The organism is Xylella fastidiosa (assembly GCF_011801475.1).
Taxonomy (GTDB): Bacteria; Pseudomonadota; Gammaproteobacteria; order Xanthomonadales; family Xanthomonadaceae; genus Xylella; species Xylella fastidiosa.
Genome location: NZ_CP044352.1, coordinates 172501 through 230171, shown reverse-complemented (window position 1 = coordinate 230171; position 57671 = coordinate 172501). Strand labels below are relative to the sequence as shown.

Below are 57671 nucleotides of genomic sequence, written 5' to 3'. Positions count from 1 at the left end.
ATTGAGTCACGCGCCACATCTTCAGTGGCCGGATAAGGCGTGCATTCATCGAAAATCATTACGACATCCGAATTCAGCACTTTCTGGATTTTCATGCTTTCCTCAGGTCCAAGAAACACCTGAGCACCATCTGTCGGTGCTGCAAACGTCACACCTTGCTCACTGATCTTGCGCCGGTGCGCCAACGAAAATACTTGAAAGCCACCAGAATCCGTCAAGATCGGCCCATTCCAGCGCATGAAGCCATGCAGACCGCCATGATCAGCAATCACCTCCAGACCTGGGCGCAAAAACAAGTGGAACGTGTTACCAAGGATGATTTCCGCACCCAAATCACAAAGCTGCCCTGGCAACACCCCCTTCACAGCACCATACGTGCCGACCGGCATGAAGGTTGGCGTCTGCACGGTACCGCATGGAAAACTCAATTGACCACGACGGGCAGCACCATCGGTCGCCTGAAGCTGAAACTGCAATCGAGACATACGGCACACACACACGATAACGGCCTTCCATTGTCCCGGATTACAAACAGTACGCCCACCCTTAACACAGCCATCACTGAATCAAGATCCTGCTACAGCAAACGACTGAGATGACCACGCCGACACGACAGATTTTAAAAAACACCATCACGCCCTACAAAAAACCAGTAATACCGAATGCGTTTTACACACCCACTACAACTTAACTAACTAACATCAAGCACAAAACCTTCAAGCAAGACCAAACCAACACCGCTGACGACACATCGGACACGGCACACCCAACACACCCATCCCAGCACATCAAAACCTCACCACCAAACACCAACACCCTGGACCTGCCGCACTGCCTACATCAACACCATATCACCACCAGAAACACAATCTAAATCTGCTTAAAAAAGGACCATCACCAACATCCACACACAACAGACTTGACCGCAGATCAGCCCTAATGCACTACAGCAATAGTCTCTGGATACGGAGATCGACCATCCTCGGCAATGAAACGATCAATCCTTGCCTCCAAGACCTGTAGCGGTACCGAACCCAGCCCCAACACGGCATCATGGAAATGACGGATATCGAATTTCGCCCCCAGCGCAGCTTCAGCCTTATGACGCAACTCCAAAATCTTCAACTCACCCAGGTAATACGACAACGCCTGCCCCGGCCAACTGATGTAACGATCAACCTCGGTCGTTATCTCACGCTCACTCAGTGCAGTGTTGTCACGTAAGTATGCTTGCGCCTGGGCGCGCGTCCACCCCTTATGATGGATACCCGTATCAATGACTAAGCGGCAAGCACGCCATATCTGGTAACTCAGATAGCCAAAGCGATCATACGGCGTATCGTACAATCCCATCTCCTGCCCCAAGTACTCTGCATACACGGCCCACCCTTCCCCGTAAGCGGAAATAAACGCGTAACGGCGGAACTCCGGCACCTCTTTCGCCTCCTCTGCCAACGGCATCTGCAACGCATGGCCTGGCGAAGACTCGTGCAGCGTTAACGCCGTCAAGTTATACAACGGACGCGATGGCAGATCGTAAGTATTGACAAAATAGATCCCCGGACCACCACGGCCACTTGTGTAGTAAGGCGCCACATCTGCCGGCACCGGCTCAATAGCAAAACGGCGGCGTGGCAAGCGACCAATATAGAGACCGATTTTGGCATCCACACGTTTTGCAATCCAAGCCGCTTCCTTGAGCAACGCCTCAGGAGTCTTCGGATAAAACTGCGGATCGGTACGCAAATAACGCAAAAACGCCGAGAAGATCTGCTGATCCGGCGATGTTTTGAAACCGCTATCAACGATCACCTGATCCATCTGCTGACGCAACTTCGCAACCTCAGCCACCCCAATCTGATAGATGGCTTCCGGATCAAGATCCAGCGTGGTGTACTCAAAAATCTTTGCACGGTAGTACGCGACACCCCCCGGCAACGATTCAGCGGCCAACACCGTACGTGCCTTAGGCAAATACTCCTCCCGCATAAATGCCAGCAAATGCCTATAGGCTGGCACCACCTGATCCACAATCAAGTGCAGCACCTGAGCACGCAGCCGGGCTTGCTCTCCAGCAGACATCATCGTGGGCATCTGCTTGAATGGGATGTAGAACAGATTGTCCTCACCAGCAGCACCAGCGACCTCAGCAATCACCTGATCTCGCCCCTCAAGCGTGACCCTGGGTTGAGCAAAACCACGCGCAAGCCCCTGACGCAGGTTAACAATCTGCTCGTTGAAATAACGCGGAATATCAGCCAACACCCCAAGATAACAACGATAGTCCTCAGAAGTGCGAAACCTGTCACGCGCACTGAAACTCAAATCACTCCAGAACGCCGTATCGCTGTTGAACGACATCTCCCAACTCCGGAAGCGCTGACCGTCAAGAAGCACCTCAATTTGCTGCCGATAGACCTGATAATTAATCTGATCTTTCGATGAAAGCCGCACCGGATCGATTGTTTTTAACTCCTCAAGCACCTGCTGCCAGTAAGCGGTGCGTTTGTTTTGCCTCGCCAAATCCACCTTTGGCAAGTGATCGACACACTGCGGCTGGCTACTGCGCTCCACAACACCCGGAAATTCTGCCTGACGCCAACGCCACTCGCGCGTATACAGCGCCTTGAAACGCGCAGCCATATCAAATGGCGCCGGTGTCGCCTGAGCAACACTCACAGTCACAGCCATCACCAGCAAAGCGATCCAGAACAGACGAATACACCGCATCATCGCTTCGCCTGCTGCACACCCTGCACTTGAGCAATCCACGCATCAATCCGCTGCGCCAACACATCCAAAGGCATCGCACCACCACCCAACACCGCATCATGAAATGCTCGGAGATCGAACCGGGCACCGAGAACCTTCTCAGCCTTAGCACGCAACCTTAGGATCTGCATCTCACCCAGCTTGTAGCCCAACGCCTGCCCCGGCCAGACAATGTAACGATCCGTCTCCGCCTGAATGCTCGGCTCATCATCGGACGGGTGCGCATGGAAAAAATCGACCATCTGCTGCCGCGTCCAGCGCTTATAGTGCACCCCCGTATCCAATACCAAGCGATTAGCGCGCAACAGCTCCCCCGCCAAGCGCCCATAATCACTGTAAGGGTCTTTGAAGAAACCGGCCTCCTTACCCAAGCGCTCAGCGTACAACGCCCATCCTTCAACATACGCGTTGTAACCCGCATGCTGCCGAAACGGCGGCAGTGGCAACCTCTGCGCCAACGAGATTTGCAAGTGATGCCCTGGCACCCCCTCATGGTAGGCCGTTGTCTCGACATTAACCAACGTACGCTCAATCGCATCGTTGGTGTTGACCATCACAATAGCCGGCTTGCTCCCTTCCGGAGTGCCCTGCAAATATTCGGCACCGGGCGCCTGGCGGCGGAACGCTGGCATTGCCCGCACCTCCAGCGGAGTCTTCGGCAAATCACCATCCTCAAACAGCTTAGGCAACGCCACCTGCATGCCAGCGATGTAACCGCGATACAAACCGAGGATCTGCTCATCATCCTCCGCAAAATGCGCCTTATCATTCGCCACCGCCTTGCGGAAGCTAGCCAAGTCCTTGTAACCGATTGAGATCGCGATTGCAGTCATCTCACCCTCAATCCGTGCAACCTCACGCAGACCAATGCGATGAATGTCCTCCGGAGAACGGTCAGTGGTGGTCTGCGTGTGAATTGCAAAACGATAGCGTGCCTCCCCATCCGGCAACGACCATAGCCCCTCGTGCTCACGGCCCTTCGCCGCATACTCGTTCTGCACAAACGCTGCCAGCGTTTCATACGCCGGACGTACCTGCTGATCTATCGCAGTGATCAGCGCCGCACGCAATTGCGCACGCTGCGCTGCATCCGTGACCACTTGATCAAGCGTCTTCAATGGCGAAGCGAATGGACTGTCGGCACCCGCCGCCTCAGCAATCTTGCGAATCTGTGCCGGGAGCGTCTCCAATAGATAACGCGGCTGCGTCAGACCGTCCTGCGCACCCTGGCGCGAAATCTCAATCACCTGATCAATCAGCGCAGGCACCCGCTGCAAGCGCTTGATGTAATCCCGATAATCCTTGATGTCATCAAATGGGAACATGTCGGCATCACTGGCAAGTTCCAAATGAACACCGCCAACAGGCTCTAACAGCATCTCGTGCAACCTCAGCCGGATTGCCTCCAGATGGTCCTGCAACTGGCGCTGCATCAATATCAAACTCAGTTGGCGCTGCCCATCAAGCGCAGCCGCATTGACCTTCTGAAACTTTGCCAAAAACCCCACAGTCGCCTGACGGTCTGCAGCAACTGCAGCAGACGAATAGTCACTCCAACGATCGTTGTACCGCTTATCCCCGATGATGCTGGCAAACTCAGGACTATGGGCAAGCTCGTACTGCCACTGCTCATTGAGCAACTGATCGAAGGCACGGGCCGCCTGCTCAGACGGAATCACACGGCAATCACGGGTATCACTCCTGCTAAGTGAACTAGAACTAGTGCACGCCGACAGCAGCACCACAGACAACAGCGAGACAGCAAGAGTGCAGATCGACGGCATGCAATTAATTCCCAAAATTTAATGTACGGCTCTTTGCGTGGAAGTTCTCATCTATACCCTCAAGACATCCTCTCACCCCAAGCAGATAAAGAAGCAAAGGCAAAGTGACCACATCTAGATCACAATCCCCGTCGCTTCGCTACTTCACACAAACCAGAAAAATTAGATGAAGCGGAGTCTCTTGACCATCAGATAAACGGCCTGTCGATCTCTGGTGAGGGCAATGTGAACCAGTGTGCGCCATCCTCCGTGACGTGAAAATGATCCTCAAGACGCACACCAAAGTGCCCCGGGACCACGATCATCGGCTCATCACTGGCGCACATCCCAGGACAAAGTACAGTGCGGTTACCACGCACCAAATACGGCGCCTCGTGAATCGCAAGACCACACCCATGGCCCGTACGGTGCGGCAAGCCCGGGAGACGGTAATCAGGTCCCAAACCACCGAGTTCAAGAACCTGACGTGCCGCCCTATCCACCACCTCGCAAGCCACACCAGGCCGCACCACTGCAAATGCTGCCGCCTGCGCAGCCTGCTCCAAATCCCAGATGCGCCGCTGATGATCGCTAGGCTTACCGTAAATCCAGGTACGTGTGATATCCGAGTGATAGCCCTGCACCGTACAACCTGTATCAATCAATACTAACTGGCCCTCAACCAAGTGCTGCACCCCAGGAATACCATGCGGAAACGCCGTCGCCTCGCCGAACTGCACAATGCAAAAAGTCGAACCGTTGTCGGCACCTAGCGCACGATGCGCCTCATCAATGAACCGCACCATCGCATCCGTACCGATGCCCTCATGCGCAATCCCCGCAGCCAAACGCTGCACTTGCAATGTCATGTCACATGCTTGCTGCATCAACGCTAATTCCGCTGGCGACTTGCACAACCGGCAACCATCAACAATCGCAGTTGCATCAGTAATCGCCCCCGCATCTACATGACGGCATAACCCTGTATGCACCGCAAACGTCGCACCAGAATCCAACGCAAGCGTACGCGCACCATGTTCACGCATTGCCTGCGCCACCAACGCATACGGATCCTCGTGCTCCTCCCACAAACGCTTGCCGACTGGTAATAACAACACTGCATCAAGCGACCCTTCCTCGAACACTGGGCAAATCAACAGCGGATCACCGGACAACAAGATCAATAGCGCCACCAGACGTTCACTCGCATGCCAAGGCACCCCAGTAAAATAGCGCAGCGACGCGCCAGCACCGACCAACAATGCATCGACCCCTTGGATACGCATCAATACACGCGCTTGCTCAATGCGCTGCGCGTATTCGTTCACAGTAATCGCAGGAGCGCGCTGCGCCCACGGCGCAAGTTGCGCATGTGCCTGCTCAAAAGTGAGATGACCGATTTGTATGCTCATATACACCCCCTCACCCTAACGTTACTCCAGCCTCCATCAAGACAACACGCAATGCCATCGCACAACGCCTGAAACAACACCTCCAGCATGGCAGCCAATTCCGTTACCTGGGCAATGATCAAACACCGAGCAAGAACCATCCCACTATTGAGAAGATGGCCAGCACGATAGTCAGAAAATCGGCTGAGTTCAGTATCTCTATTCATCATGATCTCTCGCGGCAATACAGTATGGACGCCATACCCAGCACCACAACCGAGGACACTCTCTCAACAACGCCACCCATATTCGTGCACTTTCCAAAACATAATTTTATGGCCGTACACTATGAGGCATAGCGCTATGTCGATGTCGGTATCGTGACTCAATTTTTATCAGAGATTAGAGCACCACTCACTCCCACACAAACTGCACTTCACTATTTATTTTTCGAGAATGGATCATCAAAATCTTCCAAATCCATTACACAGACAATCATGGTTTAGAACTTGTAACAAGCTCCATCCACCAAATAAATTCACATGTTACAAAAACCAGAGCAAGACACACACGCCTTGATCATCAGCAACGCACGTAAAACGTTTTAATTTTTCTATTTCCTTCATCCATATCGCCATACACACTCAGAGATACTTCTGCCTCCTCAAATCCACTTTCTTAAATAACGGATATTTCTGAATTAGAGATTATCTATAACGAATTATCTCTACATCACCAACAACACAGTAATCCAAAATCGATGAAGTCTCCTTGGACACAAATACCGTGGTGCGCAAACATATCCTGTCTACAACCATCGGCGAAATAAAAATTACTCATAGCGAATATCATTATTCATAGGATTTAATCGAGTCATATCATCAATAAAAATCGTCCTATAACCTTCAAAAGAAGAGAGGCCTACTACTTCATAAAAACACTAAAAAGAAGATAAAAATTACATAGTCACTTTTACGTTAATAGAGCATTTAATCGAATTTATGGTTATCACTCCATACGCACCCACTATCCCACACCAGTAAAACCATCTTCCCATGGTGTCTAATAAAAATAACGACTCGAAAAGATTGAAAATCCCTAAAGCGCCAATAAAAACTGCCCGTTGAAGATTTCAAATACCAAAACATATTGATTGATGTGAGCCGATAGTAGCGTATGCGGCTGACCTTCCTGACACTATCGGACATCTCTACAAATACACACGTTTAATAGAAACAACAGACGTTTATCAAAACATGTGCTACTGCTTTTTCAGAGTGATACTGAAGATATTTCAAGAAGTATCGTTATCATGAAAACTCGACAGGAACTCTTGTTTCACTCAATCACCATAGTATTATTATGGCTACCTTGCAGGACGGGGAAGTAGCTCAGCTGGTAGAGCGCGTCGTTCGCAATGACGAGGTCGGGAGTTCGATCCTCCTCTTCTCCACCACTAGTCCACGCGACCAAAACGCTTATGGCCTCCCATAGGCGTTTCTGTTGATACGCTGCGTAATGCGATAGAAAACTTCGACCTGCTCTACGTACGCTCACCAGCGTCGCTAGAACCATTAATATCCACTTGGTTGACTCTGCATGAAGGAAGTGCAAAGCAACAGCACAACAGCAATTTGACGGACTGCAACTTTCCCTTGTCACGCATCTTTACTTTACAAGCAGGCACGAAAGAATGGCTGATTCAACTTGGCGGCTTTCAGATCCACGCGACCAAAGTGAGCTGATCTTGAGTTGCAACAAAAGACCAACCGCATTAGCGCTACTTCCATACTCAATTACGAGGCAACGCCAAGGGCACCGACTTATTCATACAGCAAGCCAGTATATATGCCTCTTCAACAATCTTTAGAATTGGCAATTTCCAATTAGTAAGAGTAGCGAATACGAAAACTACTGGGTCACAGGGATTGCAATTATTGCTTATCAGTAGAGTTATCAATCATCGAAAGCATCTTCTTCAACAGATGTTCTAATTCCTGATTCTCCTGTTCAGATAGATTACAAACCTGCGCTTCCATCTGCACACAAGCCTCCGGCAATGCCTTGTCGAGCAATTCCAAAGCAGCTGGTTCTAAAGTCAGAGTGACCTTACGACGATCATTGTGATGAATAGAACGTCGAATCAACCCTTTCTCGCAAAGACTGTTTGTTAAACGAGTCACGTTCGCTGGCTTTTCACCAGAAGACTCGGCGACCTCGGTTGGTGTCAGAGAAAAATCCTCAGTACCGTATATGATCATCAGAATATCGTATTCAGGATAACTGAGACCAAACCGACGTAAGAATCGATTGCAATCCGTATGAATCCGCTTGTAAATATGTTTGACCAAACCTAAAAGCACGGCTTGATTACGCGAGTAAGCAGGAAAGCGCTGACAAGTGACAGCAAGACGTAGATCGGTTGTTTCTAAACTCTCCATAGCCCTGTTATTTTATGATGAATATCAAAATATTTTATCACCATACATCACACTTTATTATGAATAATAGGAAAAATCTATTAATAAATGAATTTTATGTAAAAATATTTGCAGAAAATGGCCCACACTTCATAGAAAATAGGACGTCCACTACCTACGTATTGCGATCAGGGAAAACCAGAGACAAAAAAACACGGAATACATAAAACCTTATCCCACCATCCCTGATTGCAATCCCGCACTTGTGATAGAAGAAAAACAGCAAAGCACTGGTTGGCAACACTTGTAAACAACCAACCCGTGACAAAAACAGCAAAGCTAATCCCAAAATATTCTCAATGTATGCCTACGTTGACACTCCGCTAAACCTGTCACACGCGATATCAATAGCAACCACAGGATAGATAGCCCCAACGGGATGACGGAGACATTTCAACCTGCATGAGCACGGCGTCACCTTCCCTTCGACAACCATGGATCCAAGCGTTCACACCAAAGTATTGATGTCATCACTCTTGCTCGTCAGCAATCAACATTTTGACGGACAGGCAATTTGAGATGCTTCTCTTGTCATGTCCCACTGATACCCTGGGCTTTTATGACAGTGAATATCAGAGAGAATCGTTTGCTTAAAACAAAAACAACGCGATGCCAAAGTCCACAGAACGCTTGGGAAAAGCTGTTTCTAAGAATCCACCTAAATACGCGCACCACAAATGAGCGTCCCGTCAATCAAAATGATGGTCAGGCTTGTACATCCCCGCAATTATCACGACGAGAAACGATTGGATACCGTTTTGCCACCATCGCACATACACATGCAGTCTCAGCAATCCCATCCTATCTGCAAACGTTCGGATTGAAATTGCTGTATTACCTGGGCAAAGTGACTAAAAAACAGTGTGCAACCAACCTGCTCCAATTGTGCTGCTGCGATCTCCATATGCTCACTTCCAGATAGACATCTCAACACAACGAATACTTGCCTCACCCTAATCGCAAGCGCCTCCACGGCGAGGACATCCCCAGTGAATGATTGATGTACCCGGCTGCAACACCCTACGGAACAATTTTTCACGCTTGGGCTTGGGATTCACCACCACGGGTACCTTTGCTGCCATAAGTAACGGTAAATCTGCAGTACTATCCGAATACGCCACAGCAACATCACCATAGCCCTGTTCACGGAGCATCCGCATTTTTTCCTCATGGTGGCAATGACGAGCAACAATGATTGCCCCCAAACGCGGCACGATAGAACTGCCAATCACAGGCACCACCTCCTGCTGATCAGCTACCAAAGCCAGGATTTCCCTTACCAGTTCAGGAGGAGCACCAGTGGCCACCACCACACAATCTCCAGCAATACGATGGGACGCAAATACTTCCAACGCCTTCGGTAATAAGCGCTTGCGGATCTGCGACGCATGTCCTCGCACATAATCCCTGATGACCTTATTGAACTCATGCGTATAGCGCATGCCAAAGGTAGCAATCCAAACGTAACAGGAAAGACTACGGCGCCGCGTCGCCAGCATTGCGACCAACGGGCCCAGTAAAGGCGTCACTAGAAGTGCTACCAGCAAGCGCAGCGGATTACGCAGCATCAACCAAGCGAACAAATCACTGCCAGAATCGCCATCGTACAACGTATGATCGAAATCAAAGACAACTAATGGCGCATCCTCGCGCAAAGATGGAGATAATGCACTCACGTGATGAAGAACATCTCTCTGAGTGACTCACCAGGTTCAGCCGCACGCATAAACGCCTCACCAACAAGAAACGCATTCACACCCGCAGCACGCAACCGTTGCACATCGGCAGAGGTAAGGATACCGCTCTCACTTACGAGCAAACGATCACGCGGCACTAACCCTTTCATTGTCAACGTTGTCTCCAATGACACGTTGAAGGTACTCAGATTACGGTTGTTGATACCAATCAATGGCGCAGAAATCTGTATTGCACGCTCAAGTTCGTCAATATCGTGAACCTCAACCAGCACATCCATCCCCAATTGCAATGCCAAGCCGGACAAATCAACCAATTGAGCATCGTCCAATGCAGCGACAATCAGCAAAATACAATCAGCACCAAGCACACGTGCCTCATACACCTGATACGGGTCTATCGTGAAATCTTTGCGCAACACCGGAAGAGTGCAAGCATCACGCGCCTGACTCAAATAATCATCGTGACCCTTGAAGAAATGCACGTCCGTCAGCACTGATAGACAGCTAGCACCACCAAGCTCATATGAGATAGCGATCTCTGCAGGACGAAAATCCTCGCGAAGCACCCCTTTTGAAGGACTGGCCTTCTTAATCTCAGCAATCACTGCTGGGTCACCATGCGCAATCGTCGCCTGCAACGCAGCAGCAAAACCACGGGGTGTCGGCAAATCGGCACAACGCGCAACCAACTCAGCCTGTGAGACATGCAAAAGGCGCTCGGCAATCTCCTCCACCTTCCGCGCAAGAATCTTAGTGAGTATGTTGCTCATCGGGTCTGCTCATCGCAAGAAAGAATTCTCTGAAAACGATTCGGAAAACAGTTTACAGCGTGTTTAATCAGGCAGTATTCAAACATTGCGTGGGCGACGTGTGAACGCCACATACTGATTCAATATATTCCTGGCACGCCCATTGAAAATCACCTCCCGCGCCAACGCAACTCCATGACCAATATCCTGCGCCACACCAGCCACATACAGTGCAGCACCCGCGTTGAGCGCCACAACATCCAGTGCTGGACCAGGTTTCCCAGCAAGCACGTTCAATAACATCTCCCGTGACTCAGCAGAGCTTTCAACCCGTAGATTCGAAATTGGGGACACTGCCATCCCATAGTCCTCCGGAGACACCTCATACTCGCAAACCCTACCGCCACGCAGCTCACCAACCAAGGTAGTGGTGCCGAGTGAGAGTTCATCCATACCATCACGGCCGCAGACAACCAATGCACGCTCAGCACCAAGTTTGTGCAGCACATGCACCTGAATACCCACCAGATCCGGATCAAATACACCCATCAGGATATTGGGTGCATCGGCTGGATTCGTCAGCGGACCGAGGATATTAAAAATCGTACGCACCCCCATCTCGCGCCGCACCGGTGAAACAACCTGCATCACTGGGTGGTGAATCGGTGCAAACATGAAACCAACACCAATACACCCAATAGCCTCCGCCACCTCTAAGGGCTGCAACTCAATAGATGCCCCCAATGCCTCAAGTACATCGGCACTACCAGACTTAGAAGAAACACTACGATTACCATGCTTAGCCACTTTAGCGCCGGCAGCCGCCGCCACAAACATCGCACAAGTGGAAATGTTGAAAGTATGCCAACCGTCACCACCAGTACCAACAATGTCGACCAGATGAGTGCGATCTTGCACATTCACCTTACGGGAGAACTCGCGCATCACCGTCGCTGCACCCGCAATCTCTCCAACGGTCTCCTTCTTTACACGTAATCCGGCAAGAATCGCTGCGACCATGATTCCGGAAACCTCACTATTCATGATCTGGCGCATCAACTGCACCATCTCATCCTGCAAGATCTCGCGGTGTTCGACGATGCGCTGTAGCGCTTTTTGAGCAGTCATGGACATTTAGCAGTTCTCTCGGACCCAAGCAACACGATGAAATTGATGCACAAGCAACACAGCCGATACCTGCCTCAGAGAGGATGCTCCAGAAAATTCTTCAGCAATGCGTGACCATGCGCGGTGAGGATCGACTCAGGATGGAACTGCACACCTTCGACAAAATACTCGCGGTGGCGCAAGCCCATGATTTCCTCAATCGTCCCATCCTGATTCTCTGTCCATGCAGTCACTTCCAAGACATCCGGTAATGTCGTTTTATCAACAACCAACGAATGGTAACGCGTCGCATCGTAACCATTTGGCAAACCAACAAACACCCCTTTCCCATTGTGGTAAATCGCCGATGTTTTACCGTGCATGATATTGGTAGCGCGGATAACATCGCCCCCATAAGCTTGTCCAATACTCTGGTGACCAAGACATATGCCGAGAATCGGGGTAGAAGAACCCAATTGCTCGATCAATTTTAGAGACACTCCAGCCTCATTCGGCGTGCAAGGACCCGGCGATATGACAATGCGCTCGGGCTTGAGCGCCGCAATCTGCTCAACTGTCATCGCATCATTACGAATCACCATCACTTCAGCACCTAGCGTCTGCAAGTACTGCACGAGGTTGTAAGTGAAGCTATCGTAGTTATCCAGCATCAACAACATAGCAATGCACTCATTATGCAATTAGAAAAATCGAATCGTTTTCACATAGGCAACTGTGAAGACGCATAACGGAAGAATGAAGCACCAACAGCATCCGTGAATGGACCGTAGTCACTGCCACTATTGTGGTGGCCCCATACACTTTTGACACTCTCCATCACAACCCTCTGGCCGCCTGCGCCACAGCCCTAAATAATGCACGCGCCTTGTTCATGGTTTCCTGCCACTCCAAATCTGGATCCGAGTCATACACCACACCACCGCCAGCCTGCACGTACAAGCAACCGTTTTGAATCACCGCAGTACGAATCGCGATTGCAGTATCAGCATCTCCATGCCAGCCAATGTAACCCACTGCACCGGAATATACGTTGCGACACACTGGTTCCAACTCACGGATAATCTCCAATGCACGAATCTTTGGCGCTCCGGACACAGTACCCGCAGGGAACGTTGCACGTAACACATCAACGTAGTTCAAACCCGGCTTCAAGATACCGGTGACCTCACTGACAATATGCATGACATGACTATAACGCTCGATTACAAACGACTCCTTGACTTGTACACTCCCGGCCTCGACAACACGTCCGATATCATTGCGACCCAAATCAATCAGCATCACGTGCTCAGCACGCTCTTTTGGATCGGCTAACAACTCCATTTCCAACCGTTTGTCATGCTCCGGAGTCGCACCTCGCGGGCGTGTGCCGGCAATAGGACGCACCGTGACCACATCCCCCTGCAATCGCGCCAATATCTCCGGTGATGAACCAACCACCTGAGTAGCACCAATATCAATGAAATACATATAAGGCGACGGATTCAGCGTGCGCAACGCCCGATATACATCAATCGGACGTGCATGAAACTGCGTACACAGGCGCTGACTTGGTACAACCTGAAAAATATCACCCGAACGCACATACTCCTGCGCCTTACGCACCACAGCGTGATACTGCTCACGCGTCAAAGAAGAGTGAAAATCTTCCTCGTTAATCACTTCCGAAATATGTGAATGCGGATAATCCATCCCACCTTGCCGCAGACGGTGGATCAACGCATCCAAACGTTTCATTGCACGAACGTAAGAATGCGGTTGAGCAGGATCCGCGTGAACGATCAAATATAATCGACCCTTGAGGCTGTCAAACACCGCAAACTCTTCCGAAAGCATCAGCAGAATATCTGGCGTACCAAGTTCATCACGTTTTTTACCTCCCATGAAGCGAGGTTCGATGTACTGGATACATTCAAAGCCGAACCACCCCACTAAGCCGCCTGTAAAACCTGGCAACCCTTCTAATTGCGGCACTACATACTGCGCACGCAACAGCTCAACTTCGGCAAGCGGATCGGCGACTTGACGCGTTTCCAACACCTTACCGAACTCACTCACCACCAGGGTATGCCCATGAAAGGTATAGACACGGCGTGCCGGCAACCCAATGATCGAATACCTCGCAAAATGCTCCCCACCTTCCACCGACTCAAACAAATAGGTATATGGAGCATCGGCAAACTTTAAATAGATCGAAAGCGGAGTATCCAAATCAGACTGGACTTCACGCACCACTGGAATGCGGGTACACCCTTCGGCAACTTGACGCTGAAACTGCATTGCAGTGATCAAAGCAACTTTCCTTCCTGACACAGATAACATGGAAGACAACGGCAACGGATCAACATCGCCATAAAAAATGAGAAGTCATATAAAAACACAGACTGATCAAGTGAAAACTGGCTCGCTTTACCAGAACCGAACTTCAAGAGCCGTTATCACCGGATTCGAATACTAACAACCAATCACGAAGACAGATCACCCGAACCAACATCACGGAGACATCACATCAGGACATCAATGTGCCGCCACAACAGCACCCATCAAATTCAGACAGTTGCGATCTCAGGATTCCAGAATTTAAACAGCAACTTGACTCAAGCAAAAAGATACACACGTTTAATCATAAAAATACCTGCTACTGCAAAACATCCCAAATTCAAGTATGCAGAAATTCACTCCATCACAGGCATGACTGCTAACCACAACAGCAATAGCAACAACAACAAACAACACACCAACTTCTCATCCTTATTAAGCCTCTACTTGCACCAATCACCGATACAGACACATCCCTACACTCCCCCACCTTTACCCGGAAGCACATCATAAGGATGAGAAATAACCGTACCGATCTTTAACCCCACCGCATCACGCCTCATCAGGACGCACATCCGCTTTATTGAGTGACAATCACCCAAGCAGCAACCATTCCAACAAAGCCAAACAAGTTCAATATCACACAAGCACCATCACGAAAAAATCACACATCAATTCGCAGCGCACCCATACAACCATGCTCGTTCTTACTGGAAAATATGGAAATCACATCAACCCTGCAGATCCAAATCTAGTGTCACACACTGACCCTACAAATACAGCATTAGTAGTGTGCAAATGCACTCATTGACATAGGGTCGGCATACACCGTTCGATACGACGGTCACCACACCCAACACATACGAGGACCTCACCTAACCGCCGCAACCGCTGCACGCATCTGAGCGACCACATCAGCATAATCACGTGCATGGAAGATCGCCGAACCGGCAACAAAGGTATCAGCGCCGGCCTCAGCAATCGCGCCGATATTGTCAATGCCGACCCCTCCATCAACCTGCAAGCGCACAGGCCTACCAAGCAGATCGATCTTTTTACGCACCAAGCGCAGCTTATCCAGCGTACCAGGAATGAACCTCTGACCACCAAAACCGGGATTGACAGACATCAACAGGACGAGATCCAATTCAGGCAGCACCCAATCCAACATATCAACCGGTGTCGCCGGATTAAATACTAAGCCAGCCATGCAACCATGGGACTTGATGAGCTGAATAGTACGGTGCACATGACGGCTGGCTTCCATATGAAAGCTGATCATGCTGGCACCGGCCTGAGCAAAATCCGGCACGATCCGGTCTACTGGCTCCACCATCAAATGCACATCAATTGGCGCAGTGATGCCGTAACTACGCAACGCCTTGCACACCATCGGACCAAAGGTCAAATTTGGTACGTAATGATTATCCATCACATCGAAATGGATCCAATCGGCACCCGCCGCAAGTACAGCATCCACCTCAGCCCCAAGACGGGCAAAGTCAGCGGAAAGAATGGATGGAGCAATCAGACAATTGGACATGAAACGCTCTGAGGAAAGTGAATGACCCGATACCTGAGCCAAGATCAACGCCGACAGCGACGCTGAATACGATCATACGCAGCATTGATCTGGCGCACCTTCTGCTCAGCTTGCTCACGCAACTGCGGTGAAGCCTGCGCCAACTTATCGGGATGGTACCTAGACATCAGCCGACGATACGCCAACTCGATCTCGGCATTCGTAGCCCCCGCGCCCAATCCCATCACGCGGTATGGATCATCCTCTGGATGCCTCAAGCGCCGCTTATCCACCGCGTGACCGATCAACACACCGATCAACACACCAAATACCGGATTGGGTCGAAACAACAGTGCACCAATAATGAAACCAAACAATTTTCCGTACCAGTGCATCACAAATGGCGAGCCAACAAGGGAATTAAGGGGAGACATTCTAGCCAAGCCGCATCAAAACTCACGCATTAATTAAGAAAGATCATGAATAAAATCTCACCTAAAAAATAGTTAGCCAATTAAATGTAAAAACTACAAACCTCAAAGACAGCTCTACCGCATCAGACTAGTAATACTCCCGCAATGATGGCACTCCACTGGTGAAACGATCACCACTACAAATACATCGTATCCATTGACCGAAACACCACCCTTTGCACGAGACCTTGTCGCCTACTTGGACCCCGTCGCGACGACACCACATTCTGTAAATATCACCGCAAAGAAAAAAACGCATTTTGAAGTACAGCATTAGTGAATCTTGAAATGCTCTAGGCAACCTCAAGAACATTCCCACACCGCCGCCAATAGCACATAGAATCGGCTACGAACTAAGTAAAATCACCGTACACTAGGAGCTTCGTCTACCGTGGGGGTTTTCCATCGCTCCACGGATATATGGGGTACCACGACGCCACTTGAATTAGGAGCATCTCTTGCTGACTACGCTGTTGCAATCCGATCTTCCCGGTCTGCCATTGCGTCACTGCGGCAAAGTCCGTGATGTATTCGACATTCCACGCAAACGCTTGCCGGTCGACACGCGATCTGGTGAGTACCTGCTCATCGTCGCCACGGACCGCCTCTCGGCATTCGATGTCGTCTTACCCGATCCGATCCCCGGGAAAGGCGAGATACTGTGCCAAATCTCCAACTTTTGGTTTCAGAAAACCGAGCACTTGATGCCGAACCACTTGACCGGCATCAACGTCGCTAGCGTACTCCCTGACGGCATTGACAAAACGCTCTACATACAGCGTGCCGTAGTGACAAAGAAACTCAAACCGGTAGGGATTGAAGCAATCGCACGTGGCTATTTGATCGGCAGCGGCTGGAAGGATTACCAACGCACCGGGAAAGTCAGCGGCATTCAGCTCCCCGACGGCCTGCAAGAAGCCGAGAAATTACCTGACCCCATCTTCACCCCATCGACCAAAGCAGCAGTTGGCCACCACGACGAAAACATCGACTTTGACACAACCGTCAAGATGGTCGGCGCTGAACTCGCCGAACGTGTGCGGGACGCCACGCTGCGCATTTACCACTTCGCCGCCAAGTACGCAGCCGAATGCGGCATCCTACTCGCCGATACCAAGTTGGAGTTTGGCACTGACATTGATGGCCGCCTCTATGTGATGGACGAAATGCTCACTCCAGACTCATCGCGCTACTGGCCAATCGACGAATATCAAGTCGGCACTAGCCCACCAAGTTACGACAAGCAACTCGTACGCAACTACCTGGAAACACTGGACTGGGACAAAACCGCACCAGGCCCAACACTGCCACAAGACATCATCGACCGTACCCGGGCCAAGTACACCGAAGCGCTACAACGACTAGCAGGAATCAACATTGATTGACTCCTGTATTCACTCGTCCATATCAAAGCCCCTACCGCACGAGAAGCCACACCATGACACACCGCTGACGTACTGCGGCCCCAGATGACTCCAAACCATGTAAATACAGCTCCCACTTGCGCGCTCGCCAGGGAATATACGTATCCGATGAAGATTGTTCGCGCCACTTACTCTTCACCACGATGACGATGACACCCCTTAAACCTTACTCAAGACTGCCCCTGTCAAGGCTTGTTCCCTCCTCTCCTCAAAGCTACTCTGCCTGACGCATTACTGCGCCAGTCCGGCATGTCCACGTCTTCATTTGTTCATCTCCATATTCACACTGAATTCTCGTTAGCGGATTCAACGATTCGCGTGCCCGAGAAACCAGAACAGGCTCACCCGAAAAAGGCCAAACAAGCCAACCTACTCAGCAGAGCCGTTGAACTCGGACTGCCAGCGCTGGCAGTAACGGATCTGAACAACCTATTCGCACTGATTAAGTTCTATAAGGCCGCTGAAACCGTCGGCATTAAGCCGATCAGCGGTGCTGATCTCCTCATCGCCGAACCAGAGCACCCCCCGTGGGGAATGACATTGCTGTGTCGGGATCACGCTGGCTACCTGAATCTATCGCAACTGATCAGCCGCGGTTGGCTGGAAGGTCACCGCCCTGAAGGAGGAGTGGCCGTGCACCCGGACTGGGTCCGTGACCACCACAAAAATCTATTTGCCCTAATCGGACGTCACAGCCTGGCCGGACAGCTGTTGGCCAAAGGTCGCGCTGATTTGGCCGAACAGCAACTGGCGGACTGGCAACACGTATTCGGTGACGGCTTGCACTTGGAACTCACGCGCACTGGACGCGATGGCGAAGAACCATTCAATCAATTTGCCCTCCAAGTCGCTGGCATCCGCGGCATACCGGTGATTGCCAGCAACGACGTTCGCTTCCTGGTACAAAGCGACTTTCTGGCACACGAGGCGCGCGTCTGTATCGCATCTGGACGCATGCTTGATGATCCCAAGCGACCACGCACTTACAGCGAACAACAGTATCTGCGTTCCTCCGAAGAGATGGCAGCACTCTTTGCTGACATCCCAGACGCCTTGGACAACACCCGCACCTTGGCACAACGCTGCAATATCGAGATGCGGCTGGGGACCTATTTCTTACCTAACTACCCCGTTCCCAACGACGAAACGTTGGACAGTTGGATCCGCAAACAGTCGCATGAAGGTCTGGAAGCACGCCTACTGAAACATCCATTAGCACCAGGGCAGACACGTGAAGACTACGTGACCCGTCTGGAATTTGAACTGGACACCATCATCAAGATGGGGTTCTCCGGTTACTTCCTCATCGTGGCCGACTTCATTCAATGGGGTAAACAACAGGGCATCCCCATCGGCCCGGGACGCGGGTCTGGTGCCGGCTCACTGGTCGCGTGGGCGTTACTGATTACTGACCTGGACCCTCTGCCATACAACTTGTTGTTTGAACGCTTTCTTAATCCCGAACGCGTATCAATGCCGGATTTCGACATCGACTTTTGTATGGAACGCCGTGATGAGGTCATTAGCTACGTCGCACGCAAATACGGTCGCGAACGGGTCAGTCAAATCATTACCTACGGCACCATGGCTGCGAAAGCAGTGGTGCGCGACGTCGGTCGCGTATTGGGTTTCCCATATGGCTTGGTCGACAGCGTCGCTAAGCTGATCCCGAGCACCCTTGGCATCACCCTGAAAGATGCGATGGGCGAAGGCGAGACCAACGACAACGCCTCAGCAGAACTGATACAACGCTATCAAGCCGAGGAGGACGTACAGGAGCTGCTCAACCTGGCACGCCAACTGGAAGATCTGACCCGCAATGCTGGCAAGCACGCTGGCGGTGTCGTGATCGCACCGAACCCACTCACTGAATTCTGCCCACTCTTTGCAGAACACGACGAAAACGGACGCGGGAAGAACCCCGTCACCCAATTCGACAAAAACGACGTGGAAGAAGTCGGCTTAGTGAAATTCGACTTCCTCGGCCTACGCACACTCACCATCATTGATTGGGCGGTCAAGGCAATCAACAAACGCCACGCCCGCGCCTGTATTGATCCGGTGGACATCACCGCACTTCCACTGGACGACATCCCAACTTACAAAGACGTTTTTGCATCAGGGAACACGAGCGCAGTATTCCAATTTGAATCCTCGGGCATGCGCCGCCTCCTCAAAGATGCACGCCCAGACCGCTTCGAAGATCTCATCGCACTGGTGTCACTGTATCGCCCAGGCCCTATGGACTTGATCCCTGAATTCACCGCGCGCAAGCACGGAGTGCAAGAGACCATCTATCCCGACCCGCGTACGAAGAACATTCTTAAAGACACCTACGGGATCATGGTGTACCAGGAACAAGTGATGCAAATGGCCCAGATTGTCGGCGGTTACTCGCTGGGCAGCGCTGACCTGCTACGTCGCGCGATGGGTAAAAAAGTACCTGCCGAGATGGCCAAGCACCGCGAGATCTTCCGCGAGGGTGCCGCCAAAGGTGGCATGGACGCGGTCAAAGCCGATGAAATCTTCGACCTCATGGAGAAATTTGCCGGCTATGGTTTTAATAAATCCCACGCCGCTGCATACGCGCTGGTCAGTTATCAAACCGCTTGGCTCAAGCGCCATTATCCTGCTGAATTCATGGCAGCCACGCTGTCCTCGGACATGGACAACACCGACAAAGTCGTCGGCTTCCTCGACGAGGCACGTAACCTCAATCTGAAGGTGCTGCGACCAAACATCAATCACTCAGCCTACATGTTCGAGGCAACTCACGCCGACACAATCCAATACGGCCTGGGCGCTATTAAAGGTGTCGGCCAAAGCGTCTGCGAGGCAATCGTCAAAGAAAGGTTGCACTACGGTCCGTATACGTCACTGCTCGATTTCTGTACCCGGGTCACCTCAGCCAAACTCAACCGACGTGCACTCGAAGCAATGATCCATGCTGGCGCACTGGACGAGCTAGGTAAAAATCGCGCCTCTGTCATGCTGCAACTGCCAGAAGTCATCAAAGCAACGGAACAAATGTCCAGAGAACGCGAGTCCGGGCAAAACTCGCTTTTCGGCAACGCAGACCCCGGCACACCAGTCATCCAATTAGATCTTCCAGAATGCGAAGAATGGCCGCTAACACGCATGTTGAACGGAGAGCGGGAGACGCTGGGCCTTTATTTCAGCGGCCACCCATTCGACCCATACCGTAAGCAAGTGAAGGAACTTGTTGGTTGCGATCTAAACACCAGTGCGCTTGAAAGAATTCTGGGTTCCCAACAACGTGGCAACGGTGAAAAGCGTACTTGGCAGCCAGAGGTGAACACCATTCTCGCAGGATTGGTCGTCAGTGTGCGCCGTAAGGGAGACAGCCAAGTCTTTGTACAACTTGAAGACGGACGCGGTCGAATTGAATGCAGTGCGTTCTCCGACGCCCTGGCAGAGTTCGGCCACCTGTTGACCCGTGACCGCATACTGATTGTCAAAGGTGGTCTGCGAGAAGATGAATTCAACGGCGGCTACAGCCTACGGATCCGTCAATGCTGGGATTACGCGCAACTCTGTACAGACTATGCGCAACGCTTGTTGCTACGCGTGGACCTACGCACCTCTCACGCATGGGAAAGAATCGATGCCATCCTGGCACGCTATCGCCCCGGCAACACCCCATTACGTCTCGATCTGTTGCTGAATTCAACCCACGGCCCCGTCGCCGGCACGCTCGACTTGAGTGGCGGCCAATCTGTACGTATCGAACAATCACTCTTGGATAAACTGCAAAAAGATCCCGCGGTATCTAAGCTTAAGGTCAAATACACGCCACCTTGGGTGCAATGAACAAGACCACAGCAGAGCACACACAGAAGCAATCCACAGCGGATTGCAACGTTATTCCGCTACACTTGCCACCCTACGTCAAAGACGGTTTGCCATGAATCCAAACTATCTCGACTTCGAGCAACCCATCGCCGACCTGGAAGCCAAGATTCAGGACCTGCGCACCGCCAGTGCAGGTCCATCTGTCAATGTCGACATCGAAGTACGTGCGCTTGAAAACAAACTGCGTCTTCGTACTGCACAGATCTTCCGTAATTTATCGGCTTGGCAAATCTCACAACTCGCTCGGCATCCACGGCGTCCTTACACCCTGGATTACATCTCCATTGTCTGCGACGAATTCCAAGAACTAGCTGGGGATCGTACCTTAGCCGACGATAAAGCAATCGTTGGAGGTCTTGCCCGCATCGGCCACCGTCCAGTGATGCTTATCGGCCATCAAAAAGGACGTGACAATAAAGAACGCTTGATGCGCAACTTCGGCATGCCTAAACCCGAAGGCTACCGTAAAGCATTGCGCTTGATGAAGCTAGCTGAGCGTTTCGGTCTTCCCTTGTTGACTTTCATCGATACGATGGGTGCTTGGCCTGGTATCGACGCTGAAGAACGTAATCAATCCGAGGCCATTGCCACCAACCTGATTGAAATGGCCGAGCTAAAAATTCCCGTCATCTGCACCGTCATCGGCGAAGGCGGTTCCGGTGGTGCTTTGGCGATCGGCATCGGTGACCGTACCCTGATGCTTGAGTACAGCACATACTCCGTCATCACCCCCGAGGGCTGCGCCTCAATCCTATGGAAAGATGCTGCCAAAGCGAGCGATGCCGCTGAACAACTCAACCTCACTGCACGCCGACTGAAAGAATTCGGTCTAATAGACAAAGTGATCCGCGAACCCATTGGTGGCGCTCATCGTAATCCGCAACAGATGGCGAACCGCCTGAAAGCAGTGCTACTCAATGAACTCGAAGCATTGGATAAAGTTCCGCTGGTAACGCTTCTAAATCAGCGTCACAAGCGCCTGCGCACTTATGGGGCCTACGAGAACCATTGAGCCGCCCCGTACTGAGCGGCTCAAAGAGACTTAAATAGCATCGGGAAAAATAACATCCCAATCACCAGCAACCTGCTACGGCGGCGCGAACGCTATGCGTCGACAAAATTCAGCAAAGCCCAATGGAAGCGATCGGCCACTGTCACCGCACTGAATGAAGCTGATTCAAAAAGGTTTGGCAAACACCAACCAAAGGATGCCGATCAGCACAAGCACCGGGATTTCATTGAACACGCGCAGCGCACCTGCCCCCGGCAGCACGCCGCCACGCTCGACCCGCTTAAGCCAGTACCCAGCCACGATGTAATGCACCAGGATTAATACGACCAACCCAACCTTGGCATGCAGCCAACCGCTGCCGTCTCCTACCATCGTCGGAAATGCGGGAATCACCCGATACCCCAACCACAACAACACACCAAGTAAGCCACTCAACCCAAACATGATGTGTCCAAAGATGTACAAACGCCGCCCCATCTGCCTCAGGCGTGCCTGCACCGCCGGCTGACCATCGGTTTCAGCAACATTGACCAAGATACGCGGCAGATAGAAGACAGCAGCCATCCAAGCAATCACAAACAGTAGATGGAAAGTCTTGACCCAAAAATACAAAGCCATGTGTTAACTCCGTCGATTCACATTAGGATACTCAGCATTTTTACCAACATCGCATCGGAAACAAGTGTCCAACACAGGTAAATCGTATGATGATCGCTATTTTGACCAGTGGTACCGTCAAACAAAACTAAGTAGTCCAGCACGATTGAGACGCAAGGTCGCACTAGCAGTATCACAGGCGGAGTATTACTTGGAACGGCCGATCCGCAGTGTCCTGGACATCGGCTGCGGCGAGGGAGCCTGGCGCAAACCATTACTCAGGCTACGCCGACATATACATTATCTAGGGTTCGATAGTAGTCACTACGCGGTAAACCGCTATGGTTTGCAACGCAACCTGCATATAGCACAGATCGGTGATTTTTCCTGGCTACGTCCATGTGCTCCGGTGGACTTGCTCGTATGCGCAGACGTACTGCATTACGTTGCAACGCGTGAACTGACACGCGCACTCCCAGGATTTGTGGAACTATGCAACGGTGTCGCATTTCTGGAAATCTTCACTGCCGAAGACGCATTCGAAGGCGACACGATAGGCTTTCAGTCACGCCAAGCACGCTGGTATCGGCGCCGTTTCACCGCAGCCGGATTCACCGCACTTGGCTCACATTGTTGGCTGTCACCTGTGCTCGCCGGGCATACAACAGCATTGGAGCACAATTAAAAGGGTGTCCATTACCGCACACGTACAGTCCATGTCGGAAATATCCTACTGTCCCTGATACTCACTAGACCGAACTGCTCCCAGCAAGAAAGTTCTAGACTCTAGGTGTGTGCTCGAAATAAAACACATGACCACTACCGCTGTAAGGAAGCAAATACCAGCGGGTATCCGGAAAAACCAGCCAAACGACCATAGTTCTGAAATCTAATATCAGCAGAACATCCTGATCATGAGCAATACACTGAAACTATTATTGACCTGCGTGACCCACTCTTCCCTACAATAACAGCATGTCCGCAGATCCCTCCTCACTTCCACAACGCCCCTCGCTGCAACGCATCTTCCTCACCGGTTTATTGACGCTACTGCCGGTATGGCTGACATGGGTGGTCGTTAAATTTGTATTCTCGCTTCTCTCAGGCTTCAGCAGTCCTTGGGTCGTGCCACTGTCCGAGCGCATTGCTGCCTCTTTTCCTGGCTACCTTGGCTGGATTCAAGCACTCTGGGTGCAAAATACAATTGCTCTTGGGGTTACACTGCTGGCAATCCTGTTCGTAGGGACACTCAGCCGACGCATGATCGGGCAGCGCCTACTGCGCTGGTTCGAAGCAATCATGCGCCGCATCCCATTCGCCAGCGTCATCTACGACAGCGCCCGCAAACTATTAGACATTCTGCAGACCCAACCGGGTAGCACTCAAAGAGTGGTACTGATTGATTTCCCGCATCGAGACATGAAAGCAGTCGGCTTGGTAACACGGGTCATACGCGACCGCGATACTGGACAGGAACTGGCAGCGGTCTACGTGCCAACCACGCCCAATCCAACCTCTGGCTATCTCGAAATCGTCCCTGTAGAACAACTCACACCCACCAACTGGAGCGTGGATCAAGCAATGAGTTTCATCATCTCCGGTGGCGCAGTATCACCAGATAGCATCCCGTTCAGCCGAACTACAGACCAAGACGAAGACGGAGCTAAGTCGCCACGGCTATGATCTAAGATCAAATCATTCATCACACCACAAGTATTTCTGCCTGTTTGTAGTCGCAATATTGATAAGGGAATAACATCTCCTCATCATTAGCTGATTCGCACAGCAGTACCGCAAAGAAGTAGCGCATCCATCCTCTAAGTAAAGGTCATGCGTAACTTGCTGTTATGTATGGCGGAGCATTACAAACAAGCTGGATCGCCAAACACTTTAGGAACTTGCATCAAGCCATCAAAAGTAAAGAATAGACGCCCCATATCCATAATCCTTGATACTTCATGCCATCCCAAGATTAATATTTTCTATAAAAAAAATCTGCCTCAGTGCCATTCAAAACCAGCGCACTGTCATCATCAAAAATGAGTAATGACCGATATAACTTAAATGCAGCAATAGTGAGTAATTGACTTTAAGCCAAGCAAGAAGAAGCTCTATCACCACAAGAAAACAAAGAAATTTAAAATAAAATAAACCGATCCAGAGAACAACTGCACCAAAATTTTTGGCTACTCAACTAAAAATGCGGCGATTTTTCCACGCCACCATCACACAGCACGATGATTGGCAAGCCCAAACGCCGCAATACCACGGCAGTTATTAATTAAACCCTGTTGCTATGTTTGGCACGGCAAGGGCTGTACCAAGCACGGATTGCAGCAATATCAGCCTCCATGTCATCGCTTGGCCAAAAAAGATCACCAATACCGATTGTCTTGCTAGGATAATCCATATACACCGGAAGAACCGGCACATCAGCATACTTGGCAATCTTCCAGAAGCCATGCTTCCAGCGCTCCACACGCTTACGCGTGCCTTCCGGAGCAAGCATGTACCACATACGTTCGGAGTCACGAAACGCACGTACTGCCTGACTCACCGTCCCCTGAGGAAGGCGACGATCCAAGGGAATACAGCCAACCCAACGCAGCAACGCGCCTAAAGGCCACCAAAACAAGCTGGACTTGATGAGCGAGCGCATTTCAACACCCACTGCAAATTTGCAAGCGAAACCGAAAAAACCGTCCCAATATGACGTATGCGGAGCAACGATGATAACGACCTTACCCTGATTGGGGAGGCGCCCAATGAGGCGCCAACCGCCCAATTTAAGCACAGTACGGCCCAACCAACGAACCAAGGGGCCATGCATGCACGGCATATTCTCTGGAAATGCTTCTCGCAAGGGATCGATCTGGGTCACCGGAGGCAACGTCGGTTCGGTCTGAATCACTGCGACTCCCAATAAAACGAAAAAGCCCCGCACTTACGTCCGCTAAACTCACACTCGGCATTGATGCAAGGCAACCGGATATTAGAGCTGGATCGCATAGCAACACAACACTTTGGTGCTACACAAACAGCATTGATGATATAGGCTAAACGTATACAAGCATCCTCACTGCGATGGCTCTAATAACGGAAGCAATGAACATTAGATAATCAATGCACCTTCGCCCAATACCAATACAAGAGTCGATCATTACAAGTGACCAAGATATGCACGCAGCACATCAAGCTGAAACAACAAGCCATCCACGATAAAAAGTAACCCCACTGCATGACACAACCGTGTTGACATTTTTCTCGCCTGCATCGGAAACACACGCAAGCCTCTGAGCAATCCCCTCGTCAGGAGCCATCCTGACAAGTCATATGAACAGAGAATCATCGCACACGCCGCCATTGTATCGGCAAAGTAACCAAAACGCGTATCACAATACGTTATGATGGGGAGGGATTAATTACTCAGGAGATACATCAATGACCACATTACAGCGGCTCCGCTGCCTTGCTTTGTTCATTGCCATAACTATTGCAATGCCTCTAGTCGCCACAGCCACGCCACCCAGCGATGCAGATGTAAACCGCCTGCTATCAGTTTCACGCATGCAGGCTATACACGATTCGATGATACCTCAGCTTGAGACAATGGAGGAGAAACAATTTGACCAGATGGCTGCAAAACACACTCTAAGCACGGAAGAAAAAGCAAAAATGGTGCAAATCCTGGAACGCTCCAAACAGAGAATCCGCAAAGCAATGTCATGGTCAGAACTAGAACCAGTATACATAGACTTATACAAGCACAGTTTCAGCCGTGAAGATGTACTTGCAATGACTAAATTCTACGAAAGCTCAGCAGGGCAAAGCCTGCTCGACAAAACTCCGGTATTGATGCAAAACCTGATGGTCGCAATCCAGAAAAAGATGGCGCCGTTAACGGATGATCTGATGCAAGATCTTGAAAAAATCGACAATGCACCGAAACAAGATCACAAAAAATGAGCGTATAACCGAGAAGCAGCGTTTATCATCAGAGTGTACAGATATAAGTCAAAGAATCTGCCGACATCAACGATAACAACGTAAGGCTTGGACACTGGATCGGCATATACTCAATCTTCGATAGTCATCACTGTCTTCGATGAAACCTTGACCAATCCTGGCAGGCACGGCACACCAACAGAGCGTACAAGCACAAGCATCAATGGCACAACAACGTGTGCCAAGCTTTGTCCAAGCACGGCTTATGTAAACAAGCTGAAGAGTCCTACCTCGCTCCTAGTGTGTTCCGCCAATTCCGCGCTCAAATGAGGGCTGCGGAAACATGACGCGGTATTTCACGAACCCACTTGCAGAAAGGGCCGGACAGATAGTTGGCCCTTGTATTAGACACGCTTATGTTGACCCAGAATCTTTCAGGATGAATTACAGGACATCACATCCTGCATGATGCGTAGTTCATATTTTGAACAACGAAACAACATTGTGGCATCGCCATAGATGGGCAACATCAGATGCACAACACAACCAACGTGAAGTCAATGCACCGACCAGCATAGACACTGTGTGAACCTCTTCATATGTGTGCATCACCATGAGTAACATCCTCATGTCCATATGCGGATTACAACATGAAGTTAATCAAGGATCACTGACTGACTTTCCAAGAATACCGCAGAAGATGGATATGACATTCTTGATTAAAAAGAAACTTTAACGCAACCAATGATCTCAGTGATCTACATAAAGAATAAGAAACAACTAACACATGTAACAACACACAAAGCATTGATAATCAACCTGTTCGAACATCAATGAGAATTTCAATGAATAGTAACGCTGACGATATCCTGTTGTGACATCAACGCGACACGCAGAATGGAAGCAACACTCATTGGGTAGCACGATCAAAACACTCAAGATTTTTCGGCCCTACCAATCATTTGATTTACCGCATATCCAAGACAAATATCACTTAGGACATATGAACTCAGAAGCACGTGCTACATGACAGTAATTCGATTTTCCAGGGATTAGAGACAGATCCACCATTCCTACGACAATATCTTGATGAGGTGAATCAACCACCACGGTAACGGCATCCCGAAGTACAGGTTTCATGCACCACTATCTCGGTCAATGCAGGCAGCACTGGCTTGAGCCGGTCCCATACCCAAATCGCCAACCGCTCACTGGTTGGATTTTCAAGCCCCTCAATTTCATTGAGGTAATGATGGTCAAGTTGATCGTAAATCGGCTGGAAAGCACGCTTCAAATCACTGAAATCCATGATCCACCCAGTATCAGACTCTAATGCACCACTGACATGCACCTCAATTCGAAAAGAATGCCCGTGCAAACGAGCACACTTGTGCCCAGGAGGAACATGAGGCAAACGGTGTGCTGCTTCGATAATGAAGACCTTAAAAATATCCATAGTGCTGTCATGCAACGAAAATACAGTAAGAGCATAGCGGCACTATGCTCTGCTGTGATTACCAATATGTAAGGCAAAGATCAACCACGCTGATGAACCGGGAGCATTCCATCACGATTACGGGACCCATTGCTATGTTGTACACCTGATTGTTTTTTTAAAGCAGGCGTCGTATGCACAGATGCTTTGCCGAATGCTCGCCGATGTTGACTCTTACGTGGTGGGTGCTGTCCAGCAGGCTGCTTACTCTTTCCCGGAGCACTGTTACCCCAACGGATCGGGACTTGAGGTTCGAAATCCGGCACATCGCGAATATCCATGTCACGATCAAGCAAACGCACGATCTGACGCAATAACTTAGCATCCTCCTGAGTGACTAATGAAATTGCCTCTCCCTGCACACCATTGCGTCCAGTACGCCCGATGCGATGCACATAATCCTCAGCCACCATAGGCAAATCGTAATTGATCACTTTTGGCAATTGGTCAATATCAATTCCGCGCGCAGCAATGTCAGTGGCCACCAGCACGGTAACTCGCCCTGCTTTGAAACTGTTTAATGCACGCAGACGCTGGCCCTGAGTCTTATTACCGTGAATCGCCGCTGTCTTGATTCCGTATTTCTCCAAGAACGTAGCAAGCTTGTCACTGCCATGCTTGGTCCGCACGAACACCAGTGTCTGCTCCCTGCTATCTTGAGCCAATAGATACAACAACAATTCACGCTTGCGGCTAACATCGACAGGATGCACACGATGCGTAATGGTCTCAGCAACGGTGTTATGCGACGCCACCATCACCTCGCGTGGGCGGCACATAAACTCTAACGCCAACTGTTTAATCGGCTCAGCAAATGTCGCAGAGAACAGCAGAGTTTGGCGATTCTGCCGCGGTAGTTTGCCGAGGATACGTTTAATTGAGGGGAGGAAACCCATGTCAAGCATGCGATCAGCCTCATCTAATACCAAAATCCCGACGCCTGACAAATCCACACTGCGACGTTCAATATGATCAATCAAACGACCCGGGCAGGCAATCAACAAATCTACGCCACGGCGCAGCACATCCAACTGATTCCCCATCCCCACACCACCATAAATCACCGCACTTGATACACGTTGATACTTAGCGTAACCACGTAGGCTGTCGTGGACCTGAGTCGCCAGCTCACGGGTCGGTGTCAGCACCAAAGCACGCGGCTTACCGGCACCAACATTAGATGAAGCGGCCATCAATCGTTGCAATACAGGCAAGCCGAACGCAGCCGTCTTACCTGTCCCTGTTTGCGCGGCAGCAAGCAAATCGTGGCCAGCTAATGCCAATGGAATCGCCTGCTGCTGAATTGGGGTCGGTATTTCGTAACCTTGCTCGCTAAGAGCACGAAGTAAGGAAGGCAACAATCCCAAAGTTTCGAAGTTCATTCAGAACACTCCTGAAAAGCACTTGCACTTGCGCCAATCAAAACCGACGCATCGTACCGTGGTAACTCGGAGCGTTCCCGTAAACCGCGCTGCGAGAAAAATTAATAAGGACGAACGCAGCACCAAAGCGTACGATCGGCATGCAAGGCGAAAAGAATCGGACTAGGAGCGGCGCGCAAACGCGTCAAGCGCACGGCATCCTGCAGGAAAAAGGACGGTTGCTATGCAAGCACGGATAGTCTACAGGAGTCGTTGCTATCGTGGTGATATGAACCTACCAGGCCGACACAGCCCCCCCCCCACGAAGCGACACCTTCATCAAAACTGAATGTACCGAGATACACCACCAGCACCACATTGGCCAGGCTCTATTGGACTTCCATCGCCGTTACGAGACATTGCGTCATAGATGCTGGATCAACTGCATCCACTCAATATGATGCTGAAAAAACCACTCAGAAAATCATTCTAATATAATAAATAGAAGACCTGGACATTCAAAAAATGAGTAATATAATAAACGAAAATTTCCTTTAAATAACCCATCCATTCGATTAATTTTTATTCAATGAGAGACATTCACAAACCCATCATAAAATAATCAGAATGATATAAGCATCGCGTTTCTACTCCAAGCACCAAAAATAGACTCCAGCACATTTATACATACTACGATGATTTTCCTCACAATGGCATAAAGATCACCCCCTGGAAATCGAACATTAATTATCAAGTACTGTTCATCACACAACTACTTCAACAAAAAATCTCCACCCTCTCCAGTAGAACTGGAACACTTTCTTATAAAATATCCATATCCACATACGACGAATTTCAATCTGAAAGACAATAGCATTCTGTAATAGCTTATAAATTCGACAATAAAAAGTACGAATCACTAAGCATTGATTTCGTCATTCAATATCTACTCCTAGTGAGAGCCTCACACCAAATTTAGCTGTAACATCGCTGCCTAATCAATATTAAAGATCCGTGATGGGAATCATCATATACCATCTTCTATAGTACGCCACCTATCTCTTATTCGCCCCACCCCGCAGAATCATCAGCGTATCTAAGCACCGATTAAATACGAAGTATGTGATAACAATCATCGGTCAGTATTGATGGTGATGGAAGAAATCATACTTATTCTGATCTCACCAAGAAAATACAAGCTACAAATCTCCAGAAAATGATGTCGATTGATTTAGCATCACGAAATTAAATCAGAGAATACATTTTATCAAACCAACATTCTGACCTTAAGAGTATGACTGCGCATGATTACAAAAACAAAGAACATTAAATCAAGTAATATAAAAATAAAAATCCCTAATAACCCATCTTTACATACGGACCATTCATGTGACGGTGTCACTGACTCTGTAATGACTTTATGGCCGATGTGGTGACCGGAAGCATCTTGCCGAGAATCACTGATTCCCACGTCGCTCATCATCTCATCACGCATCTTTATATGTCACAGCAAACAATACGTTGCCCATACGGTGCTACAACCAATCAACGATAGAGCAGCACATGTGATCACCTGTAGCCGCCATGCAACTCCAGTGCAAGATGCCACATCAATCATATGCGCTACAGGTCACCAAGCTGTGCTTGCAACACGGCGATGGCGGTTAATCCTGCTGTTTCAGTGCGCAAAATACGCGGCCCCAAGCTAAAACCGATAAAACCTGCATCTTTGAGTATTTCAAGATCACGAGGCGACCAACCACCCTCGGGGCCAATCGCAATGATGACCTCAACTGGTGTCAGCCTTGATAGCGTTGACAATCGATGTTCACTTTTCGGGTCGAGAATCAGGCGCAACGTGTCCGGATCAAGTATTTCCGGCAACACTTGCAATGCACGCGGCATCTGTACTTCTGGCACGCGCGTGCGGCCACACTGCTCACACGCTGAAATGACCACGTTGTTCCAGTGTGCCAGCCGTTTGGCTACGCGTTCGCTATCCAAGCGCACCCCGCTGCGTTCAGTATCAACTGGCACGATTGCGACAACGCCTAATTCCGTTGCCTTTTGCACAATCAAATCCATTTTCTCACCGCGTGTGATTGCTTGGACCAGGGTAATCGCCAGTGGTGATTCATTACACACCTCGGAAACGCCTTCAATGCGTGCCCACGCCTCGCGCCTGCCTGTGGCAATAAGACGTGCTAAATAATCATGGCCGTCACCGTTGAACAGTACACAGGTATCGCCCTCGCATAAACGCAGCACACGCAAAAGGTGGTTAGCAACCAATTCTGGGAGGATTATTTCGTTGCCAAGAATCAGGGGCACATTGACATGACAACGACTCAAACGCATGCGATAGCTTCGTCAATTGCCACACGCGTGGTCTCAGCAAGCAGATGCAGTTGCTGCTCATCCACGCAATAGGGAGGCATCCAATACACCACATCACCAAGCGGACGCAGGATCACTCCACGCGCCAGCGCAGCACGGTAAACGTGCAAGCCAAGCCGTGCCTGTGGCGGGAATGGTGTCCGCTTGTTGCCGTCACGAGTTAACTCAAATGCCACGACCATCCCGGTCTGGCGCACGTCAGCAACGTGCGGATGCCCGGACAGTGACGCAGCCAATTGCGTCATACGTGCTGCAGTGACTTGGTTGCGTTCGATGATGCAATCATTTTCGAAGATATCCAGTGTCGTTAGCGCTGCAATACAAGCCAGTGGATTTCCTGTGTAGCTGTGTGAATGCAGAAAAGCGCGTTCGCGGCTGTCATCGAGAAATTCCTCGTACAATTGCTGCGTTGTCAGCACTGCGGCCAGAGGTAGGAACCCCCCCGTCAGCCCCTTGGAAAGACACAACAAGTCCGGCATGATGCCAAGATCCTTGTCATCAGTATCCGTTGAGATAGCGGAGCAAGCCTGCTCGCAAGCGAAGAGCGTGCCAGTGCGTCCGAACCCTGTAGCAATCTCATCGCAAATCAGCAAGGCACCGTGTGCATCGCATAGTTCCCGCACACGATGTAGGTACACCGGATGGTGCATGCGCATGCCACCTGCACATTGTAAAAGTGGCTCTAAAATCAGCGCGCAGATTTGCCCCGAGTAACGTTTGAATAGCGCTTCCAACGCTTCGGCGGCCTGTAATGCATATTCTGCGGCGCTTTGACCTGGTTCGGCCAAATAGGCATCAGGAGAGGGAGCAAACAATACCTCCGTTAGCAATGGAGCATAAACACGCCGGTACAAGGGGATATCGCCAACCGCGAGAGCACCAATGGTTTCTCCGTGATACCCGTTATGTAACGCGATAAATCGCGTACGTTGCTCTTCACCACGATTACGGAAGTAATGGAAAGCCATTTTCAGCGCGACTTCCACCCCAGCCGAGCCATTGTCAGCGTAAAACACCTTTGACAAGGGCTCACGCCCGTCCTGGCGCGGCGCGAGCCGCAACAAGGCCTCGGCCAGACGCACCGCCGGCTCATGGCTGAAACCAGCCAACATCACGTGCTCAAGCGTCCTGGCCTGTGCGGCGATTGCTGCACTGATACGGGGATCTGCATGACCGAAAAGATTTGTCCACCAACTACTGACAGCATCCAGGTAACGACGCCCATCGTGACCGACCAACCACACACCCTCACCACGGACGATGGGCACTAATGGCAGTGTGTCGGGATGCTCACGCATTTGCGTGCACGGATGCCACAGAACGCGCAAATCGCGTTGTCGCCAGCGTTCAGCCCGCTGAAGATCGCATGGATCTGCTAGGATTTCAGATTGATGAACATTGTGATGCATCAACTCATTGTATATGCCACTCCTGCCGGTGTGTGTCTGGCATGAACCGCCCTCTGCCGATGATCCATCGCATTGAGGAAATCGGTGATAGCCAATTTCGGCGGCAGCAGCTCGACCTGGAGTTTTCCAACGGCGAACGCCGCCTGTACCAACGCCACGTTGCACGAGGATACGGAGCAGTAGTGGTGGTGCCACTACTGGATCCGCAGACTGTCCTGCTAGTACGTGAATATGCTGCTGGCATTCACCGTTATGAGCTGGGTCTTGTCAAGGGACGTATTGATGCCAACGAAACACCGGAGCAGGCCGCTGATCGTGAATTGAAGGAGGAGGCAGGTTACGGTGCGCGGGATCTACGTGTACTACGTGCCATCACCCTTGTCCCAGGGTATATGAATCACCAGTCCTGGTTAGTGATAGCATCTGACCTGTACCCAGAACGTCTAGTCGGCGACGAACCAGAAGAGATTGAGGTCATTCCTTGGAAGCTTTCAAAGTTGCACGATTTGATGCTGCGTGAGGATTTCTCCGAAGGGCGCTCCCTGGCAGCATTGTTCATTGTCCGTGAATGGCTGGAACATCAGCAGTGATCACTATTCCCAGCGATCTTCACGAATCGGTCATCGCCATTGCTACAGATTCCGGCAGAGCGATCATGAAGATCTATCAGGATCATTTCAAGGTCCAGATCAAAGCAGACATGAGTCCACTGACGCAGGCCGATTTAATCTCACATCAGATCATCGTGCATGGACTCAAGCAACTGACCCCCAGTCTGCCCGTGTTGTCGGAAGAGTCGACAGGAATCACTTGGGAGGAACGCCGTCACTGGAAGAGCTACTGGTTGGTCGATCCACTCGACGGCACCCGCGAATTTGTGAAACGCAATGGCGAGTTTTGCATAAACATCGCACTGATCCATGAAGGTATCCCCGTATATGGAATGATCCTGGCGCCGGTGGAAGGGACCATCTGGCATGCAATGCATGGCGGGCAGGCATTCCGCCGTGATGGTCACCGTGATACCACATTGCACGTGCGGGCACCTGCTGGCACCGCGTTACAGGTCGCAGCAAGCCGGTCGCACATTGATGTGCACACCTCGGCGTTACTGGCACAGATGAAAGAAATAACTCTAGTTTCGCAGGGATCGGCGCTGAAGTTCTGTCGCCTTGCTGAAGGCACACTCGACGTGTACCCGCGTCTAGGCGCTACCTATGAGTGGGATACTGCCGCAGGCCAGTGCTTACTGCTTGCTGCGGGCGGTACGCTACTGAACATTGAGACTGGAAAACCGTTCCGCTACAACAAACGCGAGACACTGCTTAACGGCGGTTTTATCGCACTGGGCGACGCCACGCTGCCTTGGCGCGATTGGTTGCCCTGACTCCATCTTATTCCCCATTCTGGCGCTTTCCGTATGTCCGATCTTCCCGACGCATCACCCCACATTGAAACGTTGCTATCCATCATGGCGCGCCTGCGCGACCCGATCAGGGGATGCCCTTGGAATTTAGAGCAAGACTTTACCACGATTGCGCCTTACACGATTGAAGAGGCTTATGAAGTTGTCGACGCGATCGACCGCAACGACCTAAACGCCCTGAAAGACGAACTTGGAGACCTGCTGCTACAAATCATTTTCCATTCGCATATGGCCGCCGAACAGGGTGCATTCGAATTTACCGACGTAATTACCGCCATTACCGACAAAATGGTACGCAGGCATCCCCACGTGTTCGGTGACATCACCGTAGACGGTGCAGAGACAGTCAGTACTCACTGGGAGGCCATCAAGCGCCAAGAACGCGAAGCTGTTAACGAGCAAGATCATTCTGCACTGTTCGGGATTTCAAGCGGGCTACCAGAATGGCTACGCGCCCTCAAGTTGCAGGAGCGCGCCACGCGCGCTGGTTTCAAGCAAGCAGCCCCAATCCCTGCCATCGTCGAGATGCAGAAGACACTGGAACAGATCCGCCAAACGTTTCTAATGGACACCGTGACACACAACAAAGCACAGATTGAGGAGATATTCGGCAATCTGCTGTTCATCTGCATCCAGCTTGCCCACCACGCCAAGGTAGATCCAGGCAACGCGCTACGTCATACCAACATTCAATTTGAAAAACAGTTCCGCGCCATGGAAAAAACCGCGCAGGCTGCAGGCGCTACGCTGGCACAAATGTCACTCTCAGAACAGCAGACCCTGTGGAACACTGTTAACCGGCAAGAAACCGATCCATCAGCACCATAAGAACGACGCTTCTGTAAAACACTGGCACTGATACGCCACCACACATCGCACTGCATTCTATTGGGTCGCTGCCAGATCAAACGTTGCAATGGCTTTAGTGTCTGGCAATTGCAATCGGTAGCAGCCAACCTAGCGAATATTCGTTTCGCTTAGCAGCGCTGCAAAGCCTCGAAGGTGTTGACGCATTTCGACATCTTAAGCCACTAAAAAACGATATAAGCCTACCAATCGCTCCGGCATCTTCAAAGACATTCAGAGACTATTTATCCTGTCTGGAGTGACCACATTCATGCATACTTCTTGGTTCTTATTGTTTGATAAAAAAGGAATTTCGATGTTACAAAGTAATGTATTGGCGTTCATTGTGCTGGTCGCCGGCGTCATCCTGTTATTCAAATCCGTCATCATGGTGCCGCAAGGTTATGAGTGGACCGTAGAGAAATTCGGTCGTTACACACACACCATGAAACCGGGCCTGCATTTCTTGATTCCTCTTATCTACAGCGTCGGACGCAAAGTCAGCATGATGGAACAGGTACTGGCTGTACCGAGTCAAGAAGTCATCACCAAAGATAACGCGGGAGTACGCGTAGACGGGGTGGTATTTTTCCAGGTGCTCGACGCAGCCAAAGCTGCCTACGAGGTTGCCAACCTAGAAATTGCAATGATCGCACTGGTACAGACCAACATCCGCACCGTCGTTGGCTCGATAGACTTCGACGAATCATTAAGTCAACGCGAAACAATCAACGCCAAACTATTGAGCGTCGTCGAGCACGCAACGAGCCCGTGGGGAGTGAAGGTCACTCGTATCGATATCAAAGACATTCAGCCACCGCATAATCTAGCCGAGTCGATGCAACAACAAAAAATGGCTGAACAAACCAGGCGTGCAACCATCCTAGAAGCGGAGGGAGTACGCCAATCCGCAATCCTGCGTGCCGATGGTGAGAAGCAAGCCGCCGTAATGGAAGCCGAAGGCCGCAAGGAAGCCGCGTTCCGTGATGCAGAAGCGCGTGAGCGCTTAGCAGAAGCAGAAGCCAAAGCAACCCGGATACTTTCAGAAGCCATCTCGCAGGGTAACGTACAAGCAGTCAACTACTTTGTTGCACAAAAATACGTTGAAGCGTTCAAAGAACTGGCCGCTGCTCCCAACCAGAAATTCATCCTAATGCCAATGGAAACCTCAGGTATCATCGGCTCAATCGCCGGCATTGCCGACTTGACCAGAGAAGCATTAGGTAAATCGGATCATAGTGCGACACCGTCTCAACGACCACACCGAGGCTGAGTGATGCGCTGGGATGCTATGGGATGGGCAGCTGCCGCACTGCTATTGCTCGCTGCCGAAACACTGATACCTGGAGCGTTCATGCTATGGATGGGGATTGCAGCAGCAGCTGTGTTCGTCGGCGTGCTGCTGCTCCCGGATATTTCACTGCTACTGCAAATGTTCGCTTTTGTTGTTCTTAGCTTCGTTTCAATCTATCTCTACCGGACTTGGTTCCGCCATATCGATCATGACAGTGACCATCCGCTGCTAAATCGCCGTGCTGATCAGCTAGTCGGTCGTATCATCATCCTTGATCACGCTATCGTTGACGGCAACGCTCGAATCAAAATAGACGACACATTTTGGGATATCACTGGTCCTGATTTACCCATCGGCACTCAAATCCGGATCGTTGCTTTAGATGGCACAACACTCAAGGTACACCCCACTTAAAGACACAAAATACGTATGAAGTCACACCATGGCATCCATTGCCATTTGGTGTGACTGGCGCCCCTAGCATGGCAACTCAGACCTAAATACCGCACAGCCGTACACTCCCCACTATCCAGAGTGTTGCAAGAAAAATGAGAGCCTGTACTCCATGATCAAAAAGACCATTCTCAATGACACCCATCAAGCACTCGGTGCCAAGATGGTCGACTTCAGCGGCTGGGAAATGCCCATTCACTACGGCTCACAGATTGATGAGCATCATCACGTCAGGCGTAACGCCGGCATATTCGACGTCAGTCATATGACTGTCATTGATTTGCACGGGACACAGGTACGCCCCCTCTTGCGTCGACTATTAGCTAATTCGGTAGATAAGCTCAAAGTACCAGGAAAAGCACTGTATAGCTGCATGTTGAATCCGCAAGGCGGTGTAATCGACGATTTGATCGTCTATTACCTACGTGAAGATTACTTTCGTTTTATCGTCAACGCCGCTACACGAGAAAAGGATTTAGCATGGATCAATACACAAGCATCTGCGTTCAACGTACGTGTTGAAGAGCGTGCAGACTTGGCAATGCTCGCCGTACAGGGGCCTGCCGCGCGCGCGCAGGTCACCAACCTATTGGCCGAGACTCACCGCGACGCAGTGGAAAAGCTCGGACGTTTCGCCGCACTAGAAGTCGCATCGCACTCGAAAAAACCCCTCTTTATTTCACGTACTGGATATACCGGTGAGGACGGCTTTGAGATCTTACTTCCACAAGAAGAAACGATAACGTTATGGAATGCGCTGTTGAAGACAGGCGTGAAACCAATCGGACTAGGCGCACGCGATACGTTACGTCTAGAGGCAGGGATGAATCTCTACGGCCAGGATATGGACGAGCAGGTTTCACCCTACGAAGCAGCACTGGGCTGGACTGTCATGCTTGATGAAGGTCGCAACTTCATCGGTCGCAACGTGCTGGAACAGCAAAAGACTAACGGCGTATCACGACAGATGATAGGCCTACTCATGGATGAGAAGGGAGTGCTTCGCCATGGTCAGAAAGTATTGACCGCACAAGGTGAGGGCCACATCCTTTCCGGTACGTTTTCACCAACCTTGAACAAGGCTATCGGATTCGCGCGCGTGCCAGCCGGAAAACCAAGTGAGGTCCGAGTCAACATACGTGACCGTGAAATCCCGGTGCGGGTTGTCAAATTCCCCTTTGTACGTGAAGGCCAGACGCAACCAAACATTTTTGATTGAACGAAAATCGATCTACAACAATCGATTTTCCTCATTTTCACCATCACCACTGTGGGCCGCTCATTGCCACTCGTGCTGCTGGTGCACCAGCAGCCTCTGTATATTGATATAGACAACCCTATCTTTTTTGACCTGTGTCGATGCTGGGTACGCTTATCAACGCAGCATTCACTGGCTTGATGGACAGGAACAAGGCGCAACCGACTACTTACCTAATTAAACGCATCACCAAGAAGAGGGCAAGACTGGACTTATGGGCAACGCCGTCCCCATAGCGATATTGCAACGTTGGAATGCTTACCACATTCAATGAGTGTCTGTGGTAGCGATGCCGCATCGCAACATCTCACAGCAACACCTATAAGCCATCCAGGAAAATAGGCTCATCGGCACTTGCTAACCAACGACCCACTTAACGCATGACTGTACACAGATACACCCAGTGCTTACACGGCAGATAGTCTCTTGAAACAGTCTTATCCAATATCGGGTTGGTTAAACTATCTCCCCCTTCCCGATGTACTTCTTCCATGAGTGATATCCCTGGCGACCTCAAGTTCCTCAAATCCCACGAATGGGTCCGGATCGAAGACAACAATCGTGCCATCGTTGGCGTTTCCGACCATGCACAAAATCTGCTCGGTGATCTGGTGTATGTCGAATTACCCAATATTGGCGATCACCTGGACGCTGGCGCCACCGCTGCAGTCATTGAGTCGGTCAAGGCAGCCTCAGATATCTACAGTCCAGTCACCGGCAAAGTGATTGAAGTCAATACTACGTTAAGCGACAAACCTGAGACGATCAATGAAGACCCCTACGGTGAAGGCTGGATTATGGTCATTGAGATGCAGGCCCCCGAGGAGATCAGTAATCTACTTTCTCCCGATGATTACACCGAAGTGCTGGAAAGTGACGAACACTGAATCTTTCATCCATCCCCCACCCAATAGCCACCCACACACTGATCTATGGAGAGACGATCACAATCCATCGTAATCCTCAACAGAGAAGCATTAAACAAAAACTAAGCAGATCCGAATCATAGGTAGGCCCAAAAGAACCTGAGAAAAAGTGACACGATCCACAGGTAAGAAAATACAAATACACAGAGTAAAACAGCAGAAAAGGTGGCGCCCAATGACACTTGCAAAACAACAAGAGGTAGATATCCGAAAAGTAATCCAGGGTGAGATGGGACGATTTCTATCTAACCCGCTGATTGAAGCGGCTTCCCACTATAAGAGAGTCTTGAAAAGAACTCGAAAGATGGCGATTCCGATAGTAAAGCAAGCCAAGTGACATTAATGCAGTACAGAATTAACCTGGGAATATTGGCTTAGCTGTGAGAAGTGGATATCACTTGCGATACAACAGTCAAAGCTTGCATCGGACCATAGTCGCCAATCAGATGAAGTCAACTGCTCATTGAAGCTCACTTCAATGAGCACCCACAGGAGAAGTTGCCGATTTCTGCAACGCGACCTTTCCAGAGTCCTTACTGACCACCATATGCATCGCTGCATATCACCGCATACGCAGCGATGTAAACCAATCACACCGCTGCATAATCCATGCTCCGTGTGCATCATGCAGCGTACATCACTTAAGCATACAAAGAGAACTCCAGTACGCTGCTGAGGGTCTCCAACGTGGAAATTTTTTGCGCAATTTCACCCTACATCCACTCATCAGGGCAGAATTATGGATCTAATTTTCAACTGCTCAATAACCATCTACTGATGGCGTGATTCACACACGCAGCTCTGGCCTCAGCCATAGCTGCAAGATCCAAACCATGCAGAAAAAATGCTTTAAAAAAGCCTTTTTCTTTCTAATGACATCGTCTCATGAAGCTGTGACACAGAGTCTCAGATACCCACAATGAAGGATTGCAAAGAGGATTATGCTATCCCAGCACACGCTTTCGATGAATATTTTTTCGCGTGAGTGTTGACACTAAAAAACAGCGTGATTAGGTTTCGCCCAGTAGAGATTGATGAAGAAGAGAGTAGGTCGAATCAACATCAAGCCAAAAACAGAGGATCGAATGTGTACCAACATGGTTCCAATAGTGGTGTCATTCGTTGGCTTCAGTCCACGATATGTCGATGTCGCTGAAGCAGCCATATCGGTATTCGATAAGGATATTTCTATATCGTTCCGCGTTGTGTCCAGATGCGGTCGGTTCCCGCTGGCACTCATCTGCTGCGGGCTTGGTTCAACTGGGCATTCAAACTCATAGTTCACTGACGAGGAGCCAATCACATGGCCACGAAAAAAGTTGCTGCTAAGAAAACCACCACGAAAAAGGCCGAAAAGGCTGTGAAGAACACCAAGAAGCCAGCGATAAAGAAGATCGCTGCAAAAAAGGCAATAAAGAGTGCTAAGAAGCCTGCATTGAAGAAAGCAATCGTAAAGAAGACAGCTGTCGTGAAGAAAGCAGTGGCCGTGAAGAAGGCGGCAACAGTGAAGAAAGCTGCAGCCGTCAAGAAAGCAGCAGTAAAAAATGCCAAAAAAGTTGTGAAAACAGTCACCGCGAAGAAGGCTGTAAAAAATACCCCAAAACCGGTGTTGAAGAAGGTGACCAAAAAAGCGATAAAGAAAACTATCGCTAAAAAACCCTCAAAGGTGATCGCCAAGAAATCCACAAAGGCGGTTGCTAAAAAGAAACCAGTGGCGCGCAAGAAGAAATCTGCTCTGGTTGCGTTGCCGATGACACCAGCACCGCTCATCTGATCCATTGTCGATCTTAGTTTATCTGTCCCTCTTCCTGATCGACTCCCATCGGGAAGGGGGCTTTTTTCCTTTTATCTCCAGATCACAGTATCAGTACTATTCCTGCGATGCATCACCTGGAGCTTCCAGAATGCCGATGAGCATTCAAACAAAAACTGTCCTTAACGTGCCTTCGTTAAAGTGACGCACTAAAAAATAAAAATCCTTACGAACAGAGAAACTCTGCCCAAGGAATCCTATCCAGGGATATGTGCCACTTTGATATGGCACTTACGTTGGTTAGCACTAGTAAAGCCTGCAAACGTAGTATTCCAAAGTGCTGACACTCAACTGAGTCTGAGACGCTCTTAACAATGTTGGCTCATGCTCATGACACTTCTTGAGCCTCCATTACATGGCCAATATGCTCTAGTGCGAATTCTAATTCTGATGTCAACCATACCCGCTTATTGATGACTAATGAACGATGCAATCTACCCCTCATTGACTGAGTCGCAGCGGTACTGGGTATTCATTATCTATGGCTTGATCTGCCAGCGTCTTCGTCTTTGAGAGAGCTGCCTGGGAACAATAGGACGTCTGCCACGGCTCTACAACTGAAACATTTTCAATTTCCACCCAAACGGACATACCTTTGATTTCGTGATCTTTCGCACGGGTAAGCGGGTCAAAGGTAAACCTACGGCGGTTACAGTGGAGTTGTATTACGTATAGCAAGAGATTTTACGATACAACTCGTTGGTGAGCAGCCATATTGGTACGCCGCGATTTAGGTGGTAGTGCACCTAATCCAAATACCACACTCAAGACGACCAAAAGTCTAGGTTACTGAATGTTAACGGAATGGTCTGCCGTGGCTGTTGTGTGGTTAACCAAATGTCCATCCACGAGGGGCAACTGATTTCCAAGTGGTTTCTCATTCAGACGCACTGTTTTCTCTTGACCATTGTAAAGATAAGTCACGTCGTAACCCACCACATTATCTGTCTGGCCAAGCTCAACATGATCTCCCGGCCTATTGGCCATGTGTAGTGTCCCAGTAGTACCGTCATCCTTACGATAGATCACAGTATAGCCACTGACATGACTTGATTGGACCATAGAGTTTTCAGAATGACAGCGCCGTTCAATACGCTCTACCACACGCCCGCCAACATGCTCGCGATCCACCTCATTTCCTATGAAACCACCAGCAACCGCACCCGCAGCAGTTAATGCCTTACGACCGTTACCATGACCAAATTGATTGCCAACCAAACCGCCAATCAATGCACCGATTGCTGTACCACCAACGTTGCCATCACGCTCAGGGAGATGATGCTGCACTAGCACATCACGGCATATCTCACGCGGTGCCATCATCCTGGCCGTGTCGCGAATCGGATCGACTGACACGACTTGAGCATACAGCGTCTTTTTCTCGGTAATCGTATCAACACGTATGATGTCCGCATACTCAAATGCCGTATGGCTGTCTGAATGTCGATTCGCCATATAACCGGCGTCATGGCCACGGTTATTCATGAAAGCAGCTGTTGCTACTCCACCTAATAACAATGCTCCCAAAGCTATTAAAACTATCCTCATCTGATTGTTCATAAAATATTCCTAGGGCACCTAGACACTTGGTTCACAATGGTATTCCAGCACGACAAACCTGAACGAATAGCAATGAATCCCTTCGCCCCCGACGTTAAATTCAGCTCCTGGTCATCCTGTATTGCGATACATCCATCATAGCGATGACAGCATCTATTCACTATTTCATGGTGGTCTGCATTTGGCATGCCATCATGCAGATTAACTCCGCATTATTTATCGTAACGATTGAATCTTGCACTGACTGATTTAGAGTCACTGAACAACGAAGCGATTATTTCGCTCTCGTCATCTTGGCGTCAGCAGAGTAGAAACAGCATGCACCTGCCCTTGCCAAGGCATTACTGATGAATGTTGTATTAATTGACAGCCACTGCCATCTTGATGCCGACACATTTGATGGCGACCGTGCCGAGATAATCGCCCGCGCCCGAGCTGCCGGAATCATTGCGCAAGTAATACCCGCAGTCACTGCAGCTAAATGGCCAAAGCTACGCACCATTTGTACGCAAACATCAGGACTCTATCCAGCTTACGGACTGCACCCGATGTTTCTAACAGAACATCACCCAACGCACCTACATGCATTGCGAGACTGGCTAGAACGCGAACGCCCCTGCGCAATTGGCGAATGCGGCCTGGACTTCTACTTGGAAGGACTGAACAGGGAGATGCAGCATACTTACTTCATCAGTCAACTGATGCTTGCGCGAGAGTACACATTGCCAGTGATTGTGCATGCTCGACATGCGGTCGAGGAAGTCATCGCATCAATCAAGACGGTAGGAACACTGCGTGGCGTCGTACATAGCTTCTCAGGTAGCCTGGAGCAGGCAAGGCAACTGTGGAAACTAGGCTTCATGATCAGCTTGGGAGGGGCGATGACCTACCCACGTGCTCACCGTTTGCACCGATTGGCGATGGAGACACCATTGGACTGTTTGTTACTGGAAACAGATGCGCCTTACCAACCAGACAGCGAAATCCGTGGGAAACGCAACGAACCAGGGCGTCTGCTGACGATCTTGGACTACATCGCAACGCTGCGCAAACAAGATCGTACTGAAATATCCAAAGTGACTCGCGCGAATACGGAGCAGTTGTTTGGATTGAAAGTCACATCCACCTGAATCGCTATCCATATTATTGAGCGTCACTGATTGAAGGATGTTTCACTGGTTAGTCAGTCTATTACAGCAGACACTGACTCACGGGTAACGGATGTTGATCGCACAATCTATACAAAAAACAGTGTATGCAAAATGCCGTTAAGCAATATGTTAGATTTAGACACACTTAACGCTGTTACGTTAATCAGATTGGAAGAAAAACCAGGACGGAGCATTTCCTCCTCACCAGCAGTAGCTGACGGCCGTATTGCACCCGTACCATACAACGATATGAATCGAGAATGCCTCACTGTTGTAGTTCCCGCATACAATGAGGCGCAAACGCTACCTCTCCTGCATCTACGCATCGTCGCTGCATTGAATACTCTTCCAGAACTTGATGGGCGGCTGCTGTATGTTGACGATGGTAGCAACGATCGAACGTGGGACATCATTGAAGCATTGGTCGTCAATGATACACGTGTCGGTGGAATCAAGCTTTCACGTAACTTCGGCAAGGAAATTGCTATCACTGCAGGCCTGGACAACACGCCATTTGGTGCGGTTTTGCTTCTGGATGCAGATGGTCAGGATCCTCCGGAACTCATTCCTCAGTTCGTCGCACGTTGGCGTGCTGGTTACGATAACGTCTACGGTACTCGCCTGGAACGCCAAGGTGAAGGACTGATAAAGCGTTTCTTAGCAGCATCGTTCTACCGGATGATCGGACGCTTATCGCCTACTCCGATTCCCACTGACACAGGTGATTTCCGCCTGCTTTCGCCGCGCGCATTACAAGCGTTGCGTCAAATACGAGAACGCCACCGTTTCATGAAGGGATTATTCGGCTGGGTTGGCTTCCGTCAAATCGCACTGCCCTACCGGCGTGAACCGCGTCTGTCTGGACGCAGCAAGTTCACCTTCTGGCGATTATGGAACTTTGCACTGGAAGGTATCACCAGTTTCTCCACTGCTCCCTTACGGGTCACCACCTACCTAGGTCTGATAACCGCCGTGTTTGCTTTTGGCTACGGTGTCTGGATCGTACTCAAAGCACTTATTCTCGGCGATCGAGTACCTGGCTGGCCAACAATGATGACGGTCATCTTACTTTTAGGAGGGGTACAATTGATCGCACTAGGCCTCATCGGCGAATATCTTGGTCGGCTTTACGACGAATCTAAAAGACGCCCTCTGTACTTTATCGATACTGCTGCAGGCATTGCAGAATGCCACCCACAACAAATCATTGATGGAAAGATTCCTCAGAACACCGCCTCAATTGTTGATTGTGAACAACAATAGAAAAACAGCCTATTACCCATCTTAAAATGGTGTGTGTCATGGAATCGGCGACCAAAGATCTATCTAGTTTTACAGATATCCGTTGGGACCTGAATTTATAATTCTGAACAAAGTAGAACAGTCGATGACTCAACAGCGAGTCGCTTGTCAGGTTCTTTGTTCAAATTACTTTAGGTCCAATCACATAATCCATGGATGCTAGGTAAGAACACCATCATGCGCTGTCATAGGACCTGAGCAGTGACTGCAATGAAGTGGCAGACGCTCCCAGCAAGCACAAATACATGCCAGATCGCATGAAAGTAACGCACCTCATCGCGATGATAAAAGTAGGTGCCAAGTGTGTATAGCACCCCGCCGGCAAGCAACCAACGCAGCGTCCAACCATCAAGCAAGCGCTGCAATGGTCCGAGGGCAATAACCACCAACCAACCCATGACCACATAAACAATGGTCGAAAGTAGGCGGAAACGTTCCGTAAAGAAGAGCTTGAAGACCACTCCACTCAATGCCAGTGTCCAAATTGTAGCGAACAAGCCCCAACCCCACGGACCACGCAAAGTAATCAAAGTGAACGGGGTGTAGGTACCAGCAATCAACAAGTAGATTGCGCAGTGGTCGAAAACTCGCAACCTGGCTTTAGCGCCAGGATGTGGAATTGCGTGATACAGGGTAGATGCCACATACAACAAGAATAAAGTGGTACTGAACACAATTGAGGTAAGTAACTGCCACCTATCACCGTAGATAGAAACGAGGGTAATGAGTACCGATCCAGCAGCCAACGTAGCCAATGCACCCAAACCATGGATGATGGCGCTGGCTAACTCGTCGCGTGAATCAATAGAGGAATGAGCATTCGCATTCATGAGGATAGGCTACAATAACCGCGAATAATTCGGATTTTCTTATATTGGTATCATTGAGTTTATTTTATGACTCAAATCACAATCAATCGACGCCTACAGCGTAGGCGTGCTCGCGCGTAGCGAAGAAGTGTATCTCTGGCGCACGCTCCTGTGCTAACTGCAAGTTGACTCGAGTCGGCGCCAAGTAAACTAACTCTCCTGAAGCGTCCACAGCCAAATTCGTTACGTTCTTTTCGCGAAATTCTTCCAACGTCTTTGAGTTATCGCAGTACACCCAACGCGCGGTGGTAATGCTGACTGGTTCAAAAGTGGCATCCACCCCATACTCGTTTTTAAGTCGATAGGCAACCACATCGAACTGCAACATCCCTACCGCACCCAAAATCAGATCGTTGCTCATCAGGGGGCGAAAGAACTGTGTGGCTCCTTCCTCTGAAAGTTGTGTCAGCCCTTTTTGAAGTTGTTTGAGCTTCAGCGGATCACCCAAACAAGCACGGCGAAACAGTTCAGGAGAAAAACTCGGAATGCCAGTAAACGACAGCACCTCCCCTTCGGTGAAAGTATCACCAATTGAAACCCTACCGTGGTTGTGAATTCCAATCACGTCACCAGGGAAAGCTTCTGCAACGCTCTCGCGATCCGAAGCCATGAAGGTCAATGCATTAGCAAGCTTGAGATCTTTACTACTACGCACGTGAAAAGCCTTCATGCCTGCGGTGAAACGTCCGGAACATACCCGCATAAACGCCACGCGGTCACGGTGTTGCGGATCCATATTGGCTTGGATTTTGAATACAAATCCGGTCAATTTTTCTTCGGTCGGTAGTACGACGCGACTGGTAGTATCACGCTGTTGCGGTGAAGGTGCATGTTCGACGAAAAAATCCAGCAGTGGCTGCACACCAAAGTTATTCACACCAGATCCAAAGAAAACTGGAGTTTGGCGGCCCCCAAGATACTCTGTTGGATCAAAACATGCACTAGCACCCTGAATAAGCTCCAACTCTTCATGCAAATCAGCCAGCATTTGCTCACCAATACGTTCCGCTAAACCGGGAGCTTCCAGCGACGTAAAAATGATCGAGTCCTGACGAGTGAAATTACGGCCAGGCTCGTACAGATGAACCTCATTCGTCAGTAAATTAACCACACCCCTCAAGCGTTTCCCCATACCAATAGGCCAAGTCACCGGCGCACACTGGATACCGAGCACGCGTTCAACCTCATCCAGCAGCTCGATTGGGTTCTTACCTTCGCGGTCAAGCTTATTGATAAAAGTCATAATGGGGGTATCACGCAACCGACATACCTCCATCAACTTAATAGTCCGCTCCTCCACACCCTTAGCAACATCAATCACCATCAAAGCTGAATCCACTGCGGTCAATACACGGTAAGTGTCCTCACCAAAGTCAGCATGGCCTGGAGTGTCGAGCAGATTAATAATCTTTCCCTCATACGGAAACTGCATCACTGAAGACGTAACCGAGATACCACGCTCCTTTTCCAACGTCATCCAGTCAGAGGTAGCGTGTCGGACAGCCTTTCGGCTTTTAACCGAGCCAGCCATCTGAATTGCACCACCAAACAACAATAACTTCTCGGTGAGTGTGGTTTTCCCAGCATCAGGGTGGGAAATAATGGCAAAGGTACGGCGGCGCGCTGTTTCAGCAACAACTTCAGACATGGGAAACGCACCCAGTTGGGCGTCAAGAAATAATAAAAAGGTTTACGATTATAGCCTTATGTGCAGGCAGACGCCCTCCCCAAACGCAAAACTCTCCGAAATACACGGCGGTCTGAAGCTAATCCATACCTTGCATCTCGACAGATAGTATTAAGTATTTGTCAACACCTACCTTCAATATCCACATTCGGGACCTGACCATCCCATATAGAGTGAACCACCAACTTCAGTCACACAAGCGATGCATACAACAACAGAATTTGAAAATAGTTCCTCATCTCTATGATATTGCTCATCCTGAAGAACAGCATGGAAATTTATTAACAGTTGATTAGTGAGTCATCAACAAGACTGTGCATCCAAGTAAACGTAACAAGAAACACAAAAGGTTTGTTCTGAATACCTAATCTTCGCAGAGAATCACACATCTACGTTTAAGTACGCCTGCTAATCGTAGATCGTCTACTTGCCTCCATGCAGTTCAGTTTACGATGGTTAACATTTGCTTCAATCACAGTCTACCCACTGATCTTGGAACATGTATCTATGATTACTGATGACTCTCCAAGATTCCGTGCACTAGTGACTGGCGGAAGTGGTAATTTGGGTACTGCCATTTGCCGTCAATTAATTGCAGATGGTGCGCATGTCATCGTCCATGCAAACCACCATCGGTCTCGTGCTGATACCCTAGTGGAATGCTTATGTGCCGAAGGGGGGAGCGCTGAGGTAATTGTTTTCGACGTCACCGCCGCACAAGCCAGCAAAACGGCACTGGAAAACTTGTTACAGGCTGGCCCAATCCAGATCATAATTAATAATGCAGGCATCCACGACGACGCACCGATGGCTGGCATGTCATCTACACAATGGCATCGTGTCATTGATGTCTCTCTGCACGGCTTTTTCAACGTAACTCAACCGTTGCTGCTGCCGATGGCACGCACCCGTTGGGGACGTATTGTATGCATATCATCTGTTACGGCAGTTTTAGGAAACCGCGGACAGAGTAACTACGCAGCAGCCAAAGCAGGGTTACACGGTGCGGCACGCTCATTGGCCCGTGAGATGGCTAATCGTGGCATCACCGTTAACGTCGTAGCACCAGGTGTGATTGAAAGTGAGATGGTAGGGAAAACGTTTACTCCGGAAATGATCAAGCAATTGGTACCAACCGGTCGTCCCGGTCGTCCCGAGGAAGTGGCTGCTCTGATCGGATTCCTATGCTCAGAGAAAGCAGGTTATATCAACGGTCAAGTCATCGGCATCAATGGTGGAATGGTTTAATCATATCTTATCCAAAATAATTTCATCACATACTCACTTTTCCAATGATTAGTATCGTGACTCACCTTGATTTAAATAACCTTCTCATAAAAATATCAGGCAATTCCACTCGTACCCCCATTGAAAATTGAAATTCATTTGAATTCAATTTTTAGTTCATCACATGAAATACCTAATACCCTCGAATACAAGTTAGACAAATTCTATAATGAGACGGAGGATATTCCACATAATGCGAAAAATCATAAATAATTCAATAATGAAAAAATTGAATATTTAGGAAATCAGTAGTTCAGAAATACTAGCGCATAGATATGAGTAAATACGCTTATCAAATCAATCCTGGCTGATTTCATAGAGTGATAACGAAGCTCCATAACAATCAATGTAATGTAAGACTACGATTTACGGCGCTGATCCCGTGACTTTTGATGTGATATTGATCGCATATTGACACGTTTTACAGCAATCCAACGTTCGATTTTTTGTTGCAGAATGTCCAGCGGTACTGAACCATCTTTCAGTATTTCCGCATGGAACTCCCGTAGATCGAACATTGGGCCTAATGTCAGTTGTGCATACTGGCGCAATTGGTGGATTTTTAATTCGCCAACCTTATAGGCTAATGCTTGACCTGGGATAGCGATATAACGATCAACTTCGGCTTCAGCCTCTATAGGACTGGTTGCCGAATTCTCTACAATATAGTCAACTACTTGTGCACGAGTCCAGCCTTTAGTATGTAAACCGGTGTCGACTACTAAACGAATTGCCCTTGATAGCGCATCTTGCAAGTAACCGAAATAGTTGTATGCATCTTGGTAAAGTCCGAGTTCCTTACCAAGAGATTCAGCATATAAACCCCATCCTTCAATGAATGCAGTCTCACCACCTAATCGACGGAACTTAGGGAGATTACGCAATTCCTGTTGCAATCCTAACTGAAAATGATATCCAGGAATTCCTTGATGCAGAAAAAGCTTTTCTGCATTCCAAGTACGACGGGAAGACAAATCATTAGTATTAGCGTAGAACACACCGTTATGGCGTCTATTACTAGACGGGGGCATATACGAACCAGCTGCTGCTGAAGGTGCACGGAATGATTCTACCGGAAGAATTTCAAAACCAGCTTTTGGCACGAGCGAAAATAAAGCTGGCACCCGTGCCTCCACACGTGTTCTGAGATCACGGTAATAAGCAAGCATCTCTTTCTCACTACCAAAGGTAAAATACTCATTATTCTGCATGAAACTGAAGAACTTCTGCATAGAACCATTGAAATTGAGCTGACGCATCACTGACTGAATTTCAGCCTGTAATCGCTCTACTTCTTTCAAGCCAAGCTGATGAATCTGTTCTGGGGTCATGTTGGTCGTAGTGCTTTGACGCACTGTATATGCATACCAAGACGCACCACCAGGTAATGCACTCAAGCCAACACTATCACGACACACTGGAAGATATTCAGTGGCAATAAAATTACGTAGTGCTCTGTAAGCAGGTAGCAACCGATACTCAATAATACTTTTATATTCAGCAGTAATACGTTGCCGGTTCTCCTTTGAAAAGGTGACAGACATATTACGGATGGGCACCCAGAACAACGTTTCTTCCGCAGTTGGCTTGATAATAGAATCCAACTGCGGAATAACCTTTTCCATTAACACTTTCGGCTGAACTACACCAGATTTCATACCTAGACGCATATTCACAATGGCTTGATTGAACAACGCAGGAATGCCTAGTGAGCGATGTGCCCAGTTGTCATAATCCTGCACGGTATTGAATGGTTGCGCACCATTACCAGAGCCAAGAACTACTGCCACATTAGCGATGTTGTAAAACTGATTAATTGGCAACATCCAGTTCGGATAACGCTCGGCATGCAACGAGTTACGTGCATCACGCACGAAGATCTGGTAGCTGATAAATGCCTGTCCATCTAGTCCATCCGCCCCGACCATCTCAACCTTCTTCAACCATTTCTCGATGAAATCGTGATGCTGCTTCCGGAACTCAGCCGACAGGAAATTGGGCATTCTATCTCCATGATAAGCATCTCCTTGCAATGTAGCCTGTAGAGGATTGAGTCTCATTGAATCATCCCAGTACTTGTCATATAGCAGGTTTAACTGTTCTGCCTTACCAAGTAACACAGACATTGGGTTCTTAGATTTACTATGAGTTTGCATGGTTTGAAGTTCGCTACTCTTGTGAGTAGCAGCTTTAGCTGGCAAACACAAAAATAAATTCAGTGTAGTGACAATAAATAGCGTGAGCAAACGAATGAGCAAAGAGGACATCGAAAATTTCAGAAAACATTACGATCAGGGGAGATTGCCCGATTCAACATCATCTATAGTCAAAATGTACTGCGGCCCAGTTATGTTGCGCTCAGGATATGATGTGACACAAATCACTCATCTTCCTCTATTGATGTTTTAAACAGTTTATAAAATAAAATTCTTTAGAGTCATAAACATCTAAATGCTGATTTTTTATACTAAAATATCGACTCAGGAAAAATGATAAACCATTCATAATTTATATAAATTCCCAATGGATTTAAAGTTCATCAAACAATTATTCCCCTAAAGAAATTAGCTGTGTCATTACAGAAAATTGAATGCTATAAAATTAAAGGATAACATCACAGGAAGCATATCTTCATTCTGACAATGAGATGCAAACTTTTTAATTTTTGCTTTATATATTTCCATTAGAATATTTACATTATGTGAGGTGATAATTGTTGTTATTGGTTATTATTGTTTTTTTTACATATTTTTTAGCGGTATGGATGCTGTTTTGTGAGTTGTTATTTAATGATATTTCGCGCAGAGGTGAGTGGCGTATTCCGGGGCTGGTGGGTCTATTAGCTCACGGGGGTTATCATTTTTTGGTGGTATTAGGCAATGCTGGTGCTGTGGACATGCATTTTTTCTCTGTTCTTTCTATGACGTTTTTTGTGATGTCTGGCTTGACAATTTTATTTAGTACGCATGTGGGGACGGTGGGTGTGGTGGTGTTCCCTGTGGCGGGGTTATTGCTTGCTGTTTATCACGGTTACGGTCACTCACCCAGCCCGGAACTGGGTTGGCGTGTAGAGCTGCATGCTTGTCTAGCGTTACTAGGCTATGCGACGTTAGGCATAGCAGCACTATTGGCGATGATGTTGTGGTTTCGGGAACGTGCGTTGCGGCGACGCAATGTTCACCACTGGCATGGTGCTCTGCCGCCGCTGACTGAGTTAGAGAAGCTGCTTTTCCGCACGATCACGTTTGGTTTCATCCTGTTGACCTTCACTGTATTCACTGGTTTTTTGTTTGTGAGAGACTTTCTGGAACAGAAGTTGTTGCATAAGAGTGTGCTAAGTGTTCTGTCCTGGGTGATATTTGGAGGGTTGTTAATTGGACGCTGGCAGTATGGCTGGCGAGGCATCAAGGCGGTGCACTGGACATTAACAGCGATGATGTTTTTAGTACTGGCGTTTTTTGGGAGCAAACTGATGATTGAGCTCATGCTACGTCACCAAAGCAGTTCATTATCACCCGTCAGGCACGCGTCATACGGAGAGCAAGGATTGAGATAAGCACGGTGTACTTGAGAAGCTAGCACCTCTGTCATCGGGCTCGGTAGTGGATAAGGATGATCACCTACGACACCCAACAATGATCATCGCTACCTGGTGGAAGCAGGCATGGATGCACCTATGGAACGCAGATGCTTCAACCTTGGCAGTGGCCGCACCAGACAGTAGTTCGCTGTCTGATAGTGGTTTGACGCAGGAGGCTTCCACACTGCTTACAAGGCTGTTGCTGACGACCGTAGACAAACAATTCCTGCTTGAAGTAGCCGGGGCGTCCATCGGGACTGAGGAAATCCCGCAAGGTAGTTCCTCCACGGTTGATGGCATATAGGAGGATATCCTTGACCACTTCAGCCAAGCGCCGATAGCGTTGGAGGGATATTTTGTCAGCCTCGCATAGAGGGCTGATACCGGCACGGAACAAACTTTCAGCAGCATAGATATTACCGACACCGACCACAATGCGTTGGTCCATGAGAAACGTTTTCACGGACACATTGCGAGCACGGCTGCACTGATAAAGATAATCACCATTAAAACTATCTGAGAGTGGTTCGCAGCCGAGGCGCTGTAGGAGAGGGTGGATTTGTCCATCTTCTTGCCAGAGCAAGCATCCGAAGCGGCGAGGGTCATTGAACCGTAGCACACGACGGTTATTCAACATAATGTCCACATGATCGTGTGGGCGTAGAGGCGTTTCTGGCGCCAGTAAGCGCAGAGTACCGGACATGCCAAGGTGGATGATGAGACTTCCCCCTGCATTAGTATCGATCAGCAAGTATTTGGCCCGACGACACACAGTAGTGATGCGATGGCCTGGGAGACGACTTTCGATATGGGAAGGGATATCCCAGCGCAAGGTACGCCTACGCAGGGTAAGAGAATAGATCAGTTGATTGGTCAAATAGGGCAACAGTCCACGCAATGTGGTTTCGACTTCTGGGAGTTCAGGCATGAGAAAGAGAGCTGAAGATCAGCCAAGTGTGCCTCAAGTGTTGATATAAACAGCACAAAGAAACAAACCCTCATCCAACTAAGGATGAGGGTTTGAGGGGAAAAGACCCTGGCAACGACCTACTCTCGCATGGGAGACCCACACTACCATCGGCGCAGCTGCGTTTCACTTCCGAGTTCGGGATGGGATCGGGTGGTTCCACAGCGCTAATATCACCAGGGAGACGGTTGGAGAGTGCAATCAACCAATTGGAAGATTCACCTTCTCGCATATGAAATGATGACGTAGCGAAGCATTCATGCTTATCAAAATAAAACACTGAAATACCAGAAAAGCAACTTAAGGTTATATGGTCAAGCCACACGGATCATTAGTATCAGTTAGCTCAATGCATTGCTGCACTTACACACCTGACCTATCCACCACGTAGTCTACATGGTTCCTTTAGGGGATTTACATCCCGGGAGATCTCATCTTGAGGCGCGCTTCCCGCTTAGATGCTTTCAGCGGTTATCGCTTCCGAACATAGCTACCCGGCAATGCCACTGGCGTGACAACCGGAACACCAGAGGTTCGTCCACTCCGGTCCTCTCGTACTAGGAGCAGCCCCTCTCAAATCTCCAACGCCCATGGCAGATAGGGACCGAACTGTCTCACGACGTTCTGAACCCAGCTCGCGTACCACTTTAAATGGCGAACAGCCATACCCTTGGGACCGACTACAGCCCCAGGATGTGATGAGCCGACATCGAGGTGCCAAACACCGCCGTCGATATGAACTCTTGGGCGGTATCAGCCTGTTATCCCCGGAGTACCTTTTATCCGTTGAGCGATGGCCCTTCCATACAGAACCACCGGATCACTAAGACCTACTTTCGTACCTGCTTGATCCGTCGATCTCGCAGTCAAGCACGCTTATGCCTTTGCACACAGTGCGCGATGTCCGACCGCGCTGAGCGTACCTTCGTGCTCCTCCGTTACTCTTTGGGAGGAGACCGCCCCAGTCAAACTACCCACCATACACTGTCCCTGATCCGGATAACGGAACTAGGTTAGAACGTCAAGCACGACAGGGTGGTATTTCAAGGATGGCTCCAACACAACTAGCGTCGTGGTTTCATAGCCTCCCACCTATCCTACACAGACGAACTCAACGTTCAGTGTAAAGCTATAGTAAAGGTTCACGGGGTCTTTCCGTCTTGCCACGGGAACGCTGCATCTTCACAGCGATTTCAATTTCACTGAGTCTCGGGTGGAGACAGCGCCGCTGTCGTTACGCCATTCGTGCAGGTCGGAACTTACCCGACAAGGAATTTCGCTACCTTAGGACCGTTATAGTTACGGCCGCCGTTTACTGGGGCTTCGATCAAGAGCTTCGCCTTTTACAGCTAACCCCATCAATTAACCTTCCAGCACCGGGCAGGCGTCACACCCTATACGTCCACTTTCGTGTTTGCAGAGTGCTGTGTTTTTGATAAACAGTCGCAGCGGCCTGGTTTCTGCGACCCTCTTCAGCTATAACGCGCACGCGCCACCAAAAAGGGTGCACCTTCTCCCGAAGTTACGGTGCCATGTTGCCTAGTTCCTTCACCCGAGTTCTCTCAAGCGCCTGAGAATTCTCATCCTACCTACCTGTGTCGGTTTACGGTACGGTCTTCGTGAGCTGAAGCTTAGAAGCTTTTCCTGGAAGCGTGGCATCAGTGACTTCATCTAAAAAAGACTCGTCTCGGTGCTCGGCTTTAAAAGGACCCCCGGATTTTCCTAAGGACCCAGCCTACCTCCTTTCCCCGGGACAACCAACGCCCGGTACACCTAGCCTTCTCCGTCCCTCCATCGCACTCACGCGAGGTGCAGGAATATTAACCTGCTTCCCATCGACTACGGCTTTCGCCCTCGCCTTAGGGGCCGACTAACCCTGCGCCGATTAACGTTGCGCAAGGAAACCTTAGGCTTTCGGCGTATGGGTTTTTCACCCATATTATCGTTACTCATGTCAGCATTCGCACTTCCGATACCTCCAGCAAGCTTCTCAACTCACCTTCACAGGCTTACGGAACGCTCCTCTACCGCGCATATAAAAATATGCACCCCAAGCTTCGGTTCATAGCTTAGCCCCGTTAAATCTTCCGCGCAGACCGACTCGACCAGTGAGCTATTACGCTTTCTTTAAAGGATGGCTGCTTCTAAGCCAACCTCCTGGCTGTCTATGCCTTTCCACATCGTTTTCCACTTAGCTATGAATTTGGGACCTTAGCTGTGGGTCTGGGTTGTTTCCCTTTTCACGACGGACGTTAGCACCCGCCGTGTGTCTCCCATACAGTCCTTCTCGGTATTCGGAGTTTGCAATGGTTTGGCAAGTCGCGATGACCCCCTAGCCATAACAGTGCTCTACCCCCGAGAGGATACATATGAGGCGCTACCTAAATAGCTTTCGAGGAGAACCAGCTATCTCCGGGTTCGATTAGCTTTTCACTCCTAATCACGCCTCATCCCCTACCTTTGCAACGGGAGTGGGTTCGGGCCTCCAGTACCTGTTACGGCACCTTCACCCTGGACATGACTAGATCACCCGGTTTCGGGTCTACTGCCCGCGACTATGCGCCCTTATCAGACTCGGTTTCCCTTCGCCTCCCCTATACGGTTAAGCTCGCCACGAACAGTAAGTCGCTGACCCATTATACAAAAGGTACGCAGTCACCCATAAGGGCTCCTACTGCTTGTACGCACATGGTTTCAGGTTCTATTTCACTCCCCTCTCCGGGGTTCTTTTCGCCTTTCCCTCACGGTACTAGTTCACTATCGGTCGGTCAGGAGTATTTAGCCTTGGAGGATGGACCCCCCATATTCAGACAAGGTTTCACGTGCCCCGTCCTACTCATCTTCACTAGTACGGCCCTTTCGGATACAGGGCTATCACCTTCTATGGCCAACCTTCCCAGATTGCTTTCCTAAAACCATACTAGCTTAAGGGCTAATCCCCGTTCGCTCGTCACTACTCAGGGAATCTCTGTTGATTTCTTTTCCTCTGGTTACTTAGATATTTCAGTTCACCAGGTTCGCCTCCTTGAGCTATGAATTTACTCAAAGATACTGCCTAAACAGTGGGTTCCCCCATTCGGATATTGCCGGATCAAAGCTTGTTGCCAGCTCCCCGACACTTTTCGCAGGCTACCACGTCCTTCATCGCCTCTGACCGCCAAGGCATCCACCATGTGCGCTTATTCGCTTGACCATATAACCCCAAGTCGCCTCAAAATCTACAAGACAATGGATAAACATTGTCACTTAAGGCTTCAAATGAGAAATTTTTAATAAAAATTTCAAACGCTTGCTACATCATCAAATTATAAAAGAACGCTTCACAGCTCCAAGGCTGATAAGCATAAAAATGCGCAAACTACATTCAGAATAATTGATATAACATTGGTGGGTCTGGGAGGACTCGAACCACCGACCTCACCCTTATCAGGGGTGCGCTCTAACC

General features: G+C 49.5%; 41 protein-coding genes, 2 tRNA genes, 2 rRNA genes and 1 pseudogene (2 of these 46 only partly in view). 19 read left to right on the top strand and 27 right to left on the bottom strand.

The genetic code is table 11. From position 1 onward, the window contains the following. The 5 genes from tgt to F7G16_RS00900 form a co-directional block, all read right to left on the bottom strand. Positions 1-485 carry the 5' portion of a tRNA guanosine(34) transglycosylase Tgt gene (gene tgt / locus F7G16_RS00920; RefSeq protein WP_004572967.1) on the bottom strand. Its footprint begins 649 nt before the window's first position, so 485 of the gene's 1134 nt are visible here — the first part of the coding sequence; the start codon lies at positions 483-485; the stop codon falls past the left edge of the window. A 451-nt stretch (positions 486-936) separates the two neighbouring features. Continuing rightward, on the bottom strand, positions 937-2691 hold the full coding sequence (locus tag F7G16_RS00915; RefSeq protein WP_004572968.1) for a DUF885 domain-containing protein: 1755 nt from the start codon (positions 2689-2691) through the stop codon (positions 937-939). A 38-nt stretch (positions 2692-2729) separates the two neighbouring features. Next, positions 2730-4556: a DUF885 domain-containing protein gene (locus tag F7G16_RS00910; protein WP_004572969.1), complete on the bottom strand. Its 1827-nt coding sequence runs from the start codon at positions 4554-4556 to the stop codon at positions 2730-2732. 188 nt (positions 4557-4744) lie between these two features. Beyond that, positions 4745-5947, bottom strand: coding sequence for a M24 family metallopeptidase (locus F7G16_RS00905; RefSeq protein WP_004572970.1), 1203 nt, complete (start codon positions 5945-5947; stop codon positions 4745-4747). Further along, positions 5944-6153, bottom strand: coding sequence for a hypothetical protein (locus F7G16_RS00900; protein WP_004572971.1), 210 nt, complete (start codon positions 6151-6153; stop codon positions 5944-5946). Before F7G16_RS00900 ends, F7G16_RS00905 begins: the two co-directional genes overlap by 4 nt. A 1153-nt stretch (positions 6154-7306) precedes the next feature. Here F7G16_RS00900 and F7G16_RS00895 point away from each other — a divergent pair. Next, a tRNA-Ala gene (locus F7G16_RS00895) sits at positions 7307-7382 on the top strand. A gap of 478 nt (positions 7383-7860) precedes the next feature. Here F7G16_RS00895 and F7G16_RS00890 read toward each other — a convergent pair. From F7G16_RS00890 to F7G16_RS00855, 8 genes are all read right to left on the bottom strand, one after another. Further along, complete coding sequence (locus tag F7G16_RS00890) at positions 7861-8367, bottom strand: MarR family winged helix-turn-helix transcriptional regulator (RefSeq protein WP_004572972.1); 507 nt, start codon at positions 8365-8367, stop codon at positions 7861-7863. 992 nt (positions 8368-9359) lie between these two features. Then, positions 9360-10082 (bottom strand): haloacid dehalogenase-like hydrolase, encoded by a 723-nt coding sequence (locus F7G16_RS00885; protein ID WP_011097528.1) that lies wholly within the window; start codon positions 10080-10082, stop codon positions 9360-9362. Then, positions 10079-10873 carry an indole-3-glycerol phosphate synthase TrpC gene (gene trpC, locus F7G16_RS00880; protein WP_004572975.1) on the bottom strand — a complete coding sequence of 265 codons (795 nt, stop codon included), beginning with the start codon at positions 10871-10873 and terminating at the stop codon, positions 10079-10081. The genes F7G16_RS00885 and trpC overlap by 4 nt, the downstream gene beginning before the upstream one ends. 78 nt (positions 10874-10951) lie before the next feature. Further along, on the bottom strand, positions 10952-11986 hold the full coding sequence (gene trpD / locus F7G16_RS00875; protein ID WP_004572976.1) for an anthranilate phosphoribosyltransferase: 1035 nt from the start codon (positions 11984-11986) through the stop codon (positions 10952-10954). Between the two features lie 68 nt (positions 11987-12054). Then, positions 12055-12639 carry an aminodeoxychorismate/anthranilate synthase component II gene (locus F7G16_RS00870; RefSeq protein ID WP_004572977.1) on the bottom strand — a complete coding sequence of 195 codons (585 nt, stop codon included), beginning with the start codon at positions 12637-12639 and terminating at the stop codon, positions 12055-12057. A gap of 157 nt (positions 12640-12796) precedes the next feature. Further along, entirely contained in the window at positions 12797-14272 is a 1476-nt protein-coding gene (gene trpE, locus F7G16_RS00865; RefSeq protein WP_011097527.1) for an anthranilate synthase component I, read from the bottom strand. 898 nt (positions 14273-15170) lie between these two features. Next, positions 15171-15842 carry a ribulose-phosphate 3-epimerase gene (rpe, locus tag F7G16_RS00860; RefSeq protein ID WP_004572980.1) on the bottom strand — a complete coding sequence of 224 codons (672 nt, stop codon included), beginning with the start codon at positions 15840-15842 and terminating at the stop codon, positions 15171-15173. A gap of 44 nt (positions 15843-15886) precedes the next feature. Next, the gene (locus F7G16_RS00855) at positions 15887-16216 is read right to left on the bottom strand and encodes a J domain-containing protein (protein ID WP_004572981.1); all 330 of its coding nucleotides are present in this window, start codon (positions 16214-16216) and stop codon (positions 15887-15889) included. A 536-nt stretch (positions 16217-16752) separates the two neighbouring features. Between F7G16_RS00855 and F7G16_RS00850 the strand changes: the two genes are divergently transcribed. The 3 genes from F7G16_RS00850 to F7G16_RS00840 all read left to right on the top strand — a co-directional run bounded on the left by F7G16_RS00850 (position 16753) and on the right by F7G16_RS00840 (position 22603). Beyond that, entirely contained in the window at positions 16753-17679 is a 927-nt protein-coding gene (locus F7G16_RS00850; RefSeq protein ID WP_004572982.1) for a phosphoribosylaminoimidazolesuccinocarboxamide synthase, read from the top strand. 288 nt (positions 17680-17967) lie between these two features. Beyond that, positions 17968-21549 (top strand): DNA polymerase III subunit alpha, encoded by a 3582-nt coding sequence (dnaE, locus tag F7G16_RS00845; protein ID WP_004572983.1) that lies wholly within the window; start codon positions 17968-17970, stop codon positions 21547-21549. A 94-nt stretch (positions 21550-21643) separates the two neighbouring features. Beyond that, positions 21644-22603, top strand: a complete 960-nt coding sequence (locus tag F7G16_RS00840; protein WP_004572984.1) for an acetyl-CoA carboxylase carboxyltransferase subunit alpha — start codon at positions 21644-21646, stop codon at positions 22601-22603. Between the two features lie 165 nt (positions 22604-22768). On the opposite strand, the gene F7G16_RS00835 is transcribed toward F7G16_RS00840, so the two are convergent. After that, positions 22769-23221 carry a CopD family protein gene (locus F7G16_RS00835; protein WP_004572985.1) on the bottom strand — a complete coding sequence of 151 codons (453 nt, stop codon included), beginning with the start codon at positions 23219-23221 and terminating at the stop codon, positions 22769-22771. Positions 23222-23285: 64 nt separating this feature from the next. Between F7G16_RS00835 and F7G16_RS00830 the strand changes: the two genes are divergently transcribed. After that, on the top strand, positions 23286-23885 hold the full coding sequence (locus tag F7G16_RS00830; protein ID WP_011097525.1) for a class I SAM-dependent DNA methyltransferase: 600 nt from the start codon (positions 23286-23288) through the stop codon (positions 23883-23885). Between the two features lie 290 nt (positions 23886-24175). Then, positions 24176-24883 carry a DUF502 domain-containing protein gene (locus F7G16_RS00825; protein WP_004572987.1) on the top strand — a complete coding sequence of 236 codons (708 nt, stop codon included), beginning with the start codon at positions 24176-24178 and terminating at the stop codon, positions 24881-24883. Positions 24884-25481: 598 nt separating this feature from the next. On the opposite strand, the gene F7G16_RS00820 is transcribed toward F7G16_RS00825, so the two are convergent. Next, on the bottom strand, positions 25482-26111 hold the full coding sequence (locus tag F7G16_RS00820) for a lysophospholipid acyltransferase family protein (protein ID WP_012382423.1): 630 nt from the start codon (positions 26109-26111) through the stop codon (positions 25482-25484). 530 nt (positions 26112-26641) lie between these two features. Here F7G16_RS00820 and F7G16_RS00815 point away from each other — a divergent pair. Continuing rightward, positions 26642-27166, top strand: a complete 525-nt coding sequence (locus F7G16_RS00815) for a DUF2059 domain-containing protein (RefSeq protein WP_004572990.1) — start codon at positions 26642-26644, stop codon at positions 27164-27166. Between the two features lie 1078 nt (positions 27167-28244). Here F7G16_RS00815 and queD read toward each other — a convergent pair. From queD to bioA, 4 genes and pseudogenes are all read right to left on the bottom strand, one after another. Further along, positions 28245-28601 carry a 6-carboxytetrahydropterin synthase QueD gene (gene queD / locus F7G16_RS00810; RefSeq protein ID WP_004572991.1) on the bottom strand — a complete coding sequence of 119 codons (357 nt, stop codon included), beginning with the start codon at positions 28599-28601 and terminating at the stop codon, positions 28245-28247. A gap of 119 nt (positions 28602-28720) precedes the next feature. Then, positions 28721-30022: pseudogene (locus tag F7G16_RS00805) on the bottom strand (DEAD/DEAH box helicase); the annotation flags it as partial. A 1602-nt stretch (positions 30023-31624) separates the two neighbouring features. Further along, positions 31625-32359 (bottom strand): 16S rRNA (uracil(1498)-N(3))-methyltransferase, encoded by a 735-nt coding sequence (locus tag F7G16_RS00800; RefSeq protein ID WP_004087165.1) that lies wholly within the window; start codon positions 32357-32359, stop codon positions 31625-31627. Further along, the gene (gene bioA / locus F7G16_RS00795) at positions 32350-33807 is read right to left on the bottom strand and encodes an adenosylmethionine--8-amino-7-oxononanoate transaminase (protein WP_012382421.1); all 1458 of its coding nucleotides are present in this window, start codon (positions 33805-33807) and stop codon (positions 32350-32352) included. Before bioA ends, F7G16_RS00800 begins: the two co-directional genes overlap by 10 nt. A 41-nt stretch (positions 33808-33848) precedes the next feature. Between bioA and nudE the strand changes: the two genes are divergently transcribed. The 8 genes from nudE (at position 33849) to F7G16_RS00755 (ending at position 41784) form a co-directional block, all read left to right on the top strand. Next, on the top strand, positions 33849-34397 hold the full coding sequence (nudE, locus tag F7G16_RS00790; RefSeq protein WP_012382420.1) for an ADP compounds hydrolase NudE: 549 nt from the start codon (positions 33849-33851) through the stop codon (positions 34395-34397). Next, positions 34394-35194 carry a 3'(2'),5'-bisphosphate nucleotidase CysQ gene (gene cysQ / locus F7G16_RS00785; protein ID WP_011097521.1) on the top strand — a complete coding sequence of 267 codons (801 nt, stop codon included), beginning with the start codon at positions 34394-34396 and terminating at the stop codon, positions 35192-35194. Before nudE ends, cysQ begins: the two co-directional genes overlap by 4 nt. Before the next feature lie 33 nt (positions 35195-35227). Then, complete coding sequence (mazG, locus tag F7G16_RS00780) at positions 35228-36061, top strand: nucleoside triphosphate pyrophosphohydrolase (RefSeq protein WP_004087170.1); 834 nt, start codon at positions 35228-35230, stop codon at positions 36059-36061. A 334-nt stretch (positions 36062-36395) separates the two neighbouring features. Then, entirely contained in the window at positions 36396-37352 is a 957-nt protein-coding gene (locus F7G16_RS00775) for an SPFH domain-containing protein (protein ID WP_004087172.1), read from the top strand. A gap of 3 nt (positions 37353-37355) precedes the next feature. Further along, on the top strand, positions 37356-37787 hold the full coding sequence (locus F7G16_RS00770; RefSeq protein WP_004087173.1) for an NfeD family protein: 432 nt from the start codon (positions 37356-37358) through the stop codon (positions 37785-37787). Between the two features lie 151 nt (positions 37788-37938). Then, positions 37939-39045, top strand: coding sequence for a glycine cleavage system aminomethyltransferase GcvT (gcvT, locus tag F7G16_RS00765; protein WP_004087174.1), 1107 nt, complete (start codon positions 37939-37941; stop codon positions 39043-39045). A 530-nt stretch (positions 39046-39575) separates the two neighbouring features. Beyond that, positions 39576-39971 (top strand): glycine cleavage system protein GcvH, encoded by a 396-nt coding sequence (gene gcvH / locus F7G16_RS00760; RefSeq protein ID WP_004087179.1) that lies wholly within the window; start codon positions 39576-39578, stop codon positions 39969-39971. 1342 nt (positions 39972-41313) lie between these two features. After that, complete coding sequence (locus tag F7G16_RS00755; RefSeq protein ID WP_014607576.1) at positions 41314-41784, top strand: hypothetical protein; 471 nt, start codon at positions 41314-41316, stop codon at positions 41782-41784. An 825-nt stretch (positions 41785-42609) separates the two neighbouring features. Here F7G16_RS00755 and F7G16_RS00750 read toward each other — a convergent pair. After that, positions 42610-43383: a glycine zipper 2TM domain-containing protein gene (locus F7G16_RS00750; protein WP_004087181.1), complete on the bottom strand. Its 774-nt coding sequence runs from the start codon at positions 43381-43383 to the stop codon at positions 42610-42612. Between the two features lie 347 nt (positions 43384-43730). Here F7G16_RS00750 and F7G16_RS00745 point away from each other — a divergent pair, with 347 nt between their 5' ends. Together F7G16_RS00745 and F7G16_RS00740 are read left to right on the top strand one after the other, a co-directional pair. Next, entirely contained in the window at positions 43731-44513 is a 783-nt protein-coding gene (locus F7G16_RS00745) for a TatD family hydrolase (RefSeq protein WP_004087182.1), read from the top strand. Positions 44514-44783: 270 nt separating this feature from the next. Continuing rightward, positions 44784-45797 (top strand): glycosyltransferase family 2 protein, encoded by a 1014-nt coding sequence (locus F7G16_RS00740; protein WP_011097517.1) that lies wholly within the window; start codon positions 44784-44786, stop codon positions 45795-45797. A gap of 224 nt (positions 45798-46021) precedes the next feature. Here F7G16_RS00740 and trhA read toward each other — a convergent pair whose 3' ends face one another. Continuing rightward, complete coding sequence (gene trhA, locus F7G16_RS00735; protein ID WP_004087186.1) at positions 46022-46666, bottom strand: PAQR family membrane homeostasis protein TrhA; 645 nt, start codon at positions 46664-46666, stop codon at positions 46022-46024. 82 nt (positions 46667-46748) lie between these two features. Continuing rightward, positions 46749-48353 carry a peptide chain release factor 3 gene (locus F7G16_RS00730; protein ID WP_038232751.1) on the bottom strand — a complete coding sequence of 535 codons (1605 nt, stop codon included), beginning with the start codon at positions 48351-48353 and terminating at the stop codon, positions 46749-46751. A 546-nt stretch (positions 48354-48899) separates the two neighbouring features. On the opposite strand from F7G16_RS00730, the gene fabG reads away from it, so the two are divergent. Then, complete coding sequence (gene fabG / locus F7G16_RS00725; protein ID WP_012382419.1) at positions 48900-49640, top strand: 3-oxoacyl-ACP reductase FabG; 741 nt, start codon at positions 48900-48902, stop codon at positions 49638-49640. A 398-nt stretch (positions 49641-50038) separates the two neighbouring features. Here the strand turns inward: fabG and F7G16_RS00720 are convergent, their stop codons facing one another. Next, positions 50039-51946, bottom strand: a complete 1908-nt coding sequence (locus F7G16_RS00720) for a DUF885 domain-containing protein (RefSeq protein ID WP_004087191.1) — start codon at positions 51944-51946, stop codon at positions 50039-50041. A 449-nt stretch (positions 51947-52395) separates the two neighbouring features. On the opposite strand from F7G16_RS00720, the gene F7G16_RS00715 reads away from it, so the two are divergent. Further along, complete coding sequence (locus F7G16_RS00715; RefSeq protein WP_042466545.1) at positions 52396-53235, top strand: cytochrome C assembly family protein; 840 nt, start codon at positions 52396-52398, stop codon at positions 53233-53235. Between the two features lie 136 nt (positions 53236-53371). On the opposite strand, the gene mutM is transcribed toward F7G16_RS00715, so the two are convergent. The 4 genes from mutM to F7G16_RS00695 form a co-directional block, all read right to left on the bottom strand. Continuing rightward, on the bottom strand, positions 53372-54187 hold the full coding sequence (gene mutM / locus F7G16_RS00710; RefSeq protein WP_004085054.1) for a bifunctional DNA-formamidopyrimidine glycosylase/DNA-(apurinic or apyrimidinic site) lyase: 816 nt from the start codon (positions 54185-54187) through the stop codon (positions 53372-53374). A gap of 106 nt (positions 54188-54293) precedes the next feature. Next, positions 54294-54407, bottom strand: a 5S ribosomal RNA gene (gene rrf, locus F7G16_RS00705). Between the two features lie 129 nt (positions 54408-54536). After that, positions 54537-57419, bottom strand: a 23S ribosomal RNA gene (locus F7G16_RS00700). Between the two features lie 192 nt (positions 57420-57611). Next, a tRNA-Ile gene (locus F7G16_RS00695) sits at positions 57612-57671 on the bottom strand; it runs 17 nt beyond the window's last position.

Excerpts from the sequence above, each read along its gene's own strand:
- F7G16_RS00775 (WP_004087172.1), top strand. The coding sequence starts at position 36,396 with ATGTTACAAAGTAATGTATTGGCGTTCATTGTGCTGGTCGCCGGCGTC.
- nudE (WP_012382420.1), top strand. The coding sequence starts at position 33,849 with ATGAACCGCCCTCTGCCGATGATCCATCGCATTGAGGAAATCGGTGAT.
- F7G16_RS00770 (WP_004087173.1), top strand. The coding sequence starts at position 37,356 with ATGCGCTGGGATGCTATGGGATGGGCAGCTGCCGCACTGCTATTGCTC.
- F7G16_RS00745 (WP_004087182.1), top strand. The coding sequence starts at position 43,731 with ATGAATGTTGTATTAATTGACAGCCACTGCCATCTTGATGCCGACACA.
- F7G16_RS00740 (WP_011097517.1), top strand. The coding sequence starts at position 44,784 with ATGAATCGAGAATGCCTCACTGTTGTAGTTCCCGCATACAATGAGGCG.
- F7G16_RS00900 (WP_004572971.1), bottom strand. The coding sequence starts at position 6,153 with ATGAATAGAGATACTGAACTCAGCCGATTTTCTGACTATCGTGCTGGC.
- trpC (WP_004572975.1), bottom strand. The coding sequence starts at position 10,873 with ATGAGCAACATACTCACTAAGATTCTTGCGCGGAAGGTGGAGGAGATT.
- F7G16_RS00755 (WP_014607576.1), top strand. The coding sequence starts at position 41,314 with ATGGCCACGAAAAAAGTTGCTGCTAAGAAAACCACCACGAAAAAGGCC.
- mutM (WP_004085054.1), bottom strand. The coding sequence starts at position 54,187 with ATGCCTGAACTCCCAGAAGTCGAAACCACATTGCGTGGACTGTTGCCC.
- F7G16_RS00815 (WP_004572990.1), top strand. The coding sequence starts at position 26,642 with ATGACCACATTACAGCGGCTCCGCTGCCTTGCTTTGTTCATTGCCATA.
- fabG (WP_012382419.1), top strand. The coding sequence starts at position 48,900 with ATGATTACTGATGACTCTCCAAGATTCCGTGCACTAGTGACTGGCGGA.
- F7G16_RS00915 (WP_004572968.1), bottom strand. The coding sequence starts at position 2,691 with ATGGCTGTGACTGTGAGTGTTGCTCAGGCGACACCGGCGCCATTTGAT.
- gcvT (WP_004087174.1), top strand. The coding sequence starts at position 37,939 with ATGATCAAAAAGACCATTCTCAATGACACCCATCAAGCACTCGGTGCC.
- F7G16_RS00720 (WP_004087191.1), bottom strand. The coding sequence starts at position 51,946 with ATGTCCTCTTTGCTCATTCGTTTGCTCACGCTATTTATTGTCACTACA.
- F7G16_RS00905 (WP_004572970.1), bottom strand. The coding sequence starts at position 5,947 with ATGAGCATACAAATCGGTCATCTCACTTTTGAGCAGGCACATGCGCAA.
- F7G16_RS00825 (WP_004572987.1), top strand. The coding sequence starts at position 24,176 with ATGTCCGCAGATCCCTCCTCACTTCCACAACGCCCCTCGCTGCAACGC.
- dnaE (WP_004572983.1), top strand. The coding sequence starts at position 17,968 with ATGTCCACGTCTTCATTTGTTCATCTCCATATTCACACTGAATTCTCG.
- F7G16_RS00730 (WP_038232751.1), bottom strand. The coding sequence starts at position 48,353 with ATGTCTGAAGTTGTTGCTGAAACAGCGCGCCGCCGTACCTTTGCCATT.
- queD (WP_004572991.1), bottom strand. The coding sequence starts at position 28,601 with ATGGATATTTTTAAGGTCTTCATTATCGAAGCAGCACACCGTTTGCCT.
- F7G16_RS00855 (WP_004572981.1), bottom strand. The coding sequence starts at position 16,216 with ATGCACTGGTACGGAAAATTGTTTGGTTTCATTATTGGTGCACTGTTG.
- F7G16_RS00840 (WP_004572984.1), top strand. The coding sequence starts at position 21,644 with ATGAATCCAAACTATCTCGACTTCGAGCAACCCATCGCCGACCTGGAA.
- F7G16_RS00835 (WP_004572985.1), bottom strand. The coding sequence starts at position 23,221 with ATGGCTTTGTATTTTTGGGTCAAGACTTTCCATCTACTGTTTGTGATT.
- bioA (WP_012382421.1), bottom strand. The coding sequence starts at position 33,807 with ATGCATCACAATGTTCATCAATCTGAAATCCTAGCAGATCCATGCGAT.
- F7G16_RS00800 (WP_004087165.1), bottom strand. The coding sequence starts at position 32,359 with ATGCGTTTGAGTCGTTGTCATGTCAATGTGCCCCTGATTCTTGGCAAC.
- F7G16_RS00750 (WP_004087181.1), bottom strand. The coding sequence starts at position 43,383 with ATGAACAATCAGATGAGGATAGTTTTAATAGCTTTGGGAGCATTGTTA.
- gcvH (WP_004087179.1), top strand. The coding sequence starts at position 39,576 with ATGAGTGATATCCCTGGCGACCTCAAGTTCCTCAAATCCCACGAATGG.
- F7G16_RS00910 (WP_004572969.1), bottom strand. The coding sequence starts at position 4,556 with ATGCCGTCGATCTGCACTCTTGCTGTCTCGCTGTTGTCTGTGGTGCTG.
- trpD (WP_004572976.1), bottom strand. The coding sequence starts at position 11,986 with ATGTCCATGACTGCTCAAAAAGCGCTACAGCGCATCGTCGAACACCGC.
- rpe (WP_004572980.1), bottom strand. The coding sequence starts at position 15,842 with ATGTCCAATTGTCTGATTGCTCCATCCATTCTTTCCGCTGACTTTGCC.
- F7G16_RS00870 (WP_004572977.1), bottom strand. The coding sequence starts at position 12,639 with ATGTTGTTGATGCTGGATAACTACGATAGCTTCACTTACAACCTCGTG.
- mazG (WP_004087170.1), top strand. The coding sequence starts at position 35,228 with ATGTCCGATCTTCCCGACGCATCACCCCACATTGAAACGTTGCTATCC.
- trhA (WP_004087186.1), bottom strand. The coding sequence starts at position 46,666 with ATGAATGCGAATGCTCATTCCTCTATTGATTCACGCGACGAGTTAGCC.
- F7G16_RS00890 (WP_004572972.1), bottom strand. The coding sequence starts at position 8,367 with ATGGAGAGTTTAGAAACAACCGATCTACGTCTTGCTGTCACTTGTCAG.